The sequence below is a fragment of the Glaciecola sp. 33A genome (assembly GCF_002836745.1).
Taxonomy (GTDB): domain Bacteria; phylum Pseudomonadota; class Gammaproteobacteria; order Enterobacterales; family Alteromonadaceae; genus Glaciecola.
In genome coordinates, this window is sequence record NZ_PJAR01000035.1 from 115,344 (window position 1) to 173,014 (window position 57,671).

45 protein-coding genes (2 of these 45 cut by a window edge) are annotated in these 57,671 nt (G+C 39.9%); 24 read left to right on the forward strand and 21 right to left on the reverse strand.

Annotated elements, in window-relative coordinates; all coding sequences use genetic code 11:
• The 5 genes from asnB to CXF81_RS06840 form a co-directional block, all read left to right on the forward strand.
• Positions 1 to 145, forward strand: partial view of an asparagine synthase (glutamine-hydrolyzing) gene (gene asnB / locus CXF81_RS06815; protein ID WP_101180614.1) — the final stretch only. It extends 1,736 nt beyond the left edge of the window; the window shows 145 of its 1,881 coding nt (coding positions 1,737-1,881); the start codon falls outside the window, past its left edge; its stop codon occupies positions 143 to 145.
• Position 146: 1 nt separating this feature from the next.
• Positions 147 to 1,250, forward strand: a complete 1,104-nt coding sequence (locus tag CXF81_RS06820; RefSeq protein WP_101180615.1) for a glycosyltransferase — start codon at positions 147 to 149, stop codon at positions 1,248 to 1,250.
• A 171-nt stretch (positions 1,251 to 1,421) separates the two neighbouring features.
• Positions 1,422 to 2,765: a hypothetical protein gene (locus tag CXF81_RS06825; RefSeq protein WP_101180616.1), complete on the forward strand. Its 1,344-nt coding sequence runs from the start codon at positions 1,422 to 1,424 to the stop codon at positions 2,763 to 2,765.
• Between the two features lie 840 nt (positions 2,766 to 3,605).
• Entirely contained in the window at positions 3,606 to 4,487 is an 882-nt protein-coding gene (locus CXF81_RS06835) for a hypothetical protein (protein ID WP_101180618.1), read from the forward strand.
• Between the two features lie 341 nt (positions 4,488 to 4,828).
• Positions 4,829 to 5,821 (forward strand): hypothetical protein, encoded by a 993-nt coding sequence (locus CXF81_RS06840; protein WP_101180619.1) that lies wholly within the window; start codon positions 4,829 to 4,831, stop codon positions 5,819 to 5,821.
• A gap of 224 nt (positions 5,822 to 6,045) precedes the next feature.
• Here the strand turns inward: CXF81_RS06840 and CXF81_RS06845 are convergent, their stop codons facing one another.
• The 4 genes from CXF81_RS06845 to CXF81_RS06860 all read right to left on the reverse strand — a co-directional run bounded on the left by CXF81_RS06845 (position 6,046) and on the right by CXF81_RS06860 (position 12,865).
• Positions 6,046 to 7,377 (reverse strand): glycosyltransferase, encoded by a 1,332-nt coding sequence (locus tag CXF81_RS06845; protein WP_232771811.1) that lies wholly within the window; start codon positions 7,375 to 7,377, stop codon positions 6,046 to 6,048.
• A 160-nt stretch (positions 7,378 to 7,537) separates the two neighbouring features.
• Positions 7,538 to 8,869: an O-antigen ligase gene (locus CXF81_RS06850; RefSeq protein WP_101180620.1), complete on the reverse strand. Its 1,332-nt coding sequence runs from the start codon at positions 8,867 to 8,869 to the stop codon at positions 7,538 to 7,540.
• A gap of 158 nt (positions 8,870 to 9,027) precedes the next feature.
• Positions 9,028 to 9,837 (reverse strand): hypothetical protein, encoded by an 810-nt coding sequence (locus CXF81_RS06855; RefSeq protein WP_157825515.1) that lies wholly within the window; start codon positions 9,835 to 9,837, stop codon positions 9,028 to 9,030.
• Between the two features lie 550 nt (positions 9,838 to 10,387).
• Complete coding sequence (locus CXF81_RS06860) at positions 10,388 to 12,865, reverse strand: immunoglobulin-like domain-containing protein (protein ID WP_101180622.1); 2,478 nt, start codon at positions 12,863 to 12,865, stop codon at positions 10,388 to 10,390.
• 595 nt (positions 12,866 to 13,460) lie between these two features.
• Between CXF81_RS06860 and CXF81_RS06865 the strand changes: the two genes are divergently transcribed.
• Positions 13,461 to 13,637 carry a hypothetical protein gene (locus CXF81_RS06865; RefSeq protein WP_232771812.1) on the forward strand — a complete coding sequence of 59 codons (177 nt, stop codon included), beginning with the start codon at positions 13,461 to 13,463 and terminating at the stop codon, positions 13,635 to 13,637.
• 55 nt (positions 13,638 to 13,692) lie between these two features.
• Here CXF81_RS06865 and CXF81_RS06870 read toward each other — a convergent pair whose 3' ends face one another.
• Positions 13,693 to 13,971, reverse strand: a complete 279-nt coding sequence (locus tag CXF81_RS06870; RefSeq protein WP_157825516.1) for a hypothetical protein — start codon at positions 13,969 to 13,971, stop codon at positions 13,693 to 13,695.
• Between the two features lie 85 nt (positions 13,972 to 14,056).
• Complete coding sequence (locus CXF81_RS19830) at positions 14,057 to 14,221, reverse strand: hypothetical protein (protein WP_157825517.1); 165 nt, start codon at positions 14,219 to 14,221, stop codon at positions 14,057 to 14,059.
• An 879-nt stretch (positions 14,222 to 15,100) separates the two neighbouring features.
• Here CXF81_RS19830 and CXF81_RS06875 point away from each other — a divergent pair.
• From CXF81_RS06875 to CXF81_RS06885, 3 genes are all read left to right on the forward strand, one after another.
• Positions 15,101 to 16,060 (forward strand): sulfotransferase family protein, encoded by a 960-nt coding sequence (locus tag CXF81_RS06875; RefSeq protein WP_101180624.1) that lies wholly within the window; start codon positions 15,101 to 15,103, stop codon positions 16,058 to 16,060.
• A 342-nt stretch (positions 16,061 to 16,402) separates the two neighbouring features.
• Complete coding sequence (locus CXF81_RS06880; protein WP_101180625.1) at positions 16,403 to 17,281, forward strand: glycosyltransferase family 2 protein; 879 nt, start codon at positions 16,403 to 16,405, stop codon at positions 17,279 to 17,281.
• A 166-nt stretch (positions 17,282 to 17,447) separates the two neighbouring features.
• A complete protein-coding gene (locus CXF81_RS06885) occupies positions 17,448 to 18,239 on the forward strand; it encodes a hypothetical protein (protein ID WP_101180626.1) in 792 nt (263 codons plus the stop codon).
• A gap of 386 nt (positions 18,240 to 18,625) precedes the next feature.
• On the opposite strand, the gene CXF81_RS06890 is transcribed toward CXF81_RS06885, so the two are convergent.
• Complete coding sequence (locus CXF81_RS06890) at positions 18,626 to 22,438, reverse strand: acyltransferase family protein (protein ID WP_101180627.1); 3,813 nt, start codon at positions 22,436 to 22,438, stop codon at positions 18,626 to 18,628.
• 288 nt (positions 22,439 to 22,726) lie between these two features.
• Between CXF81_RS06890 and CXF81_RS06895 the strand changes: the two genes are divergently transcribed.
• Positions 22,727 to 23,926, forward strand: coding sequence for a TIGR03087 family PEP-CTERM/XrtA system glycosyltransferase (locus tag CXF81_RS06895; protein WP_101180628.1), 1,200 nt, complete (start codon positions 22,727 to 22,729; stop codon positions 23,924 to 23,926).
• Positions 23,923 to 24,504, forward strand: a complete 582-nt coding sequence (locus tag CXF81_RS06900; protein ID WP_101180629.1) for a DapH/DapD/GlmU-related protein — start codon at positions 23,923 to 23,925, stop codon at positions 24,502 to 24,504. The genes CXF81_RS06895 and CXF81_RS06900 overlap by 4 nt, the downstream gene beginning before the upstream one ends.
• 112 nt (positions 24,505 to 24,616) lie before the next feature.
• On the opposite strand, the gene xrtA is transcribed toward CXF81_RS06900, so the two are convergent.
• Genes xrtA through CXF81_RS06915 form a run of 3 tightly spaced genes read right to left on the reverse strand, consistent with a single transcriptional unit; the run spans position 24,617 to position 28,465 of the window.
• Entirely contained in the window at positions 24,617 to 26,173 is a 1,557-nt protein-coding gene (gene xrtA / locus CXF81_RS06905; RefSeq protein WP_198556337.1) for an exosortase A, read from the reverse strand.
• Positions 26,163 to 27,017 (reverse strand): XrtA system polysaccharide deacetylase, encoded by an 855-nt coding sequence (locus tag CXF81_RS06910; RefSeq protein ID WP_101180631.1) that lies wholly within the window; start codon positions 27,015 to 27,017, stop codon positions 26,163 to 26,165. Before CXF81_RS06910 ends, xrtA begins: the two co-directional genes overlap by 11 nt.
• A gap of 35 nt (positions 27,018 to 27,052) precedes the next feature.
• Complete coding sequence (locus CXF81_RS06915) at positions 27,053 to 28,465, reverse strand: TIGR03013 family XrtA/PEP-CTERM system glycosyltransferase (RefSeq protein ID WP_101180632.1); 1,413 nt, start codon at positions 28,463 to 28,465, stop codon at positions 27,053 to 27,055.
• 186 nt (positions 28,466 to 28,651) lie between these two features.
• Here CXF81_RS06915 and CXF81_RS06920 point away from each other — a divergent pair, with 186 nt between their 5' ends.
• The 4 genes from CXF81_RS06920 to CXF81_RS06935 all read left to right on the forward strand — a co-directional run bounded on the left by CXF81_RS06920 (position 28,652) and on the right by CXF81_RS06935 (position 33,607).
• The gene (locus CXF81_RS06920) at positions 28,652 to 29,281 is read left to right on the forward strand and encodes an XrtA/PEP-CTERM system exopolysaccharide export protein (RefSeq protein WP_101180633.1); all 630 of its coding nucleotides are present in this window, start codon (positions 28,652 to 28,654) and stop codon (positions 29,279 to 29,281) included.
• A 22-nt stretch (positions 29,282 to 29,303) separates the two neighbouring features.
• Positions 29,304 to 30,884 (forward strand): XrtA system polysaccharide chain length determinant, encoded by a 1,581-nt coding sequence (locus CXF81_RS06925; RefSeq protein WP_101180634.1) that lies wholly within the window; start codon positions 29,304 to 29,306, stop codon positions 30,882 to 30,884.
• Entirely contained in the window at positions 30,881 to 31,918 is a 1,038-nt protein-coding gene (locus CXF81_RS06930) for an XrtA-associated tyrosine autokinase (protein WP_101180635.1), read from the forward strand. The genes CXF81_RS06925 and CXF81_RS06930 overlap by 4 nt, the downstream gene beginning before the upstream one ends.
• 81 nt (positions 31,919 to 31,999) lie before the next feature.
• On the forward strand, positions 32,000 to 33,607 hold the full coding sequence (locus CXF81_RS06935) for a TIGR03016 family PEP-CTERM system-associated outer membrane protein (RefSeq protein WP_232771813.1): 1,608 nt from the start codon (positions 32,000 to 32,002) through the stop codon (positions 33,605 to 33,607).
• A gap of 4 nt (positions 33,608 to 33,611) precedes the next feature.
• On the opposite strand, the gene CXF81_RS06940 is transcribed toward CXF81_RS06935, so the two are convergent.
• Both CXF81_RS06940 and hldE read right to left on the reverse strand, forming a co-directional pair.
• A complete protein-coding gene (locus CXF81_RS06940) occupies positions 33,612 to 34,661 on the reverse strand; it encodes an XrtA/PEP-CTERM system-associated ATPase (RefSeq protein WP_101180637.1) in 1,050 nt (349 codons plus the stop codon).
• 42 nt (positions 34,662 to 34,703) lie between these two features.
• Positions 34,704 to 36,125 carry a bifunctional D-glycero-beta-D-manno-heptose-7-phosphate kinase/D-glycero-beta-D-manno-heptose 1-phosphate adenylyltransferase HldE gene (hldE, locus tag CXF81_RS06945; protein ID WP_101180638.1) on the reverse strand — a complete coding sequence of 474 codons (1,422 nt, stop codon included), beginning with the start codon at positions 36,123 to 36,125 and terminating at the stop codon, positions 34,704 to 34,706.
• Positions 36,126 to 36,178: 53 nt separating this feature from the next.
• Here hldE and CXF81_RS06950 point away from each other — a divergent pair, with 53 nt between their 5' ends.
• The gene (locus CXF81_RS06950; RefSeq protein WP_101180639.1) at positions 36,179 to 36,526 is read left to right on the forward strand and encodes a GIY-YIG nuclease family protein; all 348 of its coding nucleotides are present in this window, start codon (positions 36,179 to 36,181) and stop codon (positions 36,524 to 36,526) included.
• Here the strand turns inward: CXF81_RS06950 and CXF81_RS06955 are convergent.
• Positions 36,504 to 37,409, reverse strand: a complete 906-nt coding sequence (locus CXF81_RS06955; protein WP_101180640.1) for a DUF350 domain-containing protein — start codon at positions 37,407 to 37,409, stop codon at positions 36,504 to 36,506. The genes CXF81_RS06950 and CXF81_RS06955 overlap by 23 nt on opposite strands.
• Positions 37,410 to 37,488: 79 nt before the next feature.
• Here CXF81_RS06955 and glnE point away from each other — a divergent pair, with 79 nt between their 5' ends.
• Entirely contained in the window at positions 37,489 to 40,521 is a 3,033-nt protein-coding gene (gene glnE / locus CXF81_RS06960; RefSeq protein ID WP_101180641.1) for a bifunctional [glutamate--ammonia ligase]-adenylyl-L-tyrosine phosphorylase/[glutamate--ammonia-ligase] adenylyltransferase, read from the forward strand.
• Positions 40,522 to 40,544: 23 nt separating this feature from the next.
• Here glnE and CXF81_RS06965 read toward each other — a convergent pair whose 3' ends face one another.
• The 3 genes from CXF81_RS06965 to CXF81_RS06975 all read right to left on the reverse strand — a co-directional run bounded on the left by CXF81_RS06965 (position 40,545) and on the right by CXF81_RS06975 (position 42,623).
• Positions 40,545 to 41,168 (reverse strand): TcpQ domain-containing protein, encoded by a 624-nt coding sequence (locus CXF81_RS06965; protein ID WP_101180642.1) that lies wholly within the window; start codon positions 41,166 to 41,168, stop codon positions 40,545 to 40,547.
• Positions 41,169 to 41,245: 77 nt separating this feature from the next.
• Positions 41,246 to 42,160, reverse strand: coding sequence for an LpxL/LpxP family Kdo(2)-lipid IV(A) lauroyl/palmitoleoyl acyltransferase (lpxL, locus tag CXF81_RS06970; protein WP_101180688.1), 915 nt, complete (start codon positions 42,158 to 42,160; stop codon positions 41,246 to 41,248).
• A gap of 205 nt (positions 42,161 to 42,365) precedes the next feature.
• Positions 42,366 to 42,623 carry a DUF3081 domain-containing protein gene (locus CXF81_RS06975; protein WP_006013059.1) on the reverse strand — a complete coding sequence of 86 codons (258 nt, stop codon included), beginning with the start codon at positions 42,621 to 42,623 and terminating at the stop codon, positions 42,366 to 42,368.
• Between the two features lie 345 nt (positions 42,624 to 42,968).
• Between CXF81_RS06975 and CXF81_RS06980 the strand changes: the two genes are divergently transcribed.
• Positions 42,969 to 45,245 carry an acyl-CoA dehydrogenase gene (locus CXF81_RS06980; RefSeq protein ID WP_101180643.1) on the forward strand — a complete coding sequence of 759 codons (2,277 nt, stop codon included), beginning with the start codon at positions 42,969 to 42,971 and terminating at the stop codon, positions 45,243 to 45,245.
• A gap of 215 nt (positions 45,246 to 45,460) precedes the next feature.
• On the opposite strand, the gene CXF81_RS06985 is transcribed toward CXF81_RS06980, so the two are convergent.
• Positions 45,461 to 45,754, reverse strand: a complete 294-nt coding sequence (locus CXF81_RS06985) for a hypothetical protein (RefSeq protein WP_101180644.1) — start codon at positions 45,752 to 45,754, stop codon at positions 45,461 to 45,463.
• A gap of 33 nt (positions 45,755 to 45,787) precedes the next feature.
• On the opposite strand from CXF81_RS06985, the gene CXF81_RS06990 reads away from it, so the two are divergent.
• From CXF81_RS06990 to CXF81_RS07010, 5 genes are all read left to right on the forward strand, one after another.
• A complete protein-coding gene (locus CXF81_RS06990) occupies positions 45,788 to 46,384 on the forward strand; it encodes a thymidine kinase (protein ID WP_101180645.1) in 597 nt (198 codons plus the stop codon).
• Positions 46,385 to 46,742: 358 nt separating this feature from the next.
• Positions 46,743 to 47,963, forward strand: a complete 1,221-nt coding sequence (locus CXF81_RS06995; protein WP_101180646.1) for an acyl-CoA dehydrogenase family protein — start codon at positions 46,743 to 46,745, stop codon at positions 47,961 to 47,963.
• Positions 47,963 to 49,030 (forward strand): phosphotransferase family protein, encoded by a 1,068-nt coding sequence (locus tag CXF81_RS07000; RefSeq protein WP_101180647.1) that lies wholly within the window; start codon positions 47,963 to 47,965, stop codon positions 49,028 to 49,030. Before CXF81_RS06995 ends, CXF81_RS07000 begins: the two co-directional genes overlap by 1 nt.
• Before the next feature lie 8 nt (positions 49,031 to 49,038).
• Positions 49,039 to 49,797, forward strand: coding sequence for an SDR family oxidoreductase (locus tag CXF81_RS07005; protein WP_101180648.1), 759 nt, complete (start codon positions 49,039 to 49,041; stop codon positions 49,795 to 49,797).
• Positions 49,798 to 49,946: 149 nt separating this feature from the next.
• Positions 49,947 to 50,813 carry a bile acid:sodium symporter family protein gene (locus CXF81_RS07010; protein WP_101180649.1) on the forward strand — a complete coding sequence of 289 codons (867 nt, stop codon included), beginning with the start codon at positions 49,947 to 49,949 and terminating at the stop codon, positions 50,811 to 50,813.
• Positions 50,814 to 50,964: 151 nt separating this feature from the next.
• Here the strand turns inward: CXF81_RS07010 and CXF81_RS07015 are convergent, their stop codons facing one another.
• On the reverse strand, positions 50,965 to 52,683 hold the full coding sequence (locus CXF81_RS07015) for an amidohydrolase (protein ID WP_101180650.1): 1,719 nt from the start codon (positions 52,681 to 52,683) through the stop codon (positions 50,965 to 50,967).
• 334 nt (positions 52,684 to 53,017) lie between these two features.
• Between CXF81_RS07015 and CXF81_RS07020 the strand changes: the two genes are divergently transcribed.
• Entirely contained in the window at positions 53,018 to 54,766 is a 1,749-nt protein-coding gene (locus tag CXF81_RS07020) for a serine hydrolase (protein ID WP_101180651.1), read from the forward strand.
• 15 nt (positions 54,767 to 54,781) lie between these two features.
• Here the strand turns inward: CXF81_RS07020 and CXF81_RS07025 are convergent, their stop codons facing one another.
• From CXF81_RS07025 to CXF81_RS07035, 3 genes are all read right to left on the reverse strand, one after another.
• A complete protein-coding gene (locus CXF81_RS07025) occupies positions 54,782 to 56,539 on the reverse strand; it encodes a monovalent cation:proton antiporter-2 (CPA2) family protein (protein ID WP_101180652.1) in 1,758 nt (585 codons plus the stop codon).
• A 230-nt stretch (positions 56,540 to 56,769) separates the two neighbouring features.
• Positions 56,770 to 57,201 carry a DoxX family protein gene (locus CXF81_RS07030; RefSeq protein ID WP_101180653.1) on the reverse strand — a complete coding sequence of 144 codons (432 nt, stop codon included), beginning with the start codon at positions 57,199 to 57,201 and terminating at the stop codon, positions 56,770 to 56,772.
• A gap of 107 nt (positions 57,202 to 57,308) precedes the next feature.
• Positions 57,309 to 57,671: the end of a DNA-binding domain-containing protein gene (locus tag CXF81_RS07035; RefSeq protein ID WP_101180654.1), read on the reverse strand. 537 nt of this gene lie beyond the right edge of the window; 363 of the gene's 900 nt are visible here — the last part of the coding sequence; the start codon falls outside the window, past its right edge — the gene reads right to left on this strand; the stop codon is at positions 57,309 to 57,311.

Below are 57,671 nucleotides of genomic sequence, written 5' to 3' on the forward strand. Positions count from 1 at the left end.
TGACGTTAAAGGCTTAAGCGCTATTTTTAATATGGAGCAGGTTCAGCATTTATGGGCTGAACATCAAAAAGCGCGCAAAGACCATAGTGCTTTACTTTGGTCAATGTTGATGTATGAAATGTGGTGGCAAAGGTACATGAACTAGTATGAACAAGAAAAAAATTCTACATGTAACCTATGATATGCGCATCGGCGGCACGGAAATGGTGATCAAAAACATCATTGAAGGCGTCGATACAGCCAAATTTCAGATGTCTATTTTTTGTATCGAACAGCCCATTGGCCCATGGGGCCAAGAACTTGAAGCAAACGGAACAACGATTCACAGCAAGAACAGAAAAGAGGGCTTTGACTTTTCAATGATCGCTAGTATCCGAAAAGTGCTAACCAGCGAGAAAATTGATGTTATTCATTGTCATCAATATTCACCCTGGGTTTATGGGGTGATTGCCGCAATCGGCTTACATACAAAGGTTATATTTACGGAGCATGGCCGCTTTTATCCTGACTCTAGTAGTTGGAAGCGAAAATTCGTTAATCCTATTCTGTCATTTTTTACTGATTCAATTACCACAATTTCCAAAGCCACTAAACAAGCACTAGTTGATTATGAGTTTTTGTCAGCGAATAAAATTGACATTATCTATAACGGTATTAAAGCGTTGAAAACCACATCCGTAGAAGAGCGTCAAGCACTAAAAAGCGAATTGTTTATAAGTGATGATGACATAGTGCTTGGCACTGTTGCCAGACTGGACCCGATTAAAAATCATGCAATGATGTTGGATGCCTTTAATAGTGTGCTCAAAAACTACCCGAGCGCTAAGTTGGTTATTGTTGGTGATGGTGAACTAAGTACCGCACTTAAAGAACAATGTAATGAGCTTAATATTTCTGACAAGGTCATATTTACAGGCTACATTACAAACCCTAGTAATTATATTCAGATTTTCGATATTTTTTTACTATCTTCATTGAGTGAAGGAACATCTATGACTCTTCTTGAGGCCATGTCGGTGGGTAAGCCTTGTGTGGTTACGGATGCTGGGGGTAATTCAGAAATAATTTCGAACGAGTCTAATGGGTTAGTTACGGAAAATAAGATATGTAAGAGTTTTTCGCTTGCTATAGAAGAGCTGATGTTGAATGAAGCAAAAAGACTACTTATGGGAAATCGGGGCTTTAAGCGTTATGAGCAATTCTTTTCATCAATGAAAATGAGTTCTGAGTATATGAGGCATTATTATTAGAAGGTAGCCCGCTTAGATATAAAACCGAACTTTATGCAACAAACTTTACTCAAACAAGATAAATTTTTATCCTCAAAAATATTGTAAATGGGCTCTTTTTAAGCTTAAATATAAAATGTGAAAACACACCAAAATTAAGATGCAAAAACTCAGTTTGCTTAGGGAATTAATATGAAAAAGATGCTCGTAATGGAATTCAATGAGCTAAGTCCATCATTGGTAGAGCAATTTATTGATGAAGGAGTACTTCCCAATTTTGCTCTGTTGAGAGATGCTTCAATAACAATGGAAACTGAAACAGACGCTACTGGTGAAGCTTTAAACCCTTGGGTACAGTGGTTTGATATTCATACAGGTATTGATTGGGATCAGCATAACATTAGAGGCCTCAACTCACTTAAAGACTTTGAAGGGAAATTTTTATGGGATACCTTGTCTGAAAAATTTGGTTTAAAAAACTGGATTTGTGGAAGCATGAATGCAAAGTATTCAGAGAATTTTAAAGGACGGTTTTTGCCCGACCCTTGGTGCACTGACGTTAAGCCTTCCCACAATGATGGAATGTTGAATTACTATAAATATGTAAGCCAATCAGTTCAAAGTCATTCTGGTGCCGGTACCATCTCCCAAAGTGACTTTGCTAAGTCATTGTTTCAGCAAGGTGTCAGTTTCAAAACTTTTGTTAGTCTGCTAGGGCAATTATACCGCGAAAAAGTATTAAAAAAAGACGATTGGAAACGCGCTATGTGCCTAGATCGTATACAATTAGATGTTTTTAAACACTATTATAATAAAGAGCAACCTCAATTTTGCACTTTCTTTTCAAACGCAGTTGCGCACTTTCAACATCATTATTGGTCAGATTTTGAACCTGAAAAATTTGGTCATATTAAAGACAAAGCAAATTCAGATAAAGCAAACGCAATTCGTGAAGCATATAAAAATACTGACTATTTAGTTGGTGAGTTGCGTGACTTAGTCGGTGAGGATACTGCCATATTGTTTACGACAGGTCTTAGTCAAGAACCTTACGTTAAAAATGAAAGACACTATTACCATATTAAAAGTGATGTACGTTTTTTTGAAAAATTCAATATACCCCAAAATACGAAGTATAAGCCAATCATGGCTCAGCAATTTTACCTGGAAATGCCTGATGAAGCATCTGCGATTCAGCTAGAGGAAGAGCTTGGACATTATGTTTTGGATAGCATGGAATATTTCCACGAAGGGGCTAATAAATTATTTATGATAAGTCGTAACAATAGAACTTTATCAGTCAGTTGCAGATGTACAAAGCTAGTAAAAAACGAAGCACTGTATTTTTCTGAAAAAAGTCCTACAGAAAAATACGTTTTTAGCGACATATTTTACCGAATGAAAGAAGCCAAGACCGGAATGCATAATCCTGTCGGTTTGTATTGGCTCAAGTCTAGAGAGGAAAGCTTGCAAACGCACAAAAATCGAGTTAGACCGAGTCAAATTCATCATGATATTGTTGAGTTTTTTACGTAATGAGATAAAAAAGCAAGATTGTTTAAATTAAATTTTTTATTACAACAATATACCGATCGAAATACGCTACAACTATTAGGATTTAACGGAAGTTGGTGCTCAAATGCGAATGTTATTGTGAGAGAGTTGAATTAAATTGGATAAACGCAGAGCGAGCGATATCATTTATTTGAGGTTTACATTGCTCACATGGCAACAATTGCTCGATATTTGACTCAGGTTTGCTGAGCTGTGGAATGATAACTGCTTCTTGAACTGTGAAAAAAGAGCGCGCAGAAATCGCTCTCACGGCAATACTTATTTGGTAGAAGTTTGCTTTGCTCAAGCTAATTGAATAGCGCACCCACTTTTCATGGCCTCTCCTCACCATCACGATAGCTATATTTAATTAAAAACGATATTGCAACTGCAAGGGAAATAAGGCTAGTTTTTGTTTACTTACCGGACACGTTAAATGTGGTTAAACCGTCAAGAGTCCGTATCACACAAGAGCATATCACACAAGATATTTCGGCACATGTAAAATATTGCAATCTGAACCGATTGCTTTGGTCAAACGGCGATCAATCATTCATTGAGTATGAGAACTCCTTTAGGAAAGTGGATGGTTTGGTATTTTAGCAAGGCAGCGCGAGCGCCCAAGGTAATTGACAATTAATAAATTATTCCGCAAACTAACACTGTATTTTAAGAGTCGCATGTTAAACGACGGTGATTGATTATAGAAATGCCGCTAGAATACTTTTTGAGTGGGTTTAAGCAGAGAAACCTATTACATAGAACAGAGTAATATCTTTTCCTAAAGCTTAATGATAAGTATTAAAATTGGATTAATATGTAATGATCAGCCAGATAAAAATCATGCTTCAGAAAGTATATCGCTTTCGGTACTACTTGAATAACTACTTTTCGTATAGTTCTATTTTGGATGAAGAATCAAATATTCTGGTGTCTTTAACCAGCTATCAACATAGAGTTAACTCGGTTGCTGTTACTATTGAATCAATTGCATTGGGGAGTTCCAAGCCCAAAAGAATAGTCCTTTGGTTAAGTCATTATGATCTGAGAAACATACCAAAATCTCTGCAACGATTACAAAAGAGAGGATTAGAAATTATTGCATATGAGGATATTAAAAGTTACACAAAATTAGTACCTGTTGCGTCCTTAGAGAATAGATTAAATGGCATCGAGTTTATAACCACTATAGATGACGACGTTATATACCCTAAAAATTTGCTGAGCATCTTTTGTGAAGTTATAAAGTCAAAAAGCAATATAATATACTCACAACGAGCTAGAAAAATAGATTTTAAAAATGGAAAAATAGATTTTTATAATTCATTGCCATTGATAGGACCAAAAGACGACGTTCCAAGTCGCTTGATCATTCCTACGGGTGTTGGCGGTGTGTGTTATCCGGTCAACTTTATAGATACGATAGTCAAATATGGTGATCGATTCAAAGAGCTAGCACCGCATCAAGATGATATTTGGTTTTGGGCAATTGCATCAATCGATAAATATCAACAAATCTTTGTGTATAACAAGGCAATGAAAGAGAGTAAGATGAAGTATGTACCAGGCAGTCAAAGTAAGGCTCTTTGGCATACTAATCAGGCTTTAAAGTCTGAAAGTATCGAAGGTGAAACTCTAAATGACTTAGCAATTGAGAATTGTATAAGCGAATTTGGATTACGACTAAATAAAGACGAACAGTAATGAGGGTGTTGTATAACTGTGAAGTGGCGTAGTTAATTTGGCCACCTATTAAGAGATTGGTATGCTACTAGCATGTCAATATTAGGTATCCAAGATAGGTAAAAAACAAGACGGATATTTGGTCATGAATTCAAATTAGGAACACTTTGGTGTTTTTCAAATTTACCACTTATGATTAAAATAGCGTCGATTAACAATATTTTTGAGAATAAGAATTTTATTTCGTTGAGTAAAGTTCTCTTACATCGATATCGTTCTCGTGGTTCTTTGAATATTAATAAATTCCATTTTTTAATATTTATATACACAGCTATTGGCTTAAAGAAAGGAGAACTCGTGATTTGAATTCCGTAGCAGTTGTAACGAGAGCATATGATGCTGAGGCACCTTATATTGTGTCGTTTATTGAGCACTATATGCGTTTAGGCGTAACTGAGTTTCATATTGTTGTGCCTTATCAAAATCCTTACGATTATTTGAAAGTCATATGTAATAATATTTCGAATATTAATTTACATTTAGAAATAGAACCTTCTAATTTGTTAGAAGGTGTTCAAAAAATAGCACTTCCTTATGTCAAATCCTCGCATATCTTAAGTGTGGATGTTGATGAGTATCTGCACGTTGATAAAAAATACTTTGAAACATTGCTAGCTCACGATTATGTCAAACTCAATTGGATTATTGCACCCTATTTAAATCTTCCCTCGGATACAGTTTATGGCTTTCATGATAAACAATGCAAGTACCTGATAAAAAAAGATATTTGCCATTCATTTAGGGATCATGAGTGTATCACGACGGTACCTACTCAACCTTATGAATCCGAAATCCCATTGATTCATTATGTCTATCGCTCATTCTATGATTTGATTTTAAAATGTGCATTAAGTAACTATGGAGATTATCAATCAACCTTATCAAACCAATTTAGTCTGGGTGTTACGGATTGTAAAAAATTACCATTAAAATTTAAGATGTTGGCTATCTATAAAAGAATTGTTAACGCCAGTGAACCATTTGTAGTTCCTAATTATTGTAAAATAGATGTGGAACTTGAACTAGCTATTATCAAGGATGCGGTTATGTTTGAGCAGCTCTCAGAGCTATCATCCGCATTAGAGCGATATGCTAGTCGCTTAAACCTGGCAAAATTCATTAAAGAGATCAGAAAACATACCGCATATAAAGAACTGGGCAGATTGCCTCACTCTTGGTTAGCTAAAATTGCTGACAATTGTTTAGAAGTAGAACTAGAACCAAAGAGTTGGATTAAATCCAAGAAAAACGCCTCTTCGTGGAAAAATTTAATGATTAAATTGAAGAAAAGTTAGTTAATAAGCTTACGTATAGTGACCTGGTTCAGTTACCGTAAGTCAGTTTAACGACGTAAGCGTCCAGCAAACGAAAAAATGGTATAATTAGCCACCATCAAGGTATCAAAAAGTGGGTGATGCCAATTTATAACGGGCCTAAGGCGATGGTTACGGGGAACGCCTCGAGAAGTACATTAACTAATGGCAGTTACACAGAATCTGTTACAGGTTCACATATTCTGTTAAAGCTTCGTTAAACATTCCTTGATGTTTTCTATATCATCATCAAACCTTCTATCATTTTGATTATCGAAATATGTCATCCCGTGAAGTTCATTAGTTTTAATCACAATTCCCTGAAATGAGCACTCAGCAGAGCATTCAGACATTACAGTATTTATTGAGTCTTGTAGTATCTCAGTTGCTTTTATACATGTATGATTTTTCATAACATATTGCCGCGGTGAGAACTTATCTCTATTTTCTAAAACATACATAATATCCTCAGCTAGTTTATCCTCTGTTGACCAATAACCGGTATGATCATTAACGTATGAATACTTTTGCCCATAATTAAAGCCGTCCCTTATAATACAAGGGATATCGCAAAACATCCCTTCGATAATACTTCGGTTCAATCCTTCAAACCTAGACCACAATAGATTAACTTTCGAACGAGAGTATAGCGCACTCACCTCCATCGGCGATATCCATTCATAAAACGTAAGGTTTTCCGCCAGATTATAGTGGTTTGCTATTTCTTTAACGTCATTTATTGTTAGGTCATGGGGATATCCGACAAGTGCAACCTTAAGGTGAGGTAGTACTCGCTTAACTTTGGACAATGCTTTAAAAATATCTTGATGGCGCTTGAATTTAGCCCAGCCAGATACAACTACTATGTCAATATCTTTTTCAGTTTCAGCCTTGGGCTTGAAAATCTCATGATTAACCCACCAATTTGAACTCAACTTAACTGGAACAAGATTACTATTAAGAGCGTCCAAAAAATTGAAGTCTCTATTTTCATATGCCATTACAAACACAGGTTCGGTTAAGCTTGTGTAACATAAAATCCCAGTATCACATGTTCCAGCCCAACTAGGCTCCAAAACTATATGATATCGACTAGAAAATTCATTCATGTCAAAGAACTTAAACATTAGTGAAAAGTAATATGAATATTTAATTATAACTACTCCTTTTTGATGGTTGCTTGGACTTTTAACAATTAAGCAAACGCCATCAAAGAGGGCCAATGGATCCTCAAAAAAACGTTTCATATTATCTAAAGGAACGATCCTTTCCTTTATATCTGTAATGAACTTATTTTTCAGACCTTTAGAATTTAAAACAAACTTTTTAACCAAAAAAATGACAACTTTTTCACTACCGAACCAGCCACTTCGATGCACTTGACATAATGTTTCAATATATTCAAGCTCTTTTCCTCTAAGTAAAAGAATTAGGGCCTTTGTTAAAAATAGGCTGACGAACAGAAGTTGCAATAATGGCATATCATGTTTGAGAGCTTCTATTATTTTGGCTTTTAATATATAACTTTTTACATTCACATTACATTCCTAGAACTACATGGCACAGTTTTAACCCTTCCTTAACTTTTTATAATTGCATACAACACGTTTACTGCGAAGTATATTTCCACTTTGTTCATTTTTGTCTAATTGTCATTGTTTCTACGCGATATATTTTGAATTTGCTGTAACGTAAATATTATCTTGTTGCCGGAGGTTCGCCCCTTATTGCAAGATCACTTTTCAGAACGAAAATATTGTATGCAATTGCAGTGTAGAGAATACACCAATATAATATTTCTGCCCTAAACCTATTTAAAAATGTCATCGATATTACAAAGCAAGAAAGTGCGCATCCTATAGCTAACACTTTGAAATATTGTTCAATTTGCTTTTCTTCTTTTAGTTTTTTCATTGTTCTAAAAATAGTGACAAACGAATACAATATCATACCTACAAAGCTAATAAATCCCAAATAACCAATTTCACTTAATACTTCAAACCATGTGGAATGTACCGCTCTATTCCTGCTTCCACCGGTATCTTGGACAGCGTCACTAATGTAAATGGGCGAATAATAGATAAACCCTGAAGCTCCGGCTCCAAAAGGGTGATCCTTTGCCATTTTGATGGCCGCCAGCCAAAAATAAACACGCGTTGAGCCTGACTCCTGCTCTGCTGCGCTTTCAACATCCTGAGTTTTTATTGTTCCCATTCTCTCCCAAAAAGCACTATCGGCTACTACAGAAAGGCCAATTAAGCCTATAAAAACTAGTGCAACAACACCTGATTTTTGATTTTTACGCTGTAATTTAGAAAAATACAATATCCAAATAAAAACGGTTAAGCCAAATAATACACCTAAAAAAGCCCCTCTACTCCCAATTTGAACTAGTGAATTAGCTAAGTAAATACCAATAATGCCAAAAAAGAGCTTTGCCCACCATTTCGGTTTACACCATAAATAATACAAACAAATAATAACTGCTGGCGCAAGGGCCGCACCAAGTCCATTAGCGTCTGGTGAATCAACCATACCCGCACCTTCAAATCTACCATTCGTTGTTCTACCAAATTGAGACACGTAATACCCCATATAACCAGCAAAAGTTACGTAACCAATCAAGATAATGTCTAGGTGCTCTTCAGTTCTAACAAGTTTATATATAATTGTTACTAAAACCGTGACAGTGAGGATGGCATCGAAAGCAATAGCGTGAACATCCGGAAGAATTGCATAAAACGATGCGACAAAGTAAAGAAAAGCTGTAAAATACATAAACATAAATTGCGGTATTGCAACTAACTTATTTTCTGATAATTTCGTCCAATTGATGATCGTTATAACGAGTAATGTAAGCACGATATAAAATGAATAACTGATATCGGGAATATAGCTTCCCCACCACTTGGTATTTGGGTTGAAGAAGTAGTATGCCTGATATAACACAAAGAGATAAACTGCGCTTTGGCGGATTGCTAAAGTTATAGTGGTACAAAAGGTTAGTACAAAAAACAAAACACTAAGCATTTAGATGAGCCCTTTGGTAGGAGATATATTTTTTGAAAAAGCGTCTTTCTTAAGTAGTTTCATTTTTCAGCATCTAGCCTTTTAAAAAAGCGTTAAAAATTAATGGCAATGCGGTTTGCTAGTTATTTTTTAAAATTCAATACAATCTGCGTCTTGTCCTAGTTATATATCTTAAACCTAGCGTAAGTCTTCTCTAAAAGTCTTTCTGCTAAACAGATTGTTTGAGCCCAAGAATTAATCAAATACGAGGTTAAAAAATATGGTGTGAGCGTTTTTTTTGTTTGGGTTATATATTTTAGATAGTTTATGCTTACATACTCAATGCTCTGAGTTCCCTGATTTTCATCAACAAAATTACTTATCTCGTCAAAATATTCTTTAGAATGCCATTTAGTTAATTGAGTTAAATTAGGGATTACCAAACCACGTTTCTCAAAATACTCAGCACTATACGAACACAAATCCATAGCAAATGGAATTCTATTATAAATATATTGCTGAGCTTTGGTCGGGGGCTTTTTGGCGTATGCAAAACTATCACTTTTTGCATCAAAAGCCCCCTTGCAACTGGCCATGTATTGTTCTTGCCTCTCAGCAGTCCATTGTTGTAACTTATAACCGTTTAGGTACCAGTCTGAGTCATGTTGCTGAATATTAGGATTTATGATATTTGATTTTAAAAATTTAAGTCTACTGGTAATGTTTTCTAAATCGGTTAAGACTTTTAAAGGATACACTAATTCGATATTGTCTAAGGACTGCATTAGTGCAGGTAAGTACTCAATATGCCCAATCCATAAAATGTAGCCATCTTCAATAAAGCCCCTATTTTTACTTAACGAATGTTTTAAATGGTGATCTACTTCATAGAACGAACTGCAATACATTTTGAGTAATGACTTTAACCTTAAGTTATGCAAAAACACATCATCGAGACACATTAGTTTAGCTCTTTCTTTTTTTATCATTTTTTCGTGATAAAAATAGTCTATCGGAAAATACTATATTTTTTCTGTTTTTCTTTGCTTTAAAAGCTATGATAACGAAGGTAAAATTTTAAATATTAAGATATGAGCCGTTTTCATATCATTATCAAAGCCTTTAGAACAACACCGAAACCAAACCTTTTTTTGCATATGATCTGCTATGTCCTGGCCGACCCATGCCGTTGATGGTAGTCAAATCATCGGACAAAATGCAGCGCCGCACAGCCTGTACTCTCGATATTTTTTTACTACCTCCCTAAGACTATTTCATTCACCTCACATCCATACTTTAGTTATCCATACTTTAAGTATGGATAACTAAATGTCAATACAGTTAAAAAAATTGCCTACGTAGACACATTTTTTATTTTAGCAAGCTTTACTATAGTAAATACGAATCTAATATCATCTTTTCGTTCAAATGCGCGTCGCACTAATTTCCGGTATTTCAAATAATACTTTGCTTAAAACTGTGTGGTAGTGCCATTAAAAAAATTCCAATCTTTGTTTATCCTAATAGGATTGTTGCGCCTTAGTTTTTTGCTTCGACTTTATAAGCAACTATCAAAGGGGGGAAGTCATAGTTTCCTGCCTTACCAGCACCATTTAAAGACAAATATAACGTACTTGTATTATGGTCGAAGGTAGCACCATTAACTGCTTTTGAACCACCACTATCATATGGATGACTCCATTTACCATAACTAATAGGTCTAACCATCCAAGGTTGTTCAGCTTCTAACATTTCGTTAATGTCAAACAACCAAAAAAAGTTATAATAATCATCGTGTCCATATGCACATCCACCGGCACAAACATTACCATTATCTTGCGTGATCTTATAACCAGTGCCGCTATGTATGCCTCCGTTGTACCCTATGGCCATGAAAATACTTGTTCCAGGCACTATAAATCCATACTTTGCTTTAGCCAATGGACTCCATATTGGGTCTATTTGCTGTTTATACTCTGTCCCCCCATCAACCAACTCCTTTCCTGACTCAGCAGGAAATACCATTAGTGCTTCTGTATTTATTTTTCTGTCAACTGTTATAACAGCATTAATAGCGCTTTCAGGTGTGAATGAATATAAGCTTGGACCTTGAGAGTATCTCCCGGTAATAGAATAATTTGATGCCCAACCAACGATATACTCTGTACCTAGACTTTCTACTAACTCTGAAGGAACCTTTGACATATAGCCGGCAGCCTTTGCACCACCTTGAAGCTGCAGCATTCCATTGAAAGGTGATGAATTTATATCAGCCGCCTTTGAAAATACTTGTAAGTTATCCATATTGCTTGCGGAAGCGTCATACCATCTCTCCGAAGATACCAGCAGACTTTCATTAAAATACAGTAATCCTGTGATTTTGTTATTTTGACTGCCCACCTCTAATTTATCAAGAACAGTCACATAATCTTGAAAAACATTCGCCTTGATAATATTGCCGACGGTTTCTTCCATTGAAAGCTCATCTGGGATTTCAAACTCAGCGATTGCGTTATTCTGGGTGTTTCCCGCCATGAATAGGCTGTTGTTATCTGGGTTAAAACCCAAAGTTGCTACAGCAAAGTTTGAATTAGATTCACCGTTAGCCTCGACTCTAAAAGCCCCCAAATACTCGATGTCCATAGTCGCTTGCAAGCCCAATGGAATAGTCGCATCAGTAGGCGTAGATTGAAGAATATCTTTTGCTATATCGGCTTCAAACAAGAACTTTTCAACCTTTACGCGACGCTCAATAATCGACTCATTTCCGGCATTATCGGTTGCTAGATAGGAAATTATATAAATACCAACATCTTCCCCTACGCTTCCCTCAACCGTCACTTCTAGCTCACCATCAACATCGTCTGTTGCAGTTGCACCTTGCTCATCGTAAGACTTACCAAATTCTAGGTTTATGTTTGCTGCGCCGTTCAGTGTGATAACAGGACCGACTAAATCTTCAACGACTACTGTTCTGTTTGTTGATGATTGGTTACCAGACTTATCTACCGCAGAATAAATGATTATATAAGATCCAATACCTTCTCCAATAGAGCCATTGATAGTTACTTCTACATTCCCATCAACATCATCTGTTGCAGTAGCGCCTTCCTCGCTGTAAGGTTCTCCAAAACCTAAGTTCATGCTTTGAGGGCCATTCAGTATAATAACTGGACCGACTAAATCTTCAACGACTACTGTTCTGTTTGTTGATGATTGGTTACCCGAATTATCTACCGCAGAATAAATAATTGTATAAGATCCAATACCTTCTCCAATAGAGCCATTGATAGTTACGCCTACATTCCCATCAACATCATCTATTGCAGTAGCGCCTTGCTCGCTGTAAGGTTCTCCAAAACCTAAGTTCATGCTTTGAAGGCCATTCAGTGTAATAACTGGGGCGAGTAAATCTTCAACGACTACTGTTCTGTTTGATGATGATTGGTTACCAGACTTATCTAACGCAGAATAAATAATTGTATAAGATCCAATACCTTCTCCAATAGAGCCATTGATAGTTACCTCTACATTCCCATCAACATCATCTGTTGCAGTAGCGCCCTGCTCGCTGTAAGGGTCTCCAAACCCTAAATTCATGCTTTGAGGGCCGTTGAGGGAAATAACAGGGGCAACAACATCGTTGACGATTATCGTTCTCTCAACAGATGACTCATTGCCGGCAACATCTTTTGCGGAATAGACTACAGCATATTTACCAATATTTGATAACGTGGGTCTGTTGACAGTGACAGGTACTTCACCATCGACATCATCAATGGCTTTAGCACCTGGATCTTCAAAAGGCTGGCCAAGCGCTAAACTATAGAGCGATTCGCCCATTAACTCAATCACTGGCGGCTCATGGTCGCTAGGCGATATAGGTTCTGGCGCCGGTGCTGGAGCCACTAGAGCCTCAGCAGGAGCGGCTATTTCGCTACTTGAACCACAAGCAAGCAGCGACAGACTAAACCCAGCTATCAATACTGATTTTAATAAATTTTGATAAGTTTTCACAATCTCAAGTCCTAAAGTACTGCTTCGATTTGATAATACGATTTTAAATGAAGAAAGAAGAGAGAGGACTTTCAGATCGATACAAAGGTATTTTGAAAAATACCCCTATGTTGCCCATTAGGTATAGTTAGGGGCTTTGAATACGTATTGCTATTTAAATAAAATGTATAGAATTCATGCAGTAAGTGGTTCAATTTTTGGTATTTTCCTTAGTTATATTTAATCACATCGGTTAGACTTTTTGTTTGCTTTTATTTTAATTAATACTGAAGCGTTTTGAGAAATAATGTCTTCCCAATAATTGTAATCAAAATACATGCCAATTTTATTTTATTGCTATAATTCATGTGTTTAACAATTTTCATTGGGAATGTAGCGCGTATACCTAAAGTAATGTGTTTCTTTTCTGCAACGTTTAAAGGTAAAAAATCGTTAAAAACCTCGTAAGCGTATGTAATTAATAAAGAATTTAATGTATCAAATGAGCGACATTTATATTTAAAACGGATAAGGATGAAACGCAGAATTAAACTTGATTAGCCAAATGCGCTGAACGCATCAACGACGGTTAATATCATTTGGCTAGGAAAGGCAGATGAGGAAATTTAAATCACAAGGTCAGGCTCAACGCTTTTTATCATGCCATGGTGTGGTTAATAATCTATTTAGGCTTGGTCGCCATTTAATGAAAGCGAGTAATTACAGAATTTCCGAGACTGAGCATTTGTTGAATGAACTAGGGCGATTTGTGTACAAAATTTGGAATAAGTAGTCATACTGGCCTTTATTCATCAAAATTGAATAACTTGACACTGCCAAATCAGGAATTAATAAACAATAAAAATAGGATTCGAATAAGCACTCAATTTGTTTTCCTCCAGCGACTCTCTGACAACCCTAGAGCGTACAAAGCAACGTCCGTTTTCTTCCATTATCGGTAATAACCACGAGAATTTGCTCTGCTCTGGCGCCACCAACTTACTTTTAACAATCACGTCGTCGTTACTGCAGTTTGTTATTAAATCAAATCGTAGAAAGTCGTCAGCATAAGTTTCACTGCGCTCAACGTTAATATCAACAGACAGCACATTTTGACTTCCCATCAAATTTAGTGTGCCCTCAGGATATGCTCTAAATATCCCATCCTCACTGGATAAGCTGAACTCATAATTGCGCAGTAGTTTTCCATGATCAGCCCAAAAAAGTACCCGCTTTTATACCTTGAATTAATACCGTATACTCTTTTTGCGGTGTTGTTACGTGAATACGGGAAAACTCGCATGGACCATAATCCATATAGTCGCCATGGTAATCTGAAGATGCAATAGCACCCAATATCTTTTCACCCTCAGCCAAGAGTTTGTCCCATATAACACCTAAAGTTGCATTAGCTGAGATAAAGTTAGATTACCAAGTTGATACAAAGGTATGTTAAAAAATACAAAATTAACTGCTTGTAGCCAATTTTAGGGGACAGGATTCCGGGAGTTAAAATTTTTTTCTATAAAGTTTCAAGTAGTAAATTCACTTTTTTGACTTAAATCAGTAGTTATATATTTTTGGGAGTTCTTTCAGTTTCCAATTTCGACAACTTCATTTGACCTTTGAATTCAGATTAAAAACTAGCCATTTAATCATCGGGGCTGGCGGGTAAATAAAGAAACAGCCGGAATTTTGGTCATTGGTAAGGCTACCTGGGAAGTGTACGCCAACCAGAGTGTTTCCGTTTAATACACCTAAACAATGGCTCAACCTTCGACTTACCATATAGAATTACTAGCAATCTAGCCACGTTTTACTATTTTGTATTTTAATAAATAAAAAATAACAATAATTGAATTTTTGATACCAATGTGACATCAACCCAAAATTAAACCTACATCAAACATATCAGGCCAAGCGTTGAGAAATATCCTTTTGCTAGTATTATGAATATGACTTACTATTCGTATCAGAAGCTGGTCGGATTTGAGAGAACAAGGCTACAGTTATCTACGCTGAATGAATAGCCAGCTCAATGTTATTTACCTTAATTTAATTTAGAGCCTGTTGCAATTGCCTAATAATAGCAGTTAGTATTTTGATTTTTAAACATTTAAATTTCAAATCGCCAATAATGTGCGTTAAAAAAATTAGAAATCGACGCTAAATATAGCCAGTTTATGTTCAACAAAATTCATATTGATGCAGTTAAGACTGTATTAAAAAAAAATTAAATATATCGAATCCTTTTATATGAGTATTAAAGAAAGTAAAGCAATAATAGTGCTAGGAATGCACAGAAGCGGTACCTCTGCGATTTCAGGTGTGTTTTCGCATTTAGGTGTATTGATGGGGAAGAAACTGTTTAAAGCGCAAAAAGGCGTAAACGAAAAAGGTTTCTTTGAAAACTCGCTTGTAGTTCAGCTAAATGAGCGCTTGTTTGAGAAATTAGAGTCATCTTGGGATGACCCTCTAGGCGCTCAAAAAGATATTATGAAATGTGATATCGCAATTGAACTTGCTATGGCTAAACAGTTATTGGTGCGAGAGTATGACAAAGCCATTTACTGGGGTATAAAAGACCCAAGGACCTCAGTTCTGATGCAGTTTTGGCTGAAGGTATTCAGTGATTTAAAAGTCAAACCTCATTATTTGATTATGGTTCGCCATCCCATGGATGTATTCCGGTCGCTAGAAAAACGTGATCAGTTTTCGATCGAAAAATCGTTGATTTTATGGGTACATTATACACTGGGTAGCTTTGAAAATTATCATAAAGATAGTCATAGCATTATGCTCTACGATAATTTAATGAATGATACTGAAAAACAAGTAGAAAATTGTATCGATACATACGCGCCAGAATTGCACTCTAAAGTTATTGAAGCATGCGCTTTCATAAGCGTTGAATTAAGAAATCATTCAAGTCAAACTAGTGAAAACAAATCAAATGATGCTATCTGTGAACTTGCTTTAAGTCTTTATAATTGTGTCAACGAATTTCCAGTTAACAAGCAAGAAATTGACAATATAGATGTTTGTTTTAAAGCATACTTGCGAGGATTAAATGGAGTAATTAGTGAGCATCTGACAGTAGTTAAGAAGGAAGAAATTCTTTACAAAAGGCTATTTGGAGAGGCATACAACACTATATGGTGGAACCTTTCGTGGCCTTTGAGATTTGTGGAAAGAAAATTCCGAAGAATAAGATGAACCGGCAATTAACGTGTTTTACATTGCATACATCGAGTGGCAATTCGACAAAAGCAAAAATCCCTTCGTTTCAATTTATTTTGCTTTTTAAACAGTTAGAGAACAAATTGGTATCAGTTAATTCATAACTTTTAGCGGACTCACGATCACGTTAACTTAATTTCTCTTACTTTAGGTGATGTCATTACTCCAATGAACTTTGCAAAAGCCGTCAATTTGATGGTTTTTTTATATATTCAATTGAGTTAATGTGATAATTGTAATTTAAAGTAATGTCTATTGAATATCAGAGTTTTGATAAATCAGTTTCGGATAGTAAAAATAATTTTTTAAGTAGGTAATATGAATGCAATATCGAGTGACAAAGGGCTAGTTAGTGTTGTTATTCCCGGATATAAAAATGAATTCATAGGAGAGGCTATTGATTCTGTGCTTACCCAAACCTACCATAACGTTGAGATTATAGTCGTTGATGATGGCAGCCCAAATCAGCTAAAGAGCACACTTAAAGAATATATTGAAACAGGAAAAATTCGATATATTCATCAAAAAAACCAAAAAATGGCTGCAGCAAGAAACAATGGTATAGAACACGCTAAAGGTAATTTTATTGCATTTTTGGACGACGACGATTTATGGGAACCGGAAAAATTAGAGTTACAGATAAATTTATTTGATAATCCAGCGATTGGTTTGGTTTATACTTTTGCGGAGGGGTTTAAAGACGGAAAGAATTTGCCCATTCCAAATTTTGAAATATCCCATCAAGGTAAAATATTCGGTGAAATATTCTTGGCAGATTTTATTCCTAACTCTTCAGTGATCGTTAGGCGAACTTGTTTTGACAAAGTAGGACTTTTTAAAGCCACCCCAGATTTCTTCGGTGTTGACGATTGTGATATGTGGACAAGAATTACTTACTCCTATGACGCATCGTGTGTCCCTAAAAAACTAACTAAAATTAGACTTCATAAAGGGCAATTTAGTAGCGATAAGTCGATAATGTATGAAAACGACTTAAATGCGAGACGAAAGCTAATCAATGACCTGGAAATACCAAAAGTTTATCAAAAGCAATATTTTGCTAGAGTCTATTTTGAAATTGCATTTAACCTCAGAAAAACTGCAAAATTTAAAGCATTTAGCTTTTATATGAAGAGTATTCAAGCTTCTTTTTCCAAAACAACATTTTTTGCTATTTTAAAATTACTTGTTAATTAAAGATACAACTAGCCTTTTTACTTCAGGTTAATGATCTGTTTAGTAGGAATATTGAACGTTATAAGTTTATTAATTGAGAAGTTGAATATAAAATACAGCACATAGTGCAGTATGTGCCAAGTAAGTGTCACGCATTCGAATTTAGCAATACTGAAAAAGAGAGAATATGCAAAAAACTTTAGCTTTATCTTGTTGGTTTGGTGACAAATTTAAAAAGCCTAAAAGGGTGAGAAATATAAAAGAATTCATTCTGTTGGTTAAATTTGTCATAAAGAATTTAATACCAATTAGTTTATACTCCCTTTTTAAAATAGACTCGGTGGTGCCAAGGGCGCCTAAAAATTGTTCTAAATCTATTTTTTTTACTAATAATGCCAGTCTAAAATCTGACATCCTTTATAAAGGGTGGACATATTATTTCATCAATGATGATGTAAGCGGTATCGACAGTATTTCTTCCTCTTTAGCGGCAAAAAAGATAAAATTTCTAGTACTACCTGACGATGTAGAAAGACAACTTAATGACTTTGATTTCATATTATATATGGATAGTCGTCGCATAACAGATGATATTGAAAAGCTAATAGAACTATGCGAAAAAGGTATTGTTATCCGGCATACCCTCAGGTTTAAAGAATCGGTATGGGATGAAGTTGAAGAAGCAAAAGAGCAAGAAAGATATATGATAGGGATGGATGATACTATTAATTTCATAAATGATCACATTTCGAGAGGTTTATCTGCTTCTAATAGAGTCGTTAATACTGGTGTAATACTATACAATATCGGCAGTATAAAATTTCGAGACGAAATACGTTCCCTATGCTCTGAGGTTTACAATGCGTGTCTAGATTTGAAGCAACCTGAATGTCAGATTATCTGGTTTATGTTGTCTCAGCGGTATAGTCACGCCATAACTACAATAGAGTGTAACGATATATCGACGAGAGATAACTAAATTATTACTACTACTACAGGGCATGGTGAGGTTTGTTGGTTATAATTCAAGGAGCTTGTACCAGGTTCCGTGTAACTGCCATTATTTAAGCTACTTCGTGATGCGATCCCCAAAACTCGATACTCGATACTACAATGAAGCATCTGATGACGTCAGGTATTAATTGGTATTTACCAGTTTGTAGATGTTGAGTGATCGGCAATGCGGTAATCCCCACACAAATTTAGAATAGGCAGCCATACACGCACTTTATTCATCCAATTTAAATACCTTAAAAGTGCCCTCTCGCTTTGTATTCGAGAAATATTAAGTAAAATTGAAAGCTTGTGAACTTTTAATTTAAGCCACTGGACGAACTAGGTTACAACGGCAAACTAAATAAGCAATTAATAAACAATAAAAATAGGATTCGAATAAGCACTCAATTTGTTTTCCTCCAGCGACTCTCTGACAACCCTAGAGCGCACAAAGCAACGTCCGTTTTCTTCCATTATCGGTAATAACCACGAGAATTTGCTCTGCTCTGGCGCCATCAACTTACTTTTAACAAGCACGTCGTCGTTACTGCAGTTTGTTATTAAATCAAATCGTAGAAAGTCGTCAGCATAAGTTTCACTTCGCTCAACGTTAATATCAACAGACAGCACATTTTGACTTCCCATCAAATTTAGTGTGCCCCCGGGATATGCTCTAAATATCCCATCCTCACTGGATAAGCTGAACTCATAATTGCGCAGTAGTTTTCCATGATCAGCCCAAAAAGTACCCGCTTTTATACCTTGAATTAATCCCGCATAATCTTTTTGCGGTGTTGTTACGTGAATACGGGAAAACTCGCATGGACCATAATCCATATAGTCGCCATGGTAATCTGAAGATGCCATAGCACCCCATATCTTAACACCCTCAGCCAAAATTTTGTCCCAGGTACCACCTACAGTTGCGACAACTGGGTCCCAGCGATCGATAGGTAAAATCTGTTTGTTGTATGAGCCTATTGTTGCTTGATTTTGATGCCCCGGTGCACCCGCCATAGCAACAATGTGGTCAAAGTTCTGATTCCAAAAAGTGATGTCTGAATAGTTTTCATCCTTTTCTGCATTTACGTCTTTTCTACTCGGGTGATTGTAAATGGCAATAGTGCTTTCGCCGCCTATATTCATCGCATCAAGAACATATAGATCACGTTCCTTTTTCGGCATTCCTGAAGACCTTTGCAACGCCGACATAATGCCATTTAGCGTTTTGCTCTCATTCGCAGGTGTTGTAATAATATTCACGTGCTCACGCCCTTCATAAGAGGGCATACCCAACTCTATTCCTGCAAAAATGAGCATTACTGGGTATTTTTTTCTCATCGCCTCAATCTCAGCCAATTTCGCTTGTGAAAAACTGTTTGGATTTTGCGAATGGTCAGTAATAGAAAATGCATCGCAGCCTTTTATATAGGCCAGTTCTGACAGTTCTTCTATAGATTTCTGACCATCAGAATAAGTGGTATGAGCATGGTGATCGAAAATCATACGGTCGCTATTTGAACCTGCCCAATAAGCTTGTTCAACAGTCATTTTTGGCTGTGATGTTTGCATCAAATATACAATAGCAATAGCACTTAAACTTACTATTGTGATAAAGACTGTCTTTATTGGCTTTCTATATATATTGGAAACCATTTTCTTAGAATTCATTTTACTAGCCTGCATAACATTCGGCTCTTCTTTACTATTAGTGTGCGCTTTGCGCAAGAACTTGCTTGAGGATGATTGTTTGAACCGATGCAAAATTGGCCTTTCTACCAATCGGTAACTTGCATGAGAGATTATCAGAGTCAGTGCCAGCGTGACCAGTAAGTAAAGTAGCGCCTGCTCAGTGACATCCCAGTTAAGGATGTTAAAAGCCTTTAGCATTGCTTTTTGTATTGGATAATGAAAAACATAAACACCATAGGAAATAATGCCAATCCACTTTAATGGTGCAAACTCCAAGCAATTTCGAGCCCATCTGGTTTGTGGCGCGCAAAATACTAGTACACCCAATAGCAGCGGCACAAACGGGAAGTTATAACGACCGAAGGCTAACTGCAGTGTTTCATCAAGCTTTGTTGCTAGTATCGCAAAAACCATAAGCGCGCTTAACCAAAATAAAATTTCAGCCCACGTTGATGTTTTAGATTTATAAAAACTTGCCGCCAACATGCCAATCAGAAAGTGGGGTAAATGGGCAAACAAGGAGTAAGTAAGTGATTGACCACTCGCCGAGCCTATCGATATGCCAAACGGCCAAATAAGCGGAATACTAATTGGCCACTCTTCATTCAGCGTCATTTGATACATGAAGTATCTGTAACTTAAATAAATGATTGGGATAAGCAAAAAACAAAGTAATTGCGCTTTGCGCAGCCCAAGCTTAAACAACAAAACAAAAAAGAACGGGAGTAAAATATAGAACTGAAATTCAACCGCAAGGGTCCAAAAAGGAGGATTTAAACTCATCACCTGATAATCTTTCAAGTTATGCAAAAAGAACAAATGTGAGATTACGTTGTTGAAGTTAACATCCGAACCTTGAAAACCCTTAATTGCCAGAATACTAAATAAACAAAGGTAATAAAGAGGAATAATTCTCGCTACGCGATTAATAAAGTAGTGTTTAATATTTGGAAACTGATCAGTATTAAGTGAACGCCAAAACGGCATTGACAATAAAAAACCGCTTAATACAAAAAATAGAGCAACACCCGTATTACCATTCACCATCCATCGCTCAAGGTCAATAAAGAAAAATGATCCGCCCACATCACTAAACTGCTGAAAATGAACAAAGAAGACAGCCAATGCAGCGATAGCTCTCAAGCCATCTAATCCAGCAATATAATGGTTACTAGCTATCGTTTGCTTTACTTGTGAAGTTCTGAATTCAGCATTTTTCTGCTCAATATCGGTATCACGTTCTTTATCCTGCTCAAGCTGTTTATTCTGCTCAAGCTGTTTATTCTGCTCAAGCTGTTTATTCTGCTCAAGCTGTTTATTCTCACTCTCTTTATAGATACAAGCCTGACCAACACTCGACTCATTCGTTTGATGACTAGGATCCAGTTTCAGTGTTTGATGAAGAATAAAAGTAACAAATATCGCAATAAAAACGTCTGTACTTTCTGGTACTGAATTAGTAAAAAATATTTGCAAAAACTCTGATAAAAACAATATGGCGGAACAAATAAACGCGCTAAAAAACAAATTTCGTTTCGTTAAGTAGCATAGCCATATAGCGCCACCATAAAAAACCAATTTTTTTACGAACACAAGAATATTGAGAAGGATGTTCCCCCCTATAGAGCCTGAAAAAGGCAACCAATTGAAGCTTGCAGTTTGCGCTCGCAATTCAAATGGATATAAACCATTGCCTATAATCGCCATCAGCATTAATACGGCCAGCAGCAAGGCTGTTATTCTATGCGCAAATATATGCCAAATAAATAAAGAAAGAACAGCCGCAGCTAAAGAGTCTAAGTTGATATTGCTCGATATAATAATGAACTTTGATAGTAAAAGGAGGCTAACTAATATGCCGAGTTTTTTAAAGTGTGCCCAAGCAGGAAAGGCCATTCTTATAAGGTAAAAAGTAACGAGCCAGAAAACAGTATTTTCAAAGGTCCAGTACAAATCGATTGATGGCGAATTGATAAGTAACTTCACATTATCTTTAAGTACATCGAAATCAATAGACGGTGCGAATGGCGCGAGTTCAAGTGCAATTATGGTAAAGGCTATGGCAAGTGAAATTTGTTGATTAATATTGATTGATTTAAGTTTTTTAAGGATATCAAGGTGAGCCGATGAATATATAAGAAGACCAAACACGTAGCCAACCATATTCCATATTGCGTCGCCGCCCCATGGTTTTCTGTCTGCCGTAAATAACTGTAAGGCTTGAATGGCATACGCAAAAACAAAGGTAATGATTGCAAACGATAAAAGATGAATCAATGTTTTATGTTTTGGAAACGCGGCTCGAACAAATATTCCAAATGGAACAAACAATACAATGTTTGCGATTAGGTCAGTAAGTTGAGTTTTCGTGATATCAAAATTTAATAAGGCGTCAATAGACACCGCTGAAAATGCAGTCATTGTGAAATTAAATGGATACAGCGAACCATAAACTATCAATAAAGCGATGACGACTAAAATAGACTTCATTTGTTATGTCTGCAAAGCAGCTTGATAGCCTACTCTGCACTTTCCTTGTAAGTGTAATTTTGCATCACTAATCGAGATTGAGCCAACAGCACTCAACATTAAAGACGCTCAATTTAATAGCATCTGGATACTGTCTCATTTTAACTATTTTTTTAAAAGTCCCAAATGTGATAAATAAAGATTAGTTAACTTACCAATATTGGCATGACTAACTAGTTATTTTTGCTATAGTACACTGCTTTTAGGAAGCTAGTCACAAACAATGATAGTTTAAAAGAGAGTTATTAATTGAAAATTCTTGTCATCTCACATCGTGTCCCATTTCCGCCAAATAAAGGTGAGAAGCTACGCACATATCATCAATTAGAACGACTATCCCAACTTGGCCATTCACTTTCGCTTATTGCCCCATGCGCAGCTGTTGAAGATCAACAATTTGCACACGGCCTATCTTGTGTTTTTGATATGCGCGTTACCACAAATAAACTCCCTTTTAAGCTATTTAGATTTATTAAAGCGCTTTTAAGCGGTCGCTCGTTAAGTGAAGCCAACTTTTATTCCAGCGGCACTCAGAGGCTTATCGAAGCTGAAATTGCAACTTTTCAGCCCGATTATTTGTTGCTAACCGCATCATCCTTGGTAAAGTATGCTGACGCATCCAAAACAGCTAAATATCGCCCAATTATATTGACCGACTTTATGGACGTTGACTCAAATAAATGGCAGCAATATGAGTATAAATCAACATTTCCAATGAATTGGGTGTACCGAAGAGAAGCAAAACTAATTAGAAACCTTGAAATAGAAGCCACTCAAATTTCTAAAGAGTGTTATCTAATTGCCGCCGCTGAAGTAGAACTATTTAAACGCGAGATTTATAATACAAATACCGTTAACGTTCTTCCTAACGGAATTGACTCCAGCATATTTGCGCCAGCTCCAAAAATATTGGAAACACCGGCGCTCACACTCTTGTTTGCGGGTGTAATGGATTACAAACCCAATATAGATGCTGTATTTTGGTTCGTAGATAACTGCTGGCCATCGATAAAGACACAATATCCCGACGCCAAATTTGTTATTGCAGGAATGAACCCCTCATCATCGGTGCTAAAGCTTAGAACCGATAACAACATTGTAGTGACAGGTTTTGTAGACGACATAATGCCATACTTCCAATCTGCTACGCTATTTGTTGCACCATTCCAAATTGCTAGAGGTGTTCAAAATAAAGTGCTTCAGGCAATGTCTTGTGAAATACCCGTAGTTACAACCGCTAGGGGTATTGAGGGTATTATCCACAACGATGGAGAGGATATTTTAATAGCTGACTCAGCTATTAAGTACGCCCAACTTTGCCTCGACTTATTAGATTCTTTAGAATTAAGAACGTCAATTGGCAAAGCAGCGCGAAAAACGATACTTACTCATTATGCATGGCCTGAAGTTTTGAAACCATTAACCAACCAAATTGAAAATAAGCCATGAAAAACATTATTAAAGAATTTTTATTTGTCATATTTACGTTGCTAGCAGCACCGTTTTCACTTTTATATTTTTTGTTAGCATTGCTAATGAACAAAAATGACTGTCTTGCTTCGTTCAGCCAATTACTTAGTTTAATACCCGGTAAATCTGGCATTTATCTTCGAGCAGGCTTTTATCGATTTACATTACAAGCTTGCAGCAAAGACGCCATCATTTCCTTCGCTACCCTTCTTTCGCAGCAAAACACTTCAATAAGCAGTGGTGTTTATATCGGTCCTCAGTGCAACATTGGTATGTGCTCAATTGGTCAAAATACACTTTTAGGTAGCGGTGTGCATATTATGAGTGGCTCGAAACAACATGATTTTAAGCAAATAACAATTCCAATTAAAGACCAGGGCGGCAGTTTTGAAAAAATAAGTATTGGCAAAAACTCATGGATCGGGAATGGTGCCTTAATTATGGCTGACATTGGTGATAACTGTGTCGTTGCGGCGGGCTCAGTGGTAATAAAGAGTATGCCCAAAAACTCGATTATTGTGGGTAACCCCGCGAGGGTCGTTAAAACTCGCGAGTAACGTTATTATTTTTATTTCAATTAAGACTTATTAAAAAGCGCCACTGCCACCCGATTTTGGCGGGAAGTTTTCAGTTAATACTAAGACCTTTTTTCTGTTTTTCTTATTGCATTTAATTGGCATCCCTCGCTTCAAAACCAGCTTGAAGTGCGTGGATTGCCTGAGCTAAAACTTGCTTTATACTGTCGTCACCAACTTCACCGCTGCCAGAAATTGCCAAGAAAATGCCATCATAGGGCTTGCCCTGCAACTTCAACCACACTTGGTACAACTTGGCTTTTTTAGTATCGGTAAATACAGCGCCATTGATAATATATAGGTGATAAATGGTAAGTTGCTGGCCCGAACCATTCTTTAACGTCATGTTATTGATGCGTAAGTTATCAGCCAGTGATTCAGTTCGCTTGTCGGACAAACTCCACCTTGTCTCAGCAAAAATATCGTTTTGAGTGCTAATTAACTCACCGTCAGTGCCATCATAATACGCTGTAAAATAAACAAAGTGACTATTCTCATACTGTATTGTGAGAAACTCAGAGCGAGTTGAGCGTTTAAATTCAGGCTGCCAAGTAGATAGCGCGTTACCCTGCTTGATCGCGCTAAACGGAAGTTGAAATTCAAGTTGAATAGGAGCAACGTTTCCTGCCAAATTAATGGAGATTGACTTTGTGATACCTAATACAAGCACTACTGCAACGACCAACGACTTCAACCCGATTGTTTTGAGTTCCTCAATATGAGCAATTGACGTTTCTGCATCTGCGTTACCAATCGTCTCGTCAGCAATAATATTACCGCCTGCTGCATTTTGTTTTAAAAGATAGCGCTTTTCAACACGGCGAATAATTTCACCAATGCCTAATAAACAAATGATCACGAATGCAAAGAAAAACCAGCCATATATTAAGTGGTCAGCACCAACAGCATGCTTCATATCACTCGCGTAACCGATCATGATGATGCCAAAAACGCGAACTGCATTAGCTAAAATTGGAAAAATAACCGACAAAAGTACAAATCCAACACGCGTTGTCATACGTTTCAGATTCATGTAAGCGAACAAATTGCCCAATACAATCGATGCAATTAAAAAACTGATGCCGGAACAAGCTTCAGCCACTAAAAAGCGACCTTGTGGAATTTCTAAAAACAGCCCTGAACGGTACAAAGGAACACCCGCCCAAGACACCATTTCTACCGATATGTCTGCGGTTATCTCTTGTAAAAATGGAATAAGTTCTTCACCGAACGGAATGGCGAACAGCATAAAACTGAGAGGGAAAATGAGTTTTTTACTGATGCGGTTACCCAGATAAAACCACGTAAGCGTGGGCAGTAACGAAAACATGGCCGCGTGCTGAAATAACTGAATGTCGCCGGCAATGCCAATAACGTATAACAGTACTTGCAAAAAAATGAACGGCAAAGCCAATAGTGTGCACTGTCGAGCACGCCAATTAATATCGTCCTTTTTTTCCCAGATTAAATATAAGCTCACCGGCAACACAAAAAAGCAATGATTGAAAATTTCTGATATATACCAAATTTTTACCGCGGACACTAAACCTTGAAACGTCAGGCCTACCCACAAGCAAAGAAGTACTCCTCCTAAAGCCCAATTGATAGAAAGACCGCCGTTGTGATGAACCGCCTGCCCTTTATTTAGCATCGATAACGTCCTTGTATGTTTCATACATAGTTGACCACTCGTAGTCATTTATGAGCTGCACTAGCTTTTTTTCCATCACGTGCAAATTAACGTAATGACGCAACTTAGATTTAAACGGCGCGCCTTGCACTCTAGGCTGATCAACATCTATCTCCCACGGGTGAAAATAAAAATTATAAGGTTCGTTAGTGTCTTGCATGTATTTTTTTATACGCCTATTAGATAACCAATAAGGATACAATCGAAAATAGCCACCACCACCAATACCGGTATTTTTACCGTTGTTAGCTAAGGTGGGTACTGGAATTTCTACAATGCCTTCTTTACGCAGGTGCTTAAATCGGGGCCAATCCGGCACACCGTATAGGTCATGTTCTATCGGATAGGTGCTTGATGAGTATTTAAAGCCTAATTCGACCAAAATATCATACACCCATTCATTGCTTTTATTAATTGAAAAGCTAGGTGCTCGATACCCTAACAAGGCTTTGCCTGAGGCCTGTTCAAGTTTATCTTTACTGACGCGAATGTCTTCGAACACTTGTTCTGGCGTCATTGTAGTCGCACGCCGATGATTTGAGCCATGACTGCCAAGCTCGTGTCCTTCATCGACAATGCGTTTAACTACATCCGGGCAGTGTTCTGCAACCCAACCTAGCGTAAAAAAGGTGCCTTTGATGCCGTGCTCGTTAAATAAATCGATTAAGCGATGCGTGTTGTCACCTACACGAGGGGTGATGCTTGACCAATCGGAGGGTGAAATAACGGATTCGAATGCCGAGACATGAAAGTAGTCTTCAACATCAACGGTCATCGCGTTAAGTCTTTTTAAGTGAGACTGCATGGCTTAATTCCCCTATTCGATAATCGACGTAGCGATTAACGACCTTTGCCAAATAAAACAACTTCAACGGTTCTGATCAGTATTAATATGTCTAGCAACAAACTTTGGTGCTTAACGTAATATAAATCGAATTTTAGTTTTTCCAGTGAGTCCTTGACGCTTGCGCCATACGGATAATTTAACTGCGCCCAACCGGCTAAACCTGGTTTTACATTATGACGCTGATTGTAATAGGGCACCTCTTTTATCAACTGCTGCACAAACTGAGGACGCTCGGGTCGAGGACCAATAAATGACATTTCACCTCTGATCACATTCAATAGTTGGGGAAGTTCGTCAATCCGGTACTTTCTAATAAAATTACCAATGCCAGTAACCCGATTATCGTTTTTGGTCGCCCACTTAGCGCCATCTTTTTCAGCGTCAGGGCGCATGCTTCTAAATTTCAGAATGTTAAATAGCTTGCCGTCTTTACCCACTCTTTCTTGTTTATACAACACCGATGCGCCGGTTCGAAAACCGTCATCAATATAAATAATAATGGCGGTGATTAGCATGAAGGGCCAAGCGAAAAACATAACAAAACCAGCCATCACGATATTTAAAAAATAATCAAGCGACTCGCGCAAATAATTGTGCGAATGAAAACCGCTGGAGTAAATCACCCAACTCGGGTACATCAGATCAACCACAATCTGGCCTCGCTCGCGCTCCATAAAATCGAGGAGGTCGGTTACTTCAATGCCTCTTAAGCGGCAATCAAATAATGCAGAAACAGGTAATGTGCCTCGTCGCTGGTCGCAAGCAACTACAATTTCTTCAATATTATTGTCGCTTAAAAACTGCCTAAACGAGTCATCTACTTTTACATGAATAATTTTTTCACGCTGCACCCCACTCTGCCTATCATCGCCGGGAATAGGCACAAAACCGACCAATTCAAATCCTAAGCGGTCAACGTCTCGTCGCATATTATTTTCGATGATGGCGGCTCTAACCCCCGCTCCTAATACCAATATGCGAGCGCTGCTCAGGCCCATTAAGCCGAGCCGATTAGTAAAGTAGCGGAAGAAAATAAGGGTAAGGATATTAAAACAGATGGCGGTTGGCAAAAAATAAGGGTGTAGGTCGAGTTGCGTAAACAGCGCACTGGTGATGATTTCGACAATAAAATAACTTAATACCAAGCTAACAAAAATACGCCTGATAATGCCTCTAAAGGTTTCACGCAGCTTTGTTTCATATAAACCCACTGACAGAGAACTGACTAAGATCGCAATCATCAGCAGAAAAATGTTAATTGCCAGCGCTTCAGAGTTCGGCTTTGGGATAAGTTGAAGGCTCACCAAAACAAAACTAGCAATGTAACTTACGTACGACACTAATACGGCTTCGGTGAGCACTAACGCCGTTGAGCGTTTATTTTGTCTTTTGTTGCTCGATGCCATAACTTCCCTTTACCACCCGACTTTTATAGAAACAAGTGTTTAAACGTATGATAATTGATTTAATTAAGATAAGCTTACCGCAATTCAATGAGTATTATAGTAGTTTTCACGCTCGGGTAAATGACTGTTTTATGATTTATAATAAACTTTCAGAGTATCATCAACATATTTGAAGGAAATGTAGGGATGAAAAAAACACATCAATTGGGCATCGTTGGTCTACTTTTCACCGCGTTTGTTATAACGGGGTGCAGTGTTAACACGCTGCCACAAGCAACAACTCGAGCTTCATTAACCACCAACGTTAATGACTACCAGTACCTTATCGGTCCTGGCGACAGCCTGACCATTTTTGTTTGGCGAAACCCAGAAATTTCAGGCAATTTTGTTGTGCGACCGGATGGCAAAGTAACCACCTCATTGGTTGAAGATGTGGAAGTGTCCGGCAGAACGCCCACCATGCTCGCGCGTCAATTAGAAGAACAACTAGCAACTTATATAAATAACCCGAGAGTAACGGTGAGCGTTGGCCTCTTTCAAGGTCCTTTCAGTGAACAAGTTCGCGTGATAGGCGAAGCCGCAAACCCCAGTGCCTTTAACTACACACAAAACATGACCTTGCTCGACCTGATGATTGCGGTCGGCGGTCTAACTGAATTTGCGAGTGGTAACAGCGCAAAATTAGTGCGTGTTATTGATGGCCAACAAACCACGTTTGAACTAAATATAGAAAAGCTGATACAAGACGGCGATATTACTCAAAATATCGACATGTTACCTGGCGACATCATCATTATTCCAGAAGCTTGGTTTTAGGCTAATTTAGAGAACTGTTTACATGCAAGATTTAGAACAAACCATTGAAATGGTGATCGACTTTATCCGAGGGATCTGGATAAAGAAGCGCTACGTGATGATATGCTCATGGTTAATATGCCCTGTCGGCTTCTTTTATATAATCACATTACCTGACGTTTATGAATCTGACGCCCAAGTTTATGTTGACACACGCTCGGTACTGCAGCCACTGTTGGTTGGAATGGTTATCGGCTCTAACCCAGCGCAAGAAATTCAAATGATGGCAAGAACATTACTCAGTAGAGCAAATGTTGAAATTATTGCGCGCCAGTCGGATTTGGATATTACGGTGGTTGGTGATGAAGATTATAATAAGCTGATAATCCGATTAACCAATGATATTAGCTTGAGTGGAACTGGTAGAGACAATATTTATACTATTTCTTATGCTAATGAAAGTCCCGAAATGGCGCGCACTGTCGTTCAAGAAACCCTTGATTTATTCGTCGAGGGCTCACTTGGGAGTTCACAACAAGGAAACGACACAACCACTCGGTTTTTAGATGAACAAATTGCAGAGTATGAAAACGACCTAGCTGAGAGCGAGCAGCGCCTTGCTGCATTTCAACGAAAGTACAGCGACATATTGCCAGCGCAAGGGTCTTTTTACGCTAACCTGCAGTCACTAAAGCAGCAGATGGAAGTAACCAAGCTCACCATTAAAGAAACACAGCAACAAATTAATGCCATGAAAGGGCAGTCTCGCCAAGCACTCAAGGCGGCTGATGGCTTTGGCGTGCGCAGTAACGGCGGCGAACAAGTATTAACAACAAGGTATGACGACCGTATTTTAGCCTTGGAAGGCCGCTTAGACGAATTGAAATTGCGCTTTACCGAGCAACATCCGGATGTAATTGAATCGAACAATTTAATGGAAGCATTGAAAGAAGCAAGACAGAAAGACATTGACGTTTTTTTAGCACAAGATACGGACAGCGATTCACCATCAATGCTGACTGAAAGTGATCGTCAGTTAAGCCTTGAAATTGCTCGTTTAGAAGGCATGTTAGCGTCGTTAAATGTGCGAGAAAAAGACACCCAGAGTAGGATAACTGAGCTGCAATCTATTATTGAATCAGTCCCTCAGATAGAATCTGAAGAAACTGGATTAAACCGTGATTATGGTATTAAAAAGCAAAAATATGAAGAGTTACTATCACGTCGTGAATCTAATAATTTAACCAGAAGAGCCGACAGTGACTCTGACGACTTACAATTTAGGATCATTCGCCCGCCACTCATTGCCGACACACCAAGTGGACCAAAACGCATTCTATTTTACTCTGGGGTCTTAATATTTGGCTTTGGTCTAGGCGGCGGGATCGCCTTTTTAATGAGCATGATCAAACCTGTGTTAGTGCGTGGTCAGCAAATTTCAGACCTAACAGGCTTTCCTATCTGGGGTGCAGTTGCTCATTTAGATATTGTTCAAATTAAAAAACGAAATAAGATGCGCATGTTTATTTTTGCAATGTCATCTGGTGTAATCATAATGCTATATGCTGGTTTGATTGCAGTAGAGATTATGAACATTGATTTGGCGAGTAAAATACCATTATGAACAATACAATAGAAAAAGCCCTACTTCGTCAAAAAGAAGCTGAACGTTTGAAAAAGGAAGCTGAGCTTTTACATGCTAAAGGGGAAGAAGCCGAACAGCTTGAAGCGGTTAGTGAATCTGACAGTGAGACAAACACTGAAAAATCAAATAGCGAGAGCGTGGAAGCAGCTAAAGCCAACATAATTGAGCAGGCTTATCCAGCAGTAGCGACTGAAAATCCGGCTAAAAAATCAGTTGAAGTACAAGTTGAAAATACGCAATTGACAAACCAAAATTTTGAAATTGATATTGCCGACTTAGAAAGTCGCGGCTTTGTCTCGCTGCACAGCACACGCAGTCAAATTAATGAAGAATACCGCGAAATAAAGCGTAAGCTTTTATCCAATGCCTTTGGCGCACTGTCAAAAACAATCACCAATGCCAATATTATTATGGTCACTAGTGCTCGTCCGAGTGAAGGAAAAACCTTTACTGCAATTAATTTGGCATTGAGCATTGCGGCAGAAAAAGACAAGCGGGTATTACTGGTCGATGCTGATGTTTTAAAACCTAACACACTCAGAACATTAGGCCTAAAAGAACGCCGTGGTCTGATAGAGTATTTGTTGGGTGATGTAAAAGAAATTGGCGATGTAATGTTCAGCTCTAATATCGACAAGTTAAGAATTATCCCTGCCGGGCGTTCACATCATTTATCCACCGAGTTGCTGGCCAGTAAAGCAATGAGCGACCTGATCACTGAATTTTCTACCCGATACCCCGACAGAGTGGTCATTATTGATACGCCGCCAATTATTGGTATTAATGAGTCCGCTGTATTGGCTAACTTTGCGGGTCAAGCAGTGATGGTAGTTGAAGAAGGTCGTTCAAAGTTATCCGATATTCAAAAAGCGGTGGCGCGATTAAACCCTAATATGGCGATTGGCTTTGTGGTGAATAAATCACTTAATTCATCAGAGCAAACAGGTTACTACGGCTATCATCACTACGGTAACGATAGAGAAGGCGAAGAACAACCGGCCCCTAAAGCATAAAAAGACATGAGGAAGCGTTTATTGATGTTGTATAAAAACAAGCACCTAGTAATATCAATACTTGCTTGCATGCTTTTAACTATGCAAACGCTAAGTTCCTCAGCTAGTGCCAACGAGCTCACATGGGCTGTTGGTTTAGATAATGAAGTTGTTTATCAAGACGTATATTCTGATGAACAACAACAAAGCATTAATTCAACCAACTTCATTGTACGGCCTCAATTATCCCTTAATTTTACATCAAAACGCGCTAATGCGTTTTGGCGGGCAACTCATAATAACGTTAGTCGAAGCCTTGAAGATGCTGATGTAACCAACAATTACACAAACTACGCGTATGGCGGCAGTGTTACAGCCATACAGAATTTGCTAACCTTCACCGCCAGTGGTGCTTTAAATTATCAAAGCGCGTCAGCAAACGGTTTCTTAGTGGACAGCTTCCTGTTGAATGCGGAAAACTTAACAAAAACACGATCTAACCGTTTCGGTGCCGACTTTACGCTTCCCCGAGGTGACTACTTTGGCCATTCGAGCCAAATTAATTACTCTACTACCGAAAGCGAAAGGCGTGAAAACTCTTTTAATCAGTTAAACAGCGACATTCTCAGTGTTAACACAAAAACCTATACAGGGAATGATTTTGAGCGTTTTAGTGCGCAAGTCGACAGCAGCTTTAGTGTATCTGACCGCAGCGTAAACGGGGATTATACCAACCGGCGCCTAGGCGGCTTGATGTCTTATCGCTTTATTAGCAACCTGGGTTTTCTAGTTACCGCAAATCACGAAGCCAATCAGGTTAAATCAGCTAACGACGTGTTTTTGAATGTACGTCAGTTTAATAGCGCAGGTGCTGGTTTAGTATGGCAACAAGCAGAAAATAAATTCATTTCTCTTACTTGGAATAGAGCAGATAGCGACGCTGTTGAAGCGGATGAAGACAATAAAGGTTTCATTGGTGCTAACGTGAATTGGCAATTTACACCACGAACCGAGGTTAGCGCCGATTATACTCGGCGTTTCTTTGGCGAAAGCGGTAATTTTAGTTTTCAACACCGACTTAAAAAATTCAGAACACAAATTACTTATTCCGAGGAAGTGACCACTTTTTCACGCTTAATTGCTGAGCCTGAAAACCTAGGCGTGTTTATTTGTACCGACGGCATCAGCGATTTAGCGGCCTGCTTTCAGCCGAGCTCACTTAATTATCAACCACAGCCTAACGAACAATTTGTGCAATTTAGTGTTCAAAACCCAGTCATTAATGATGATATTATTTTACGTAAAGGTCTTTCTTGGCAGTTAGGCACCGAACTGCGTAGAACCAAAGTCTCATTAAGTGGACGCTACTTTACCAATGAGTACTTAGAGGTTGACCGACTATCCAGAACCTATTCAGCGAGTACATCGCTTGCATTTGCTATTGGGCAAAAAACTAATATTAGCTGGACTACCGACGCGGCGATTACGGATGATATATTTGAAGGCGCTAAAGGTACCTCAGAGGTGCTAAGCACTAAGTTGAGCCTTGACCGTGATATGGGTCGTTATTTTAACCTGTCGTTAAATTTTTCTTACTTGCAGCGCGAAACTGAAGGCCGAGTGATTGGCAATGGCGGATTTAGCGGCCTCACTGGCGACCTTAAAGACCGTCGAGTTTCGTTGGATCTCAAATACAATTTAACGAAGTAAAGCATTACTCATCATCACTCTTCAAGCGCACATAAGCCTGATACTTTTTCTTCAATAACTTGTCAATATACTGGGTCAGTTTAATTTTGTGCTTCAAGGCGTCGTCTAAGGCATCCACAAGCCCGTGCAACATATCTTTATAGTATTGGGCTTCATGTATTTCAGTGCCTTTTGCGGTGAATCTGAGGGCCTCTGGATCCGTAGTGAAAACCTCATCTCTTGCTGGTATCAGATTATCAGGTATGAACATTTCTGACTTCACTTCGTCAATCACCAAATTAACCTGGCCTACTTGAAAAAATTCTATTTCTTCCAAAAATCCATATAACAAAATGCGATCCAGCAAGGTATTCATGCGCCTAGGTACGCCACGTGAAAAGTCGTGAATTGCGGCAAAAGACGCATCACTAAACAAGCCTTGACCGGCATAGCCAGCATGCTGCAAACGAAACTCAATGTATTCGCGCGCTTCTTGAGAATTAAGCGGCGCTAAATGACATGACGCAACAATACGCTGGCGAAATTGCTCCATATTGGGTGCACGTAAAATCGGCTGCAGTTCGTCTTGCCCCAACAAGAAGCTCTGTAAAAGAGGCTTGCCTGCTTTTTGAAAATTAGACAACATGCGTAATTCTTCAATGGTTTCCAATGGTAAGTTTTGTGCTTCATCTACCAGCAACAGGGCACGTTTACCTTGTGCGGCCAGTTGATTTAAAAAACGTTCCAAATCATCAAGAATTTCAGCTTTGCTTTTACCGGCGACGTCTAGTTCAAACTTGGACGCCACCATTTTTACAATTTCATCGGGTGATAGCTTGGGTGTTACTATTTGTGCTGCAAAAATATCTTCTTCCAAACTATCTAACAGGCTATTGGCAATAGTGGTTTTGCCTGTGCCTATATCACCTGTAATAACAATAAATCCTTCTGCTTGTGACAATCCATATTGTAGGTATGACATTGCTCGCTTGTGCAATTTACTCGCAAAAAAGAATCCTGGGTCAGGCGTTAGTTGAAAAGGCTTTGATTTTAGTCCGTAATACTCTTCATACATTATTTTATTGCCTCTCCATTTTGAAATCGTTCATAATACACACTATTTTGGGTCTGCATTTACAATTTGTGAAATAATGCCTGTGGTAGACACACCCTCTTCAAATAAAAGCACGCGCACCTCGCCACCATTGGCGATAACTTCGCTGCCACCGGCAATTTCATGTATCTGATAATCGCCGCCTTTGACTAAAACATCTGGCAAAATATCGGTAATGAGTGCTTGTGGGGTGTCCTCACTAAAAGGCACAACCCAATCAACTGCACTCAAACCTGCCAATACCGCCATTCTGCGCTGCAGATTGTTAATTGGCCGGCCCTCGCCCTTGAGTTTACGCACCGATCCGTCGGTATTAACAGCAACAATTAGGCGCTCACCCAAGGTCGCGGCTTCGGTTAAATACGCAACATGCCCAGAATGTAAAATATCGAAACAGCCGTTGGTCATGACCACACGTTCGCCCTTGCGCTGAGCTTGCTGCACGGCAAGGCGAAGTTGCTGCGCATTCATCACGCCGCCACCTTGATGTACTTGCGCATTAACCGCAATAGCAAGCTCGGTAGTTGACACTGTCGAGGTACCTAATTTGCCCACAACCACACTAGCAGCATGATTGGCAAACTGGCAAGCTCTTGCTAACGGCAAACCAACTGCAATGCAGCAAGCTAAAGTAGAAATAACAGTATCGCCAGCGCCAGTGACGTCATACACCTCTTTGGCATGCGCAGGTAAATGATAAACTTGTTCTTGAAACAACGACATGCCTTTTTCTGAACGAGTCACTAATACCGCATCCAAGCCGCATTGTTGCTTTAGGGCTTGTGCATGGGTAAATAATTCGTCTTCGCTTTCACAAACCCCCATTTCGCCTTCGAATTCTGACATATTAGGGGTCAGTAAGGTTGCTCCTCTATACTTGGCAAAGTCACTTCCTTTGGGGTCAACAATAACCGGTTTGTTGTATTTGCGGGCAAGTAAAATGAGTGATTGAGGGTCCGACAAACAGCCTTTGTTATAGTCAGACAAAACGACGAGGTCGGTATGCTGAACTTGCTCTTCGAACTTGGCTAGTAATTCCGTTTTATCGTCCTTCGCAAAGCTCTTCTCAAAATCCAGTCGCAGTAATTGCTGATTACGGCTCATTATCCGCAACTTGGTTATGGTGTCCTGCGTCGCTACTTTTGAAAATTCACAAGTCACGTTCATCGCCGCTAAGCGATCGGTGAGTATTTGAGCAGCTTCGTCTTGACCCGTCATTCCAATCAGCACAACTTGAGCACCCAGTGCTGCGGCGTTGATAGCCACGTTCGCAGCCCCCCCAGGACGGTCCTCCATATCATCTACACGTACTATTGGCACTGGTGCCTCAGGAGAAATACGTGCGGTAGAACCGGCCCAATAACGGTCCAACATTACGTCGCCAATAATAAGAATTTTCGCTTTGCTAAAATCAGGTATTTGCATGATTAACTGTCTTGTGAATTGCTATTTTTTTTGAATTGTTTGAGAGTATAACAATGAATCAGAAAAATTCCGATAAACCTTGGTTTATCTACCTTATAAAAAACAAACTTAACCAACTGTATTGCGGTATTACTGTAGATGTACAGCGCCGTTTTTTTGAACACGCAAGTAACAGCCCAAAATGTGCCAAGGCATTGAAAGGAAAAGGACCACTGTTGCTTATGTTTTGTGCTCGGGTGGGCAATCAATCAGAAGCACTAAAATTAGAACACTGGTTGAAAAAGCAAACTAGGCAATATAAAAATAAGCTGATAGCGGGTACGTTAGTCTTACCGGTTGAACATGAATTGCGTGACTCGCAGGCTATTCAAGAGAATGCTAACCTGAAAATAAACCAGTAATAAGCAGTGCTAAACCAATACTCAACACAAATTCGATACTGGCAATACCCACATTATGGTGTAAATCGACTTCTGTTTTCCACTTAACGCCACTCAATATAATACGTTTTGAGACACTCGACAAGATGATAAGAAACACCGAAAAACCGGCACTAATGACTAACCAACCGGTTATATTACTGACATATGAGTGTGGATTGTAAACTAAAATAGAGCCCGCTGAAGAGACCGCTATCGCTGTTCCTATTAAGTTACCCGAATGCTGTATTGCTAAGGCTAATTGCCCTTTACAGAGGTCACGTTGAAAGCTGTTGTCTTGATTGTTGCTGGCATAGCGACGCTCATATAAGCGCGTCGTCAATAACAGCATACTTAACACCACCATTGACCCTGATAAAATCGCAATAAATGTATTAACGTCGGCTCCCGTCGCCCACTCAATGATGCTTTTGATAATAATTGCACTGGCAATCGAGCTAGCAGCATCCACTAAGCCCACCGACACATTTTTCTCTGAAATCATTTGGTTTTTATCGAGTCGGTTTAACACCACTTTATCGTGGGCATAACGACCTACTTTGACTAACACGATACCGATACTGCCGAATATCAGCATACCCAAGGCTGCGCCCTCAAAACCTAAATGAGTATGTCGCCCAACTACCGCAGACAAAACAATGGTGAGTGATAACATTCTGCCTGCCATACTAATACCGAATGCAAAGTTGTCCTTCTCACCTAATTCAATTCTTACGCTGGTTTTTGTGAACAGACCCGACAATGCGCGAATTGCAAACAACAGCGCAATGGCAATGGAAATATCGATAGCCAAATAAATCAAAATGTCTGATGATAAGGGTACAAGTTTTACCAGTTGTTCCATATTGGGATAATCCTAACAACGCATTTAGTTGAAAACTGTAGCATAATACCGGTATTGACGATTATGCAAATGAGTTTAAATGCAAAAATTACCGACCATTTTAATTGAGCGCGCCAACAGCCACTTTGCCGACTTTATCGCAAAACTCGACATTGCCTTAGCTAAGGATGAGCGAGAAGCTAAAAAACACGCTCGCTATCTTCAGCTATTAGATAAACACAAAGAGCAAGTGATGCTGGCTTTTGCGTTGAGCGATTTTATTGCTCGAACGGCGCAACAATACCCTATTCAATTTATGCACAAACTGCCAGCTATTATTGAGCACCCCGAGCATGATGGTCAACAATATCAAGAATATTATCTGCAGTTGCAACAACATCTTCAACAAACGTTAGCCACCGAAGACAACGAAGCAACGCTGCATGCCGGGCTGCGTCAATTTCGACATTTAATAATGCTGTCGATTGCTTGGCGCGATTTGGTTTACAACGCTGATATAAAGCAATCACTACTGGCCATTTCGCATTTGGCCGACGCGCTAATTAATTGTGCCAATGCGTGGCTGTATCAAAACGCGTGTAAAAGATACGGAAAGCCAAAGCCGGTCAGCCAATCAGTAGATGACTCAGCACCCACTCTGCAGCAACAGCAATTATTGGTCATTGGGATGGGTAAGTTAGGTGGACATGAGCTCAACTTTTCATCTGACATCGATTTAATTTTTGTTTATCCGGGATCAGGGGAAACTGATCATCCGCGCAAACCCCTTGATCATCAGACTTTTTTTACGCGCTTGGCGCAAAAACTGGTTGCGGCATTGCATCAAACCACAATGGATGGACAAGTTTACCGCGTTGATATGCGCCTGCGTCCTCTGGGAGACAGTGGCCCACTGGTGGTTTCCATGGGGGCATTTGAATCATATTATTTAGAGCAAGGCCGCGAGTGGGAGAGGTTTGCGATGCAAAAAGCGCGAGTCATCAACCCAGATTCTGAGGCAGTAAGAGAACTACAAAGCATTATTACTCCTTTTGTGTATCGCAAGTATCTTGATTTTACCACTATTGAGTCATTGCGAAATATGAAACAACTTATCGAGAATGAAGTCGCTCGACGCAATTTAACCAATAACATTAAATTGGGTAAAGGCGGTATTAGAGAAGTTGAGTTTTTTGTGCAATCGCTGCAGATGATCCATGCAGGTAGGGTTCCTGAGTGCCAAACTAAATCTATTCTAGCCTCGTTCAAGGCACTAGTTGAGCATGATTTTTTACCCGAAAAAGACGCAACAGAATTACAAAATAGTTACCTGTTTTTGCGTCAAGTCGAGCACTACTTACAAGCCTTCGATGACAAGCAAACCCAGCAGTTGCCCGACAGTGACTTGGACAGAGCAAGGCTGTGGTTTTTATTGGCGACTATGCCCGAACACGATACACCATTGAGCAACAAGTCTGACCCTGATACTGACCTGAAAATTGATTTAATACAACAACATATGCAGCGTATCAATGGTCATTTTAGGTCGTTAATTGAAGAAAGCCCCGAGGAAAAAGACGACAGCCAAGCGCTAAATCAATCTTTTAACGATTTATGGCTATTGGATCTAGCCACGTCAGAAATACAAAGCGTGCTATTGCCTGTTGTAGGCGACACTACAGAGTCTGAAAAGCTCAGTGCGCAACTTGTTGAATTTAAGCGCAAGTGCACTAAACATGATATTGGACAACGAGGCCATAACACCCTCAACAAACTCATTCCTCAATTGCTAAACGAAGTACTTAATTATCAAGACAGCGCTGACACCGACATCATCCATAGTGCAAGTGACCTGTTTGAGCGTATTTTCGATATTTTATTAACCATTGTTGGGCGCACAACGTATCTCGACTTGCTGCTCGAAAACCCAGCGGTGAGAAGACGATTGATTACACTGTCGGCAAATAGTCAGTGGGTAGCGAGGCAAATAAAAGCATTTCCATTGTTATTAGATGAGTTACTCCACCCCGCTTACCTGCAGCCCGACCAAGCTGATATTACGACTTGGCGCAGTGAATATGAAAACGAACTGCGCTTACAGCTTCTTAGAGTAGAGCCCGACGATGTTGAAGCTCAGATGGATGCCCTGCGATATTTCAAACTCACGCAACAATTGCGTATTGCAGCGGCAGACATTACCGGCACCCTAGCTATTAATAATGTCAGTGACAAGCTCACCGTCCTGGCAGAGGTATTACTTGCACAAGTGATTGATATTGCATGGATACAAATGGCGAGCCGGTATGGCACGCCACGAGGCTACTCAATGCAAAACAAAGGATTGGGTGTGTTAGCTTATGGCAAAATGGGCGGGATTGAATTGGGCTATGGTTCTGACCTAGATATCGTATTTGTGCATGACGTTAATCTAACCACCATGACCGATGGTCAAAAACAAGTATCGTGCAGTGAGTTTTTTGTCAAACTAGTGCAACGGGTGACGCATATTTTTACCACAAAAACCTACCTAAATATCCTTTATGAAATTGATTTAAGATTGCGACCATCGGGTAATTCAGGGTTACTTATTAGCCATATTGATACTTTTTCTCAGTATCAAGAAAATAGCGCGTGGACTTGGGAGCATCAAGCTTTGGTTAGGGCCCGATATGTTTATGGCCATGCTGCCTTAGAGCATAAATTTGCTGACATTCGCACAAGCATACTTGAGAAAAAACGTGAGATAGGTACCTTACGAAAAGAAGTGGCTGACATGCGCGAAAAAATGCGACAGCATTTGGACAAGTCAAACAGTCAAAATGCAGACTTAAAACAAACCTCAGGCGGCATTACTGATTTAGAGTTTTTAACACAATATTGGGTATTACTGCACAGTCATACCCATAGCGAGCTAACAAAATGGAGCGACAATTTACGTATTCTCGATTCACTTGCACAGGCTGATATTATCAGCACAAGCCAAAATAAAGCATTACAAGAAGCGTATCTATTTATTCGAAATCAGTTACACAAATTAAGCTTGGGCGCGTTTGGTCGTCATACGGCGGTGCCGGGTTTAGAGAACCACATGACTATTATTCAACGTAATTATGCGCGGGTTTTTAAGGATTAGTAACCTAAAAGCAGGCTTTAGAGTTAGTTAAAGCCTGCTTTTAGGCAATTTTCTTCTACGTAAGTACCTGCTTTTTCAGCAATGACGATAGTCATTTTTTTATGGCAAAAATACACATTTACTTCAGGAACGAAGTTCGCGTCTATCGCACCGGCGATCTCATCGAGCGTCCCGACTAAGCTGTTTTCAGATAAAAAACGCTGGCGAATAATAAAGTCCTGATTGAGATCCCAGATTAACCGCACACCCTCTTGTTCAGCATATTTCATTGCTTCAGTTTTGATCGTGGTGCCTTGGGCAAAGCTTCTAAGCATATAATTGCCTTCCCAATCCTGTTTAGGGGGATTATCAACACTGGTGATAGCAACCAATTGCTCGGTTTGACTGTTTTCTGATGCCTTCAGTGCAACAACAAAATCACCAAACTCTTCTCTAATCGGGTCTGACGATGACAAACGAAACTCTTCATAAAACCGAGCGAGGTTATCTGAAATATTATTTTTGTTTTCGTTAACCTGCCCGTCCGATCGAATAAGAAAATCGATATTATCAGGTCGGTATACCAACAAAAGTATGGCTGTTAGTAGCACAACAATGACTAACACCAAATGTTTTTTCCAGTCCGCAGATTGTTTTTTATCCGGCATGTTTACTACCTCTACAACATAGCTAGTATCCGAGACCCTAGCTTCTCTGTGATTCAGATTGCTTGCCTGAGTTAACGTTACTTATACAGAGACTCAGGTTGATCGACGGGCCGAGTTTTAAAACGCTTGTGCATCCACAAATAACTGTCTGGTTGCTCGTTCACTACGTTTAGTACATCTTCGTTTAGCTTGGTTAATGCGACCTCTCTATCTTTATCGGCCAAATAGTCAATTGGTGCACCAATTTTTACTTTGTAGCCCTTTTTACTGTATTGCGACACCACCATTAACGGCACGCAGTTGGCCCGGTTGGCAAACATGAGTGTAGCGGTAGTCGTCGCGGTGCGAGCAACGCCGCCAAAAGGGACAAAAATACTCGTGCTCTTACCATAATCTTGATCAGGAAAGTATAAGCAAAACTCATTTTCGTTCATGGCTTGAATTAACGCTTTAGCATTGCGTTTATCAATCATGTATTTATTCGAACGGTTGCGGCCATGATACTGCATGTAGTTAATTAACGGATTGTTATGTTTGCGGTAAAACGCAATACAAGGGTAAGCATATCCAATAATTCGACAGCCTATTTCCAAATTAACATTGTGCAAAGTTAAGCCAAATACACCCTTCCCTGATGCCAGTGCTTTTAATGCATTATCTAGACCTTCAACTTCAGCAACGCGACGCACGCGCCATTCCGGCCACCACCAGCCCATACCCGTTTCAAACAAACCCATTGATGTGCGAAACACATTGGCTTTTAATACTTTTTCGCGTTTCTGTGCAGACCACGTAGGATAACAAAGCGCGAGATTTTTACGGGCTATTTGAATACGCTTTGGAACCAGCACCACAATCAATTTAGCAACAACTCTGGCGACCAATTTGATCATCGGTAGAGGTAACCATGTAATGACGTAAAGTAAGCCTGCTCCAAACCAAACACCCCAATATTTAGGATGCAAGAATGAAACAGTAAACGCCGGAGCCATGACAGTTTTAACCGGTTTATATGGTTTTGGCGGCAGCGTGTTTTTTTCAATTGGAGCGGAGCTACTGGCATCTGATCCTGTCATTGTAGGCTCGACAGAATTTTCATCGGCTGTCACTGTTTTATTCGTATTATTAGTAGTTTCTGGCTTATCCACAATCCGCTCGTTGATGTTTTTGACCTGTGTTAGGGTATCTTTTCTAACGTTAGTACTCTTTGTCGATGCTGACTAACTTTTTTTCAAAGGCGTCAAATTGGCTCTGCTTTTCATAGTCAAAGTGATATTGGTTGTGAAAACCATAACTGAGTTTGACCAACGCATCTTCAATATAAAGCGTATAACCATCAAAATCAGTAAACGCTTTAATACCGTTTAAATGATAAGCACCATCACGTTGTTCACCATGCTGACGAATTTTCTCAAAAACTTGTAATAATAATTTACTATCTAAACTATTTTTCATATTTCTCCTGTAACGCTCGACATTAGCTTGGCTGCATACTATGTGACAGCAAACTTTTAGCATTCGGTCGCCAATATTTTTGCTTCGGTCATAACCAAGCTTTGTTATCATAATGATAGCTACTATTATCGCTAAAGCCAAACGACAAGACCATAATTCTAGGTATATCGATTTTACTCGGTATATAAATTACATCGTCATTTATTACTATAAATACTGTAAACAGGGGGCTGTAAGATATATTTCAGGTTTGGCTGCATGTTTTTTAATCAAATATTTTTGATCTTTGTTTTTTTTCATGTAGTATATATTATTCAACTGGTCAGATGAGCGGATAAGTTACTTATGAGTATTAGAACAAACCTTAAAAAAGTATTACCACCAATTTCAGTAACTGAGCAAGAAGCGCTTGATGCTGGTGATGTGTGGATTGAATCGTCTATTTATCAAGGCAAACCTGACATGCATGCCCTGCGCAGCCTTCCTCAAGCAGTATTGAGTGCTGACGAGCAAGCCTTCTTGAGTGGTCCAGTGGAAGAACTGTTGGCCATGATCGACGAGTTCGAACTAGGTAACAGCAAACATATTCCACAAGACGTCATTGATTTTCTTGGTAAAAACAAATTTTTCTCAATGATCATTCCAAAGAAATTTGGCGGTCTTGAATTCAGTCCTTATGCAAACTCAACCGTTGTTGCCACTATTGCAGCAACAAGTGGTGCTATAGCAGTGACGGTAATGGTACCTAACTCCTTAGGCCCCGGCGAACTGCTTATGCATTATGGTACTGAAGCGCAACAAAATTATTGGTTGCCTAAATTATCAATCGGCCAAGACATTCCTTGTTTTGCCTTAACGAGCCCAGAAGCGGGTTCTGACGCTGGTTCAATTCCTGATGCCGGTATTGTGACCAAAGGCATGTGGGAAGGTAAAGAAGTCATTGGCTTGAGCGTAACATGGGACAAGCGCTACATTACGCTCGCACCCATCGCAACGGTGCTTGGCTTAGCGTTTAAGGTATTCGATCCCGAGCATCTGCTAGGGGACAAACTGGCACTGGGTATCACCTGTGCATTACTCCCGAAGTCTCACCCTGGTGTTGAAATGGGTAACCGTCACGACCCAATGGGCGTAAAATTTTATAACGGTACAACACGCGGTAAAGATGTCTTCATCCCAATGGACTTTATTATTGGTGGCGAGAAGAACATCGGTCGCGGTTGGCAAATGCTCGTGAGCTGCCTAGGTGCAGGTCGTGGTATTTCACTACCAGCAATGGGTGTTGCTTCAGCGCAGTCTGCGTTTAAATCTACCGCTGAGTATTCATTCGTACGTGAGCAATTTGGTGTACCAATCGGTCGCTTTGAAGGTATTCAAGACAAACTTGCTGACATCGCAGGTAAAACCTTCTTACTGGAGTCAATGCGTGTATTAACCACCGAAGGCTTAGGTGAAGGTATTACACCAGCCGTTGTTACTGCTATTGCTAAATACCACATGACTGAGTTAGGTCGTGATGTATTAAACTCAGCGATGGACGTACAAGCAGGAAAAGCAATACAACGTGGTCCACAAAACACATTGGCAAACGGTTATGCTGCATTGCCTATCGCGATTACGGTTGAAGGTGCAAACATATTAACCCGTAGTTTGATGATTTTCGGTCAAGGTACAATGCGTTGTCACCCATATTTGAAAGAAATGGTTGACTTGATCCATAGCGAAGACAGCAAAGCAGATGCAGATTTTAATAAAGTACTTATCAAAACTGTTAAGTTCAGTGTTAAGAACGCATTTAGAAGTTTAGGCAATAGCTACTTGCCATTTTTACGCTCTACAGAATCGAACTTCCCGATTGTTCGTCCTTATGAGAAGCGTGTAAATGCGCTTGCTGCCAAACTAGCGCCACTAGCTGACCTATCATTGTTGGTATTGGGCGGCGAACTGAAAAAAGCAGAATTGTTATCAGCACGTTTAGGCGATGTAATGAGCTACTTGTACGGCGCAATGGCGTCAATTCGTTTCTTTGAGCAACGTGTGCAAGACCGCGTTCAAGCTGAAGCTTACTTCCGCTATGCAATGGAGTGGTCACTACAGCAAGCTGAAAAGGCAATTGTTGATTTTATCAATAACTTCCCGAACACGCCGGCACGTGGTTTGATGAGAGTATTGACCAACACGTATACGTCATCAATAAGCCATATTTCTGATGACTTGGTTCGTGAATTGTCAACTGCATCTATGCAAGACAGCAGCATCAAAGCACAGCTAACTCACCTTGTTAAAGTAATGCCGGGTGACGGCAACGATATTAACGAACAAGCATTTAAAGCCAAGCATGCTGCTATGCCGTTACTATCTAAAGTGCAAAAAGCATTGCGTAAGGCGCCTATCGTTCCATTCATTTCGTTTGAACACGCAGTGGATACAATGCACAAAGCAGGCGATTTAACTGACGCAGAGCGCACAACGTTGTTGCAATACAATGAGAAACGCAAACTGTCGGTACGTGTTGATGAATTTACTTTCGACATGGAATTACTCAGTGCCCAAGAGACTGACGGTCCTAGTGCAAGTAAAACGGAGAGTAGAACACAAGAAGCGACTGCAAACGCAGCGTAACTGGTAGGTCGAACTGCGCTTAAATAGGCTGCAACGACGGTAGTATTGATAATAAAAGGCGTCCATTTGGGCGCCTTTTTTATAACTGCTCGTTTCAATAAACTTACCTTGCTAGCCTTATCAGTTTAAATATAAGACCAGCAAACGAGATATAGGCGGACATTGACAACAGCGATGGTTGACATAATTAAGTCAGTTTAGTCCACATTGACTAATTATTTTTTAACCGGCTGGTAAATGCGGCTGCCACTGGCTTTAAACTCAGCTGATTTTTCAACCATCCCCTGTAGTGAAATATTAATCGTTTCATCGAGTAATTTAATGTTAATACTTTGTTCGTTATTGTCGTCATCACCATCACTTCGCAGCATGTCTGCTAATTGCTTGAGTTCAATATGAACGTCAGCATTTGCCACTTTCATGTTCAACCACAAGCCGTAACGAAGTAATTGGGACCGAAGCCAAATTGGCTGTTCTAAAAGCCCTCGGAATTCGGTATATTCATGCATCTCTTTTTGCACGCCCCATAAGAATATTCATTAATGGCACAGCTTTACTACTACTACTCGGCAATGAATGCAGGTAAGTCGACTTCCCTACTGCAGTCGGCATATAACTACAAAGAACGCGGTATGAACGTTACCTTATTCACTGCGGCTCTGGATAATCGTTATGGCACGGGTAAAATATCGTCTCGTATTGGTCTTGAAGCTCCTGCAAATCTTTTCACGCCACAAACTGACTTATTTGCTGAAATGCGTAAAGAGTGTGATAAACAAAAAATCAGCTGCTTATTTATTGACGAAGCGCAGTTTTTAACCAAACAACAAGTCATTCAGTGTCTGCAAATAGTAGATGCATTGAAAGTGCCTGTGCTGGCATATGGTTTGCGCACAGACTTTAAAGGTGAAACATTCGAGGGTAGCCAATACCTCCTTGCTTGGGCAGATAAGTTGTCAGAGCTAAAAACAGTATGTCATTGTGGTCGCAAAGCGAATTTCGTGGCACGCCTTGATGATAACGGAGACCCTATTTCTGAAGGAGCTCAAGTGGACGTTGGCGGGAATGAAAAGTATGTGTCGCTGTGCCGCAAACATTTCATGGAAAAAGTGTCATTCGAATATCATCCAAACCCATAATATGGGTTACTTTTGCCTTCATGTGAATGAGTGGTTGGTCGTATAGTCACTTAATGTTGTTACGCTAGCTGAAAGCGCGTCGATTAGGTCGGTTCACAGCGCTTCTGTTGGTTTTTTATCGTGCTTCGCTTATCTTATTTTAGCGTACTTCAGCAACAGCGCCAGCCTTACTATTCATCAAATTTATCAATTAACCCAAATTAAACAAAGTTCGCTGATACTTCAATATCGACTATCATATAGATGAATCTACTAACCATTGCCTATTTTTGGACGTTAACATTTTAACGTCAATGCATTCTCATCAGCACTTGTTGCAAGCTAACGCTTTCTATAAGCTAACACTAAGGGACATCACATGGACTTTTCTCATAACGCTAAAACTCAAGATTATATCGCGCGCATTCGTGACTTTTTAGACACACATGTTGCTCCTATCGAGCAGCAAGTTTATGAAGAATTAGCTGCGTTGAACCCGACCGGCGATTGGACAAAATGGAAAGTTCACCCCGCTATCGAGCCACTGAAGGAAAAAGCTAAGGCTGCCGGTCTCTGGAACCTCTTCTTGCCTGACGCTGAACTTGGCCAAGGTTTAACCACGCTTGAGTATGCACCACTTGCCGAAGAGACCGGGCGCTACATTTTTGCCCCAGAAATTTTTAATTGTAACGCGCCTGACACGGGCAATATGGAAGTCTTATATCACTTTGGTAACAAGCAGCAGAAAGAAAAATGGCTAACGCCTTTGCTCATGGGTGAAATACGCTCTGTATTTGGTATGACCGAACCCGATGTTGCGTCTTCAGATGCCACTAATATGGCCGCTACCATTGAGTTAGATGGCGATGAATTAGTCTTAAATGGCAGAAAATGGTGGACCACCGGTCTGGGTCACCCAAATGCCAAAGTGTGCATTTTCATGGGCCTCTCAAACCCAGAAAATGATAGGCACAACCAGCACAGCATGGTGATTGTGCCATTGGACACTGACGGTATTGAAATTAAACGCATGCTAACCGCCTATGGCGATTATGACGCACCATTTGGCCACGGCGAAATGCAGTTCACTAATGTTAGATTGTCGAAAGAAAATTTATTAGTCGGCATGGGTAAAGGCTTTGCTATCGCTCAAGGTCGCTTGGGCCCGGGCCGCATTCACCATTGCATGCGAGCTATTGGTACTGCAGAAAAAGCACTTGAGTTAGCCATTAAACGTGGTTTGTCGCGCGTTGCTTTTGGTTCGCCAATTATCAAATTAGGCGGCAATGGCGAACGTATCGCGATGGCCCGAATGAAAATTGAACAAGCGCGTTTACTCACATTGCAAGCAGCTTGGAAAATTGACAATTTAGGTGTCAAAAATGCCATGGTCGACATTTCAGCAATCAAGGTTGTGGTGCCGCAAATGATGCAAGAAGTTGTCGATATGGCGGTCCAAATCCATGGTGGTGGCGGTATGTGTGAAGACTTCCCACTAGCACGTTTTGCCGCCGGTGCGCGCTCATTAAGACTGGCAGATGGTCCGGATGAAGTGCATATGAGCATGGTGACTCGACTAGAACTAAAGAAATATAAATAATGACAAATAAGCTTATTGATAAAGCGGGCGCTGTTCGTCCTGGCGAGGAGCTGCCAATTGCGTCTTTAGTTAAGTGGATAAATACCCATATTCCTGACTTACTGGGCACACCTAAAGTAACTCAGTATTCTGGTGGGGCGTCTAATTGGACCTATTGCCTCGAATTTGAAAACAAGTCGGTTATATTGCGTCGCCCACCGGCCGGCACAAAAGCCAAAGGTGCGCATGATATGGGCCGCGAGTATCGTTTACAAAAAGCGTTAAAAGTCGTGTATCCAAAAGTACCCGAGATGTTGGGGTATACCGATGACGAGTCAGTTATCGGTGCTGAGTTTTATATTATGCAGAAATTTGACGGTGTTATTCCGCGTCAAAATATGCCCCGAGACTTTACGATTTCAGCGGCCGACGCACGTAAACTCTGCGAATCGGCTTTGGATGGTTTGATTGAGCTGCATAATGTGGACTATAAAGCAGCTGATCTTGCGCATATTGCTAAAGGTGAAGGTTACACACAACGACAAATTTCGGGATGGACTGGACGCTATCAAAAAGCCAAAACATGGAATGTACCTGAGGGTAAAAAGGTAACGAATTGGCTTGCCAACAACATTCCTAGTGAAGAAAAAATTTGCATTACCCACAACGATTATCGCTTTGATAACTTAGTGCTTAATGCTCAAAATCCGCAACAAATAATGGGTGTATTGGACTGGGAACTGGCCACCCTAGGCGACCCCCTTATGGATTTAGGCAACAGCCTAGCGTATTGGGTGCAAGCAGATGACGACTGGTTAGCGAGGAGAACAAGACGCCAACCCACCCATTTACCAGGGATGATGACACGCAAAGAAGTCATTCAATATTACTGCGATAAACAAGGCTTAAAAACAGAAGATTTCGATTTTTACGAAGTCTATGGTCTATTTCGTTTAGCCGCAATTGTTCAGCAAATTTACTATCGTTACCACCATAAGCAAACACGCAATCCTCAATACAAGCATCTTTGGATATATGTACATTACTTGCTGCTTCGTTGCAGAAAAATCATTAATAAAAATAAGTAGAGAATTTTATGTCAGCTACCGTTCGACAAAACATTTTAATAACTGGTGCCAGTTCTGGTTTAGGTAAAGGCATGGCGATGTTGTATGCAAAAATGGGCCGCAACCTCGCTTTGTGTGCAAGACGCGTCGAGCGATTAGAAACCCTAAAGGCTGAATTAGAAGAAATCAACCCGACGATTACCGTACTAATTAAGTCACTTGATGTTAATGATCATGATGCTGTGTTTACCGTGTTTAACGAGTTCAAACAGGAACTTGGTAGCCTTGACCGTGTTATTGTCAACGCGGGAATGGGCAAAGGTGCATCCATTGGCACAGGCTATTTCAAAGCCAATAAAGAAACCGCGATCACTAATTTTGTATCGGCAATTGCACAATGTGAGGCCGCTGTTGGCATATTTAGGGGGCAAAACGCAGGTCATCTCGTGACCATTTCTTCTATCAGCGCCGTACGTGGATTTGGCCGCGCGCTTACCGTTTATGCCGCCACCAAAGCCGCCATTACCTCGTTATCTGAAGGCATCCGTATTGATTTGCTGCGCACACCTATCAAGGTATCGACTATTCACCCGGGCTTCATTCGAAGCGAAATAAATGAGAAAGTAGAAAAAGCTCCCTTTATGATTGATACCGAGACAGGTTGTAAAGCAATTATAAAAGCGATTGAAAAAGAAGGTACAAATAGTTATGTTCCTGCATGGCCTTGGGCTATTCTTAATCGTGTTATGCGTATTATGCCACTGTCATGGTTGGCAAAAATGAGCTAAAACTGCATTCCAAAACTGTGGACTTTGGTTTGTGGTTTGTGGTTTGTGAAGTGATGGGCTTTTGGGCTGTGATTACAGATGACACTGCATTGTCATCGTTATGAACAACAGTACGGCAACAATAATAATAATTAAAAAGGCACTTCAATTTGCAAAGTACTCTTTTCACGCAAGTTTTATTACCAGCCATACTTGGCGTCATCATGTTTGGTATGGGCTTGAGCTTAGTGAAAGACGACTTTGTGCGTCTTGCAAAAGTACCTAAAAGCGTTATTGCTGGCTTAACAGGGCAACTCATTTTGTTACCCCTACTTGCATTTGCACTAGTAACGGTATTTTCAGCGCCAATTGAAATTGCCATTGGCGTGATGATCTTAGCCGCTTGTCCTGGTGGTACTACTTCAAACTTGATCAGTCATATTGCGCGCGCAAACTTAGCGTTATCGGTAAGCCTAACGGCAATTACAACTGTAATTTGTGTTATTACAACACCCTTACTCATTAAATTTTCAATAGACCATTTCACGCAAACAGATGCGACAGAATTTTCACTGATTGGCGTTTCTATAAACTTAATTGTTCTTTTGTTGGTGCCCATTTCTATCGGCATGGTGCTAAGACACTTTTATGCAAAAGCAGCACGACGCGCCGAACCGTTTTTTAGACATTTTTCAACCATATTTATGTTAATGCTCATCGCGGTCATTTCATATCAAGAAAGAGAAATGCTGCAAACCTTCTTCCCCGATGTCTTTTTCATTACCTTTGGCTTGAATATATGCGCCACTATTATGGGCGTAATAATAGCTCGAGCGTGTTCTTTGTCGACAAAAGATGGACTAACCCTGGGCATTGAAATAGGCACACAAAATGCATCGATGGCCATGCTCATCGCCATCACTTTTATTGAAAACAGTGCTTACAGCATAGCCGCGGGAATTTATGGCATTACAATGTATGTCGGCGCGTTTTTATTAGTGGCGTACCATAAGTTGACTTCGCCAGCGCCGGCGTAATTATTTAGTTGTAGATTAATTCAACATTCCTCGGTATCTGCTACAGCGCTATTCTTTGCTGGTAACACGACTAAAATATTGAATGATCCACACAGGCTTGATAGCTTGGATCTTAAGCGCGTTAGTCGAAAACCGTCGAAGTACAAACGACTCAATAATGTATACTAAAGATGGATTTACCGTTATTGATGGTCTCCAGTACCTTAATGTCTTTAATCGAGGCTCTGGGCACGGTTAATGGATTTTTATCTAATATGACCATATCAGCTTGTTTACCAATTTCTAATGAACCCTTAATCTGTTCTTCAAAATGTTGATATGCGCTCCATAAAGTGATCGCTTTTAGTGCATCCAAGGGCTCCATTTGATGCTCAACACCTAGCATTTTATTTGTTCTTGTTGTCCTATTCACCGCGCTGTCTAGTAGTCTCATGGCGTTTGGAAAAGTCACAGGAGAGTCCGAATGGATGGTCAATCGCATACCCTCATTCAAAAACCAGGCGCTTGGCGAAATGTTATTTGCTCGCTCAACACCGGCAACCGAATCTCTATGCCAATCACCCCAGTAAAAGGTGTGCATTGGATAGAGAGATGGAAATATGCCCAACTTTTTGAGCTGTTCAACTTGATCTTTACGCGTGAACTGCCCGTGGATCATAACAGTTCGATGGTCAGCGTTTTTTAACCAAGGCTGAAGTTGTTCGACTAGTTTTATCAATTGGTCGATCGCAGCATCACCGTTGGTATGAACCAGTAATTGCCATTTATTGTCAAAAGCTAACGTCATCCATTTGAGTGCCTCTTCATCTGAAAATGCCGGATAACCTAAATACTCAGCATTTTGTCCTTCGGGCACTTTGTAATAGGGTTGGGTAAACCAAGCGGTTTTTCCTTGCGGTGAGCCGTCAAATGTAAGTTTTACGCCGCCCATTCTAAAACCATGAGTGTAATCACGCGACATCAGTTTCCCATGTAATATTTTTGCATCGCCAATTGCAGCAATGTCAGGGTAAGAAATAATATCAATATCAAAACCGACCGATTCGGCCATTTTTGGCAAAACATCAAGCGTGGCTAAATCAGTCTTACCTTCCTGCACGGTGGTGAAACCATTAGAGATATAACTATATTCACCAGCCTTGTATAATTGCACTAAATCTTCTTCAGTAAAATCAGGAATCAGTTTATAAAAAATCATAAAGTGAGCGTTTTCCTGCATTACACCATTGGGTGTTTTACCGTCAGCTTCCCTTCCAATAACGCCGCCGGAAGGATCTTTACTCTCAGCAGTAACACCCATTAATTCCAAGGCTTTAGTATTGTAAACTCCCAAGTGCCCTGACTGATGCATTATAACAATTGGTATGCTGGTAGAAATAGCATCTAAATCATGCCGTGTAGGGTGACGTTTCTCTGTTAACTGCGAGTCATCATAGTTAAATCCAATTGCAACATTGTAATTTTTAACAATGGGCGAAGATTGTATGTAATTACGCATCGTTGTCTGTAAATCTGCAATAGTATTAACCGGACCGTCTGGCACAGGCAGTAAATTTGCCACGATAGCTTGAGTACCAACGCCGCCAAAATGACTGTGGGCATCAATAAACCCTGGCACAACTGTCTTTCCATTTAAATCAACGACCTTAGTTTCTGTATTTCTATACATTAAAATATCTTGGTCGTTGCCAACGTCCAATATTAATCCATTTTTTATGGCTATGGCTGAAGAGAAGGGGTTTGTGTCATCTATTGTTATGATATTTCCATTGAAATAAATAGATTCAGCAAAAGAGGGGGGGTCTTGAGTACAAGAGGCAGTGAAAAGAACAACCACTATGGATAGACTGCGTTTAAAAAAAACATTCATTAATATAAGTCTCAATATAAAGGAAACAGAATTCCTAATTTTTTATCGCCTAACGCTCGACTTTATTGTAAACAAGAACGTCGGGTATTTTTTACCAACAATTAGCTGTTTGCATTCTCAAATGCAGTTGCTTGTCGACTCCCTCCCAGTATGAGAAGAATAAATCCTTTCTCTTATCTATACAACAGACCAAGATTAAGGCAATACTACGCCGACGTTGTTGCTTACTTGCAGTGTATACACAAAATATCGCGTACACTAGGGCTGCACTTGGTTAACAATTTACATCAACGCATCTATATCCCTCAATCAAAAAAACAAGATGGAATGAATCATGACTGGATTGAACTGCACGGCATTGCCAAATTTCAGCGCTAATACTCGCCTTTATGAGAATAAGAAAAAGAGCACTAAATTGGCTATCAATTGGCCATTTGTTTTTATCTTTTCTATTTTCCTGTTGGCTATTTTACCTACAATCTCTGTTGCTGGTGAACCGGCAAGTAGCGACTCAATAACCACCGCTGAGAAGACCGATAAAGCCTTGCATCGTTTCGACCCTATAGCCACTAAACAGCTTATTCAAGGAGCCCTGACTGCATTCTACACACCGGGTATGTCGGTGGGTGTGGTTCATCAAGGCGAGGTGGTTTTTTTAGACGGTTTTGGGCAACGCAATATCCAAGAAAGGCGCAAGGTTAACGCCGATACCTATTTCCGACTGGCGTCCACTAGCAAAGCATTTACAGCCGCCGCTGTTGGTATTTTAGTAGATCAAGGCAAGCTTAACTGGACCGACAAAGTCACTCAGTATTTACCTGAATTTCAAATGCAAGATGCTTGGGTAACACGCGAATTTACTATTAAAGACCTGCTTGTTCATCACAGTGGACTCGCAGGCGGAGCTGGCGACAGCATGATTTGGCCAGAACCATCGGGCTTTTCGCGCGCAGAGGTTATTCACAACCTTCGCTACTTGACCCCACTCACCAGCTTTCGAACTGAGTTTGCTTATAGCAACGTGTTGTATATAACCGCGGGTGAAATTATCGCAAAGGTCTCAGGCATGCGCTACGGTGATTTTATTGAGCAAAGTATTTTCGCGCCACTTGATATGACTTGCTTTGCTGGCGATGTCCCCAGCGTTAAATTGAAAAACAGCGCAATGAGTTATGCGCATAATGATAACAAAGGACTATACCCAGTACCTCGAAATAGTATACAACGAGCACAGCAAATGTCAGTTGCCGCAGGCGGTATTGTTTGTAATGCCCGGAGCATGACTAAATGGGTAAAGGCGCTACTCTCTCCCGAAACACTGCCATTTTCGATGAGTGTATTGAATGCAGTATGGTCACCTCAAACCGTGCTTACTATATCTGACAGTGAAGAAGAGTGGGACAACACCTTATTTAAAACTTACGGCTTGGGCTGGCGTATTGCTGATATGCTGGGCTATAAACTCATTTCTCACACTGGTACCCTTTCCGGATACCAAGCGTATGTGGCCTTATTGCCCGAATTGGAGGTCGGTGTCGTGGTGTTAAATAATGGCTCTAACTATGGTGCTCGTTCTTCGGTTATGCAGCATATTTTAAAATCATTTATACCCAGTAGCAAATTACCTGAAGACTCGCCAAGTGATTGGGTTAAGGCGTTTGTTGACCTGCAAGCTAAACAAGAAGCTAACTACCTTGCAAACTATGAGCCGGTTCGCGAGGCGACAACCCTCATGCAAGTTAGCAATAAACAGATCATCGGTACTTATCAAGATAACTGGTTTGGCCGCATGTTAATCAGCGGACTAGAGGCGTCTAAAAGCCTGCCTAACGAAAATCATCTTCGCATTGAGTCCGAGCGCATGATCACGCTTAAAGGCAATGTCATACCTTATGAAGGAAACTTATTTAAAGTTGAGTGGGACAATACCAATGCCGCCTCCAATGCCTTTTTAATTATTGAAACCAATTTTAAAAATGAAGTAACCGGACTGAAAATGCACCCCTTCGTGGCAAAAGAAAAAAAGCGGCATGAATACCGCGATATGCACTTTGTGAAGCAGACATTGTCAATCAAGGACTAAGCGTTAACGTTGCAGTCAGTCTTGTTTGTCTTCTTCAAACAACTGCTGCAACTCTCTTCTACCCAGTTCCGTGGTCTTTATTATTTCAGGTATACCGAGGTTTTCTTTTATTACTCGCGCCAACATTTTGGTATCGTGTTCTGAGAAAATAGTTGCCATGCTGTCAGCCTGCCCCTGTGAATAACCGTAAGCTTTGAGCACTTCTTTTGATGCTGACAATGCACTATCAAACATTTCGCGAACAAAGTAACTGACGCCTAACTTCGACAACTCTATCGCATGCATCCGATTGCGCGCGCGGGCAATGATTTTAACCTTGGGGAACTCAAGTTGAACCAGTTTAACGACTTCGGTTATTTCTTCACCATTGTCGATGGCGACTAATAATACTCTGGCGTTTTCAATGCCGGCTCTTTTCAATAACTCTAAGCGTGTCGCATCACCAAAGTACACTTTATTACCAAATTGACGCACAAACTCAATATGCTCCGCATCTTTATCCATTGCTGTAAATGGGATGCTGTTTGCAGCTAGAATACGACCGGTAATTTGTCCAAAACGACCAAAGCCAGCAATAATGACTCTTGACTCAGTTGCATCAACATCAGCAAGAGAGTCATAAACAGCCGGACAGTTTTTAGTATGAAAGAATAGGCTATACACAATCACTGCGGGTGACGTTAATGCCATAGACAAACCGACGATCAAATTAACCTGACCAGCAGTAGAAGCGTCTAACAGGGTATTCGATAATGCCAAGGTCATGACAACAAAAGCGAATTCCCCCCCTTGCGAAAGCATGATTGCAACGCGCATTGAGTCGGTTGACGATTGTTTGGATGCGCGCAAAATAGAAAAAATAATAGCGCCTTTCACAATTACCAGCAGAATGCTCATACTCACCATAAAAACGGGGTCGTTGAAAAGTAACTGCAGGTCTAGATTCATGCCAATAGCAATGAAGAACAAGCCTAACAACAAACCTTTAAAGGGCTCTATTTCAGTTTCTAACTGATGTTTAAAACTGCTGTCAGCAAGTAATATACCCGCGATAAATGCGCCCATGCCCATCGACAGCCCCACTTTATCCATAGCCAAACCGGTGACAAGCACAATGAATAAAGCCGCAGCCGTCATTACTTCTGAGCTACCATAGCGTGCCACAACTCTTAACAATGGGTTGACTAAAAAGCGACCCACCAGCAAGACACTAACAACCGCACCTAAACTGATATACCAAGCCGGACCGGATTCAGTTTGCAGAGGAGCCAACGCAGTCACTAAGAGCAAAATGGGGATCACGGCAACATCTTGCATTAATAAAATCGAAAAGCCGCGCTGTCCTGGTGGCGTTTGCAAAATACGTTGTTCATTCATTAACTGAATTGCGAAGGCGGTAGAAGACAGTGCTAAGGCTAGTCCAATCACTAAACTGGCAGTAAAACTAAGACCCAACACAAAATGACTAAACAAGCCGATTGCAGCCGCTGATGCTAATAGCTGGGAACCACCACTAAAGATAATTTGATTGCGCATGCGCCACAGAGTGGCAGGTTCGAGTTCTAAACCAATGACAAACAACAACAGCACAACGCCTAATTCAGCGAAGTGCAAAATAGTATAAGGGTCGCTTACAAGATTAAAAACCGAGGGACCAATGACAACGCCAGCAATCAGATAACCAAGAATGGCACCAAGTTTGAATTTTTTAAATAGGGGAACAGCAACTAAAGTAGCGCCTAAAAATATGGCGACAGAGGTCAATAAACTCATTAATAGTCCTTGGTGAAAAAATGAAAGTTCTTTATTTCAAATCTAAAATTAGCGCATAATCATACTACTACAGTCAACATGCGCTGCATATAAAACTGTTGTTGAACAGCTTACGCACAGTCACCCAAAAATTGAACAAATAGCACAACGAAAAAAAACGCAAATTGCTGTTAATAGCAGCGCAAAGCGTTTTTATACGTGTCGGACCTTAAAGACCCCTTCATTAACGTTTATTTTATTTTTAAAAAATGGTCGAGTGACAATTTACCAGCGCCCCACACCGCAATTAATATCATCAACGTACCCCACAGAATATGCTCGTTAAGTGCTGCTGCAGGCATATCTTCAAAGCTGATAACCGCAATATAGTTGACGATGAATAAACCCAGCGCCGCCTTTCTGCCAAACAAACCGATAACCAGTAAAATGGGTAATACAATTTCACCAACGGTAGCTAAATACGCCGCCACCTCGACATTAAGTACAGGTACTGCGTACTCATATTCGAACAACAACAATGTTGATTCCCAGTCGCGTAACTTGGTTAGGCCGGCCTTGAAAAACACCCAAGCAACGTAAAATCTAGCAATTAAGAGCATAAAAGGTTGAATAAGATCTAGTTTGCCAAAAATAAAATTATATAAGTTAATGGGCTTAGTCATGGTGGTCTCTTTAGTTGTTGTGAGCAGCCTACCATGAACCTATATCAGTGTTCACTTTTCGTGGTATTGGTTTACATCGGCGTCAGCATAAAGCTAAGCGGCAATAGTTAGGCTACTGCAAAGATTAATTTATTCGATATCGCTTTGCTTAACCACTCTACGAGGTCAATATTATGCGTACCAATAGTGTCAATAACAGCGTTCACAGAAGCTTGCGCATTTATTTGTTGTATCACGTCCGCTTCTGCATCCGATATATATTCAAATTGCGCTTTGTACTCTGCTCGCCACAAGACAAGAGACCGAGGTGTCGCCATATTAATTGCATTGTTTATTGATTTTGTGGTCTTTTTTAATAATGCTTTGCGGGCTAATATGCCCTCTTCAGATTGCAAATAGGGATCATGTATCAATTGATACAAATCAACTACAGGAAACCAAAAAGTAAGTAACTGCAGGCCAGGTGCAGG

Coding starts and splice junctions, on each gene's coding strand:
- CXF81_RS06820 (WP_101180615.1), top strand. CDS start 147: ATGAACAAGAAAAAAATTCTACATGTAACCTATGATATGCGCATCGGC.
- CXF81_RS06825 (WP_101180616.1), top strand. CDS start 1,422: ATGAAAAAGATGCTCGTAATGGAATTCAATGAGCTAAGTCCATCATTG.
- CXF81_RS06835 (WP_101180618.1), top strand. CDS start 3,606: ATGATCAGCCAGATAAAAATCATGCTTCAGAAAGTATATCGCTTTCGG.
- CXF81_RS06850 (WP_101180620.1), bottom strand. CDS start 8,869: ATGCTTAGTGTTTTGTTTTTTGTACTAACCTTTTGTACCACTATAACT.
- CXF81_RS06855 (WP_157825515.1), bottom strand. CDS start 9,837: ATGATAAAAAAAGAAAGAGCTAAACTAATGTGTCTCGATGATGTGTTT.
- CXF81_RS06865 (WP_232771812.1), top strand. CDS start 13,461: ATGAGGAAATTTAAATCACAAGGTCAGGCTCAACGCTTTTTATCATGC.
- CXF81_RS06875 (WP_101180624.1), top strand. CDS start 15,101: ATGAGTATTAAAGAAAGTAAAGCAATAATAGTGCTAGGAATGCACAGA.
- CXF81_RS06880 (WP_101180625.1), top strand. CDS start 16,403: ATGAATGCAATATCGAGTGACAAAGGGCTAGTTAGTGTTGTTATTCCC.
- CXF81_RS06885 (WP_101180626.1), top strand. CDS start 17,448: ATGCAAAAAACTTTAGCTTTATCTTGTTGGTTTGGTGACAAATTTAAA.
- CXF81_RS06890 (WP_101180627.1), bottom strand. CDS start 22,438: ATGAAGTCTATTTTAGTCGTCATCGCTTTATTGATAGTTTATGGTTCG.
- CXF81_RS06900 (WP_101180629.1), top strand. CDS start 23,923: ATGAAAAACATTATTAAAGAATTTTTATTTGTCATATTTACGTTGCTA.
- xrtA (WP_198556337.1), bottom strand. CDS start 26,173: ATGCTAAATAAAGGGCAGGCGGTTCATCACAACGGCGGTCTTTCTATC.
- CXF81_RS06910 (WP_101180631.1), bottom strand. CDS start 27,017: ATGCAGTCTCACTTAAAAAGACTTAACGCGATGACCGTTGATGTTGAA.
- CXF81_RS06915 (WP_101180632.1), bottom strand. CDS start 28,465: ATGGCATCGAGCAACAAAAGACAAAATAAACGCTCAACGGCGTTAGTG.
- CXF81_RS06920 (WP_101180633.1), top strand. CDS start 28,652: ATGAAAAAAACACATCAATTGGGCATCGTTGGTCTACTTTTCACCGCG.
- CXF81_RS06925 (WP_101180634.1), top strand. CDS start 29,304: ATGCAAGATTTAGAACAAACCATTGAAATGGTGATCGACTTTATCCGA.
- CXF81_RS06930 (WP_101180635.1), top strand. CDS start 30,881: ATGAACAATACAATAGAAAAAGCCCTACTTCGTCAAAAAGAAGCTGAA.
- CXF81_RS06935 (WP_232771813.1), top strand. CDS start 32,000: ATGCAAACGCTAAGTTCCTCAGCTAGTGCCAACGAGCTCACATGGGCT.
- CXF81_RS06940 (WP_101180637.1), bottom strand. CDS start 34,661: ATGTATGAAGAGTATTACGGACTAAAATCAAAGCCTTTTCAACTAACG.
- hldE (WP_101180638.1), bottom strand. CDS start 36,125: ATGCAAATACCTGATTTTAGCAAAGCGAAAATTCTTATTATTGGCGAC.
- CXF81_RS06950 (WP_101180639.1), top strand. CDS start 36,179: ATGAATCAGAAAAATTCCGATAAACCTTGGTTTATCTACCTTATAAAA.
- CXF81_RS06955 (WP_101180640.1), bottom strand. CDS start 37,409: ATGGAACAACTGGTAAAACTTGTACCCTTATCATCAGACATTTTGATT.
- glnE (WP_101180641.1), top strand. CDS start 37,489: ATGCAAAAATTACCGACCATTTTAATTGAGCGCGCCAACAGCCACTTT.
- CXF81_RS06965 (WP_101180642.1), bottom strand. CDS start 41,168: ATGCCGGATAAAAAACAATCTGCGGACTGGAAAAAACATTTGGTGTTA.
- lpxL (WP_101180688.1), bottom strand. CDS start 42,160: ATGGCTCCGGCGTTTACTGTTTCATTCTTGCATCCTAAATATTGGGGT.
- CXF81_RS06975 (WP_006013059.1), bottom strand. CDS start 42,623: ATGAAAAATAGTTTAGATAGTAAATTATTATTACAAGTTTTTGAGAAA.
- CXF81_RS06980 (WP_101180643.1), top strand. CDS start 42,969: ATGAGTATTAGAACAAACCTTAAAAAAGTATTACCACCAATTTCAGTA.
- CXF81_RS06985 (WP_101180644.1), bottom strand. CDS start 45,754: ATGCATGAATATACCGAATTCCGAGGGCTTTTAGAACAGCCAATTTGG.
- CXF81_RS06990 (WP_101180645.1), top strand. CDS start 45,788: ATGGCACAGCTTTACTACTACTACTCGGCAATGAATGCAGGTAAGTCG.
- CXF81_RS06995 (WP_101180646.1), top strand. CDS start 46,743: ATGGACTTTTCTCATAACGCTAAAACTCAAGATTATATCGCGCGCATT.
- CXF81_RS07000 (WP_101180647.1), top strand. CDS start 47,963: ATGACAAATAAGCTTATTGATAAAGCGGGCGCTGTTCGTCCTGGCGAG.
- CXF81_RS07005 (WP_101180648.1), top strand. CDS start 49,039: ATGTCAGCTACCGTTCGACAAAACATTTTAATAACTGGTGCCAGTTCT.
- CXF81_RS07015 (WP_101180650.1), bottom strand. CDS start 52,683: ATGAATGTTTTTTTTAAACGCAGTCTATCCATAGTGGTTGTTCTTTTC.
- CXF81_RS07020 (WP_101180651.1), top strand. CDS start 53,018: ATGACTGGATTGAACTGCACGGCATTGCCAAATTTCAGCGCTAATACT.
- CXF81_RS07025 (WP_101180652.1), bottom strand. CDS start 56,539: ATGAGTTTATTGACCTCTGTCGCCATATTTTTAGGCGCTACTTTAGTT.
- CXF81_RS07030 (WP_101180653.1), bottom strand. CDS start 57,201: ATGACTAAGCCCATTAACTTATATAATTTTATTTTTGGCAAACTAGAT.